Origin of the sequence: Streptomyces sp. NPDC056373, assembly GCF_042262425.1 — a bacterium.
GTDB lineage: Bacteria > Actinomycetota > Actinomycetes > Streptomycetales > Streptomycetaceae > Streptomyces.
Window position 1 is genome coordinate 57,672 of sequence record NZ_JBHJPX010000025.1, and the last position, 45,676, is coordinate 103,347.

Consider the following 45,676-nt stretch of genomic DNA (forward strand, 5'->3'; position numbering starts at 1 on the left):
GCTGGTGCACGGCCGAGGTGGACAGCCCCGTGGCCTTGCCCAGGTCGGTGTAGCTCATCCGCCCGTCCTTGACGAGCAGCTGCACGATCTGTCGGTCCAGCTCCTCCATGGCGCAAGAACCTACAGGGCGGTTGATCTCCTCCGATACCTGAGCACCCCAGGTCATGCCCGGTTCGTGATGTGGCCGGAAGCCGTTGGTCAGCCGTCCGGGGGACAAACGCACCGCAGTGGACACCCGCACGGGGCATGTGACGAACACCACATGCCTCGAACAGGCTCCGTGATGTTCTCGTGATTACCCCCCAGGGGGGACGGGAAGTGCTTGCTGTGGCCGAGGCCGCAGTGCCTGTGACGGCCCAGTCCGAGGGGGAGAACCCAATGCAGAGTCTTAAGCGCCCTGGTCGCACCGCACCCAAGCGGCAGCAGCTCGTTGTCGAGCCCGAGCCGGAGGGCGTCGAACCCGACGCCTTCGACGACGAACTCGACGCCTACGACACGTTCGAGATGTTCCGGGTCGTCTGCCCGGACTGCGCACAGCCCATCGCCCTGCTGGCGGACGAGGAGGTCCTGCCGGAGCACGCGATGTGCGCCTCGCCCTGGAACCCCTTCGGACTGACGGTCTGCGCCGGAACCGGCCGCAGGGCCGCGGACGCCCGCCCCGCGGACGAGTCCGCGGAACCACAGGAGCAGGACACCGCCCTGCTGTTGACGCTCCCTCAGGGCCTCGACTGGCGGACCCAGCCCTTCTCGCACGTCGGCGGCCCGGGCTCGCGCCCGATCAGGGTCCCGGTCATGCGTCGCGCGGCCTGAGCGCGGGCCCCTTCCGCCCGCCGTTCCCGTTGCACAGCTGCCCCGCACCACGGCTCCGGCAGACCGCCGCGGTGCGGGTTCGGTGCGTCCGGGCACGCGGCGTGGGGGCGAGGACAGCACTTCTCGGGCCGGCTCGGGGTGACCGATGCGCGCGGGGATCCGGACGCCTGTGAACGCACGCCCGATTCCACGCGCCGGTGACCTGTCCCGGCTTTGCCGCGTTGCCCTGGTATGACCCCCATCTCCTCAGCGACCGGGCGTCAGCGCCTCCTGTACGTCCCGCCACCCGCAGAATCGGTTCGGCCGGCTCCGCCCCGCTATCAGGACCCGCCGATCTACCGCGACTTGATGCGGACCTGGGCCGAGGGCGGCCGCACCCTGCCGGGTCGGCACGACCCGGAGTGGATGCGGCTCGCGGCCCCGTGGCGGGGCCTCGACCAGTTCAGCGTCCCTCTGGACCCACGAGATGGCGGGCGATGACCATCCGCTGGATCTGATTGGTGCCCTCCACGATCTGCAGCACCTTGGCCTCGCGCATGTAGCGCTCGGCCGGGAAGTCGGCGGTGTAGCCGTAGCCGCCGAGGATCTGCACGGCGTCGGTGGTGACCCGCATCGCCGTGTCGGTGCAGTGCAGCTTGGCCATCGCGGCCTGCCTGGCGAACGGCCGGCCGGCGTCCTTCAGCCGTGCCGCCGCGAGGTAGAGCGCACGGCCCGCCTCGATCTGGGTGGCCATGTCGGCGAGCATGAAGCGCAGCCCCTGGAAGTCGGCGATCGGCTTGCCGAACTGGCGCCTCTCGGCCGCGTAGGCCACCGCCTCGTCCAGCGCGGCCTGCGCCACGCCGATCGCGCACGCCGAGATGCCGAGCCGCCCCGAGTCGAGCGACGACAGGGCGATCGCGAAGCCCTGCCCTTCCTCGCCGATGCGCCGGTCGTCGGGCACCCGGACGCCGTCGAAGTGCACCTGCGCGGTGGGCGAGCCCTTCATGCCCATCTTCTTCTCGGGCACGGCGGCGCTCAGGCCCTCCGCGTCCCCGGGCACCAGGAACGCCGTGATCCCGCGCGGCCCCTCCTCGCCGGTGCGGGCCATGACGGTGTAGAAGTCGGCGATCCCGCCGTGGGTGATCCATGCCTTCGTACCGGTGATCACCCAGCCGTCGCCGTCCGGCACGGCCTTGGTGCGCAGGGCGGCCGCGTCCGATCCGGAGTGCGGCTCGGAGAGGCAGTAGGCACCCAGCAGGCCGCCGCCGAGCATCGCCGGCAGGTGCTCGACCTGCTGCTCCTTGGTGCCGTAGGCGGCGAGGGCGTAGGAGGCCAGGGAGTGCACGCTGACGCCGAGACCGACGGTGAGGCGGGCGGCGGCCAGTTCCTCCAGGACCTGGAGGTACACCTCGTAGGGCTGGTCGCCACCGCCGTACTCGGAGTCGTACGGCAGGCCGAGCAGTCCGGAGCGGGAGAGCAGCGTGAACAGCTCGCGCGGGAAGCGGCCGGCGTCCTCCTCCTCGGCCGCCTTCGGGGTGATCTCCTGCTGCGCGATGTCACGCACGAGCGAGATCAGGTCCCGGGCCTCCTCCGTGGGCAGTTGCCGGTCCACCGGCTGCGGGGCGCGGTCGGGCATGGCGACGCTCTCCTCCCTGTCGGGCACTGGCGGACGGGCCCATGGGTGGGGGCGGCGCCGCCGGGTCGATCTGGTGCCTTGCCGATGCTTGCAGTCCCGGGTCTCGGAAGCTGCTGACCAGCGGCTGTGCGCTGTGAGTATGCCCGATCGGAGGCATCGAGTCACCAGTTAACGACCGCTTACTTCAAGAAATGGCCGAGCGCGCCAGGGGCGGCGAAATTGGTCCGCACCATTGACCCAACTGGTCTAGTCCTCCTACTGTTTCGCTCCACCGATTCACCGCGTTCATGCCAATCGGCGCGCGTTCCCTCTCCCCACGAGGAGACACCGGATGCACACCCCCCACCGTTCCCGCTTCCGGGCCATCGTGTCCGCGACCTGTTGCGCCGTCCTCGGCGCCGGTCTGCTCGCCGCGGGCACCTCCGCCACCGCGGCGGCCTCGGCTCAGGAGGCCGCCGCAGGCGCGGAGCCCGCTCCCGGCGCCAGGGCCGCCGGCTCCAAGGTCGTCGGGTACTTCACCGAATGGGGCACCTACGACCGCAAGTACTACGTCAAGAACATCGAGACGTCCGGATCGGGCGGCAGGCTAACCCACATCAACTACGCCTTCGGCAACGTCACCGGCGGCAAGTGCGCCATGGGCGACGGCTACGCCGCCACCGACCGGGCCTACACCGCCGCCGAGTCCGTCGACGGCAAGGCCGACACCTGGGACCAGCCGCTGCGCGGCAACTTCAACCAGCTGCGCAAGCTGAAGCAGAAGCACCCGAACCTCAAGGTCCTGTGGTCCTTCGGCGGCTGGACCTGGTCGGGCGGCTTCGGCGAGGCCGCGAAGAACCCGGCCGCCTTCGCCCGGTCCTGCTACGACCTCGTCGAGAACTCCAAGTGGGCCGACGTCTTCGACGGCATCGACATCGACTGGGAGTACCCGAACACCTGCGGCGCCACCTGCGACACCAGCGGCAAGGCGGCCTTCCGCAACCTGATGCAGGCGCTGCGCGCAACGTTCGGCTCCAGGAACCTGGTCACCGCGGCGATCACCGCCGACGCCACCCCGGGCGGCAAGATCGACGCGGCCGACTACGCGGGCGCCGCCCAGTACGTCGACTGGTACAACCCCATGACCTACGACTTCTTCGGCGCGTGGGACGCCACCGGCCCGACGGCCCCGCATTCGCCACTGACCTCGTACTCCGGCATCCCGAAGGCCGGCTACCACTCCTCGGCGACCATCGCGAAGCTCAAGGGCCTGGGCATCCCCGCCTCGAAGCTGCTGCTCGGCATCGGCTTCTACGGCCGCGGCTGGACCGGTGTCACCCAGGCCGCCCCCGGCGGCACCGCGACCGGCCCGGCGGCCGGCACCTACGAGCAGGGCATCGAGGACTACAAGGTGCTCAGGACCAGGTGCCCGGCGACGGGGACCGTGGCCGGCACGGCGTACGCCAAGTGCGGCGGCAACTGGTGGAGTTACGACACCCCGGCGACCATCGGCACCAAGATGAACTACAAGAACCAGCAGGGCCTGGGCGGCACGTTCTTCTGGGAGCTGAGCGGCGACACGGCGAACGGGGAGCTGATCAAGACGATCAGGTAGGGCACGGCCACAGGTGCGGGGGGGTCCGCGACGACCCCCCGCCCCTCGTTCACAGGCCCCGGCGCGCGGGCTGCGGGGCAGGGTGGACGGGGTCGAGTTCCTCGATCGCGCGCAGGGCGCCGCCGAGGGTCTTCACCAGCAGCTCGCACATGGTGTCGCGGGGCAGCTCGGGGCGGTCGATCCATTCGAGCGTGGCGCCCTCGACACTGCACACCCAGGACAGCAGACCCATCCGGGCCAGCGGGGTGATGTCGGCGCGGCCGTAGGCACCCTCGGCGATGGTGGTCACGACGGCCTCGCGCACCCCGTCGCGGATGGCGTGCACCTCGGTGTCGAACCCGACGCCCCCGCTCACGATCGTGCGGTACGCGGCCTGGTTGTGCTCGGCGTAGCGCAGGTAACTGTCGATGGTGCGCTGCACCCGGTCGACCGGGGGCAAGTCCGGGCCGCTCGCCGCGAGGGTGAGCAGTTCGGTGACCGAGTCCTGGACGATGGCCAGGTAGTAGCCGCGCTTGGACTGGAAGTAGTAGTAGATCAGCCCCTTGGCGACGTGCGCCTGCCGGGCGATGTCGTCCATCGACAGGGCGTCGTACGACGTGTCGGCGAACAACCTCCGCCCGATGGCGATGAGTTCGGCACGGCGCGCCATCGAGCGCTCGGTGCCGCGGGCCCTGGGGCGCGCGGCAGGCTGGGGGCTGATATTCAATTTCGACCCTGGTCTCAACGGGCGGGGTGGGACCTCCGCAGTATGGCAGGCCTCACCGCCGGGTCGTGGGTCAGGTCACAGCAGCCCGAGCCGGGTCACGAGCATCGCGACGACCACGACGAGGGCCCAGCCCATGAGGTGCTCGACGATCTTCGGCCCGTCGTCCCGGGGGCCGCCGGTGCGGGCGCGGTGGACGGTGGCCGGCTGTGCGGTCATGGCTTCTCGCTGGGTCGGTGGCGCGGACGGAACCCCCGCCGGTTCCGTCCACCTTGCCACCCGAGGCGGCTTTTGTGGCCGTAAGTTCGGTCACACGCGCACGCCCACGGCCGTCAGCGCCGTGCGCTGGGCCGCGTTCGGACGGGCCGGGAAGTACAGGTAGCAGACGCCGCCGGTGCCCGAGACGACCTTGCCGGAGGCGTTGTAGCGCTTGGTGCGGAGCCAGATGTTCTCCCACTCGCGCCGCCGGTAGACGCGCCGCACGGCCTCGTTGTTCGCCGAGAAGGGATCGTTGGCGATCACGTCGCCGTCGGCGGAGAAGCCGACGACGGTCATCAGGTGCCCCGCGGTGCCGTACCCGGCGCCGGTCAGCTCCTCCTTCAGGAACGACTGGGACGTTATGGCCGGGATGCCCGCGGCGACCAGCGTCTCCAGGTCGGTGAGGGAGCCGAGCCGGGTGACCACGCCCTGGAGGTCCTTGAACGTGGCCGCGTAGGCGGCGTTGAAGGGCCAGTTGCCGCAGCCCGCGTACTGGTAGTCGTAGGTGAAGCGGGCCGCGTGGCACACCTGGGGATCGTCGTACGCGGGATCGACCCAGGCCAGTTGCGCGGCGGTGAGCCGGCCGCCCCAGTACTCGACGATCATCTGGGAGGAGGTCGGGCTGCACCAGGCCTCGCCGCCGTTGTCGTACTCGGGGTAGCGGCCCTTGTGGATCTCCTGGGAATAGCGTGGGACGGCCAGTTCCTTCGCGAGGCCGGGCGTGGAGGCCGGGACGGTGAAGCGGTCGGGCACGTCGGAGCCCATGGCGCCGAGCCGCCACACGGTCGGAGTGGCCTTGGTGCCGGGCTTGCGGTGGAGGGTCAGGCGCAGCCGGTAGGACGCCAGGCGCAGGCCGGTCGACGGGTCGTCGATCGCCAGCGTGTCGGTCCAGACCGTGCTCTTGGTGTCCTTCTGGTCGTCGACCGAGGTGCGGCGGACGTCCAGGTCGCCGGCGGCCCAGCGGCCCATCACGTACCAGGGCGTACTGGAGCCGTCGGTGTAGGTGCCTTTGAGCTCGGCCTGGATCCAGGTGCCGGCGGGGGTGTGCGCGTTCCAGGAGACGATCGCCTCGGTCGCGGGGACCGCGAGCCGGTGGACGGGGGACGTCCAGGTGGCGTACTCCCAGGCGGCCGTGGTGCCGGTGTGCGGGTCCTTGTAGTCCACCGTCCCGGCGGGCTTCGCGATGACCACGCCCGGGCGGGCACCCGCGACGGCCCGGGTGCCCTTCGCCGTGCCTGCGGACCAGTCGGCGTACGAGACCCAGAACCTGTTGTCGACGGTACGGGCGGGGACCGCCCGGGCGGGGTCCGCGGTGTCTGTGGTCATGAGGGCCTCGGGGTCGGCGGCCGCCGGGCCCGCGCTCGCGGTGACGGCTGCGGCGACCGCGGCGGCCAGGACGGTTCGGCGGGACGGCTGTTCGGCTCTGCGCATGGCGGGGCCCCCGGATGTCTCAGTCGGGCAGGTGCGGAGCAGGTCCGTGCACGGCTGGTCGTATCCGTGCGTGCGCCACATATGAGCACAGGCGGCCGTGTCCTGCCAGCACTTCGACGCGCGCCACGCCCACCAATATTGGCGTCGACCAGTGGCACCCGCCGCGGACCTCGTGGTTAGAGTGCCGATCGAGATGAATCCGTCCTCCCGCCCCGCACCGGGCCCCGCCGTCCGTGATCTGGCCGCCCGGATCCGCCGCCTCTCCCCTTCCTGCGGCCCGGTCCGGCTCGTCGCCGTCGACGGGCACGCCGGGTCCGGGAAGAGCACGTTCGCCGAGCAGTTGGCCGCCGCGCTGGACGGTGCGCCGGTGCTGCGCCTCGACGACGTCGCCAGCCACGACGCGCTGTTCGGCTGGACCGGCCGCCTGCTGGACCAGGTGATCGAACCGCTCACCCGGGGCAGGACCGCTCACTACGCCCCCTACGACTGGCGAGCCCGGCGCTTCGGCCCCCCGCGCGCGCTGCCGCCCACGCCGGTGATCCTCGTCGAGGGTGTCGGCGCGGGGCGCCGTGCGCTGCGTCCGCACCTGGCCCTGCTGCTGTGGATGGAGCTGCCGTGCGAGGAGGCCTGGGCACGGGGACGGTCCCGGGACGGAGAGGAGCAGCGGGAGTTCTGGGACGGATGGGTCCCCGCCGAGCGCCGGCATTTCGCCGACGACCCTTCGCGGCCGTTCGCCGACCTCCTGGTACGGCAGCGGGAGAAGGGATACGAGGTGCTCGCGGGACCTGCCGATGCCGTTGGACCGGACCAGCCCCTCACGCACGGTGACGGGCCGCCCGCGGTGTGCTGAACTTGTGAAAGGCCTTGCGGGACAACTTGCCGGAGTGCTCCAACTCGGCTTGACCACCGGGCCGTACAGGTCTTACGTTCTCAATGTGCGGCATCGGAGCCGCCCACAGACGCGAAGCCCCCGGTTGTTCCCCCGTGATCGGGGGCTTCGTTCTGCCCTCTTCCGGATTTCCGCCCGCCTCGTGACGCCGAGTACTCACGCTGTGTCACCGCGCACGCGTCCGCCGTGTCCGCTCCCACCTCGCCGAACGGCCCGTGCGGCACCCTACGGGCGCGCCGCCCCCGCAGGTACGATGCCCTCGTCGCGACCTGCGGACGGTTGCTTCGCGCGCGGTGCAACTCCGGTCCGTGGCACAGCGGTTCGAGAGCAGAGCAGTCGGCTGGGGGACGGCTCGTTGGCATACCGACGGGGACACGGTTCGTGGGGGACGTGATGGACTTCGGCACGCAGGGCCCACAGGCCCCGGCCGACCTCGCCTGGCTGCGAGGCGTGGACGCCTACACCATGGGCGCGTATCCGCAGGCGGAGGAGGAGTTCCGGGCCGCTGTGCGGATGGACTCCGGGATGGCCGACGCCTGGCTCGGGCTGCACGCGCTGCGCGTCGACACGACGACCGCGCTGCTGCGGATGTTCCGGCACCGGGACCGTTTCGGCGAGCAGCGCTCCCGCTACCACCGTACGCTCAACTCCTGGTACTGGCTGGGCTGGTGGGTGCAGCCCGTGCTGGAGAGCCCCCGCGACCTGCTGCTGGCGCACGCCTCCCACTGGCTGGACGGCCGCCACGTCCCGGAGCTGGACCGGGCCCTCGCCGGGCTGCCGCCCGTGGACACCGACCACCAGGTCCGCTTTCTGCACTCCTGCCGCGCCTATCTGGTCAAGGACTGGGAGCAGCTGGTCCGCCACACCGATCCCCTGCTCGACGACGCGATGCTCGGCATCGAGGCGGGCCTGTTCGGCGGTATGGCCCGGGTGCGCCTGGAGATGTACGGCCAGGCCGAACCCCTGCTGTCCGCCGCGCTGATGCGCTGCCGCAGCGAGCAGCCCCAGCGCAAGGAACTGCGCTACTGGCTGGCCCGGGCGCACGAGGGCACCGGCCGCAGTGCCGCGGCGCTCCCCCTGTACCGGGCCGTGCACCGCGTCGACCCGGCGTTCATGGACACCTCCGCCCGGCTCGCCGCCATCGCCGAGGGCGACGGCTACGACGACGCCGCGGGTCTCGCGGCGATCACCCTCACCGGGGCGGGCCAGGACGCGGTGGACGGTCCGGACGGGTTCGATCCGCTCTTCGGCCTCGAGGGGCGGGACCTGCGACTGCCCGACCCCGAGCCGCCGCTCGCTCCCCTGCCGCCGGTGACCGCCCCGCCGGTCCGCGAGAGGACCGGCCCCGTGCCCTCGCTTCCCGCCGGGCCCACCGACCCGGCGTTACTGGAGGAGGCGCTCGCCGAGCTCGAACGCATGGTGGGTCTGGAGCCGGTGAAGCGCCAGGTCAAGGCGCTGTCGGCACAGCTGAACATGGCCCGGCTGCGGGCCGGTCAGGGCCTGCCGGTCCAGCCGCCGAAACGCCACTTCGTCTTCTCCGGCCCCTCCGGCACCGGCAAGACCACCGTCGCCCGCATCCTCGGCCGCGTCTTCTACGCCCTCGGACTGCTCGGCGGCGACCATCTCGTGGAGGCTCAGCGGGCCGACCTGGTCGGCGAGTACCTCGGGCAGACGGCCGTGAAGGCGAACGAACTGATCGACTCGGCCCTCGGGGGCGTCCTCTTCGTCGACGAGGCCTACGCGCTGTCCAACTCCGGCTACGGCAAGGGGGACGCGTACGGCGACGAGGCCCTGCAGGTGCTGCTGAAGCGCGCGGAGGACAACCGGGACCACCTGGTGGTGATCCTGGCCGGCTACCCGGAGGGCATGGACCGCCTGCTCGCCGCGAACCCCGGGCTGTCGTCCCGTTTCACCACCCGCGTCGACTTCCCCTCGTACCGGCCGCTCGAACTCACCGAGATCGGCAAGGTGCTGGCGGCCGAGAACGGCGACCTGTGGGACGAGGAGGCCCTGGACGAGCTGCGGTCCATCGCCGGGCACGTGGTGGATCAGGAGTGGATCGACGAGCTGGGCAACGGGCGGTTCCTGCGGACGCTGTACGAGAAGAGCTGCGCGTACCGGGATCTGCGGTTGTCGGTGTATCCCGGGGTGTTGAGCAGGGACGATCTGGCGACGCTGCGGCTGCCGGATCTGATGCAGGCCTATGGGGAGGTCCTGTCGGGGCGGGGGCCGCAGGATCCGTCGGCCATGTGAGTTCCATCGGCCGCGGGCCGGTGGAGGCCGGTCGCGCGGTTCCCCACGCCCCCAAGCAGGGCCCCCACCCAGGGGCGCGGGGAACTGCGCGACCAGCCCCCACGCGCCCGCAGCGACGGTGCCAGGTCGCCAGCCGACGGTGCTAGGTCGCCAGCACCTCTTCGCCCGACCTCGGCTCGGTCAGCTTCACCTCGCGCACCTGCCGGTGCGCCGGATCCCGCACCTCCCCCACCAGCAGCTCCAGCACGTCCTCCAGGGCGACCAGCCCGAGCACCTTGCCGGACGCGTCGGCCACCTGGGCCAGGTGCGTCGCGGCCCGGCGCATCACCGTCAGGGCGTCGTCGAGCGGCAGCTCGGGCCGCAGGGTCGTCATGTGGCGCCACAGGTGCTGCGGAACGGCCCGGTCCGAGTCCTCCAGGTCGAGGACGTCCTTGACGTGCAGGTAGCCCATGAAGGCACCGGTGTCCGCGGCCACGGGGAACCGGGAGTAGCCGGTGCGGGCGGTGAGTTCGACGATCCGCCCGGGGGTGACCGACGGGCTGACCGTCACCAGCGACTCCCGCTTGAGCAGGACGTCCGTCACCGGGCGGGAGCCCAGCTCCAGGGCGTCCTCCAGGCTCTCGGCCTCCTCGGGGTCGAGCAGACCCGCCTGGCCGGCGTCCTCCACCAGCCGGTTGAGCTGCTCACTGGTGAAGACGGCCTCCACCTCGTCCTTGGGTTCGACGTGGAAGAGCCGCAGGATGCCCTGCGAGACCGCGCCGAGGGCGGCGGTGATGGGCTTGCAGAACCGCGCGAACCAGACCAGGCCGGGGCTGAGCCACAGCGCGACCTTCTCGGGGGCCGCCATCGCCAGGTTCTTCGGGACCATCTCGCCGATGACGAGGTGGAAGAAGACCACGGCGGCGAGGGCGATGACGTAGGTCAGCGGATGGATCATGCCGTGCGGCAGGTGGATCCACTCGAAGACCGGCTCCAGCAGGTGCGCGACCGTGGGTTCGGCGACCGCGCCCAGGGTCAGCGAGCAGATCGTGATGCCGAACTGGGCAGCCGCCATCATCTGCGGCAGCCGCTCCAGCCCGTGGAGGACCTGCCGGGAGCGGGCGGTGCCGAGCGGTTCGATCTGGCTGCGGCGTACGGAGACGAGCGCGAACTCGGCGCCGACGAAGAAGCCGTTGGCGAGCACGAGCAGCGCGGCGAAGAGAAGCTGGAGCACGCTCATCGGACGGCCTCCGCCATGGAGACCACCGGGGCGGTCCGCACGAGCCGGACCCGCTCCGCGCGGTAGTGGCCGACCTGGCGTACCGACAGCCGCCAGCCGGGCAGTTCCGCCTTGTCGCCGACGGCCGGGATACGGCCCAGCAGGTCGGCGATCAGGCCCGCGACCGTCTCGTACGGGCCCTCGGGCACGTCGAGGCCTATGCGGAGCAGGATGTCGACCCGGCAGCTGCCGTCGACGTCCCAGGCGGGCCTGCCGTCCTCCGGCGGCGCGGCGGCCAGCTCGGGCAGGTCGTGGCCGTCGTGCTCGTCGCGGACCTCGCCGACGATCTCCTCGACGATGTCCTCCAGCGTGACGACACCGGCGGTGCCGCCGTACTCGTCGACGACGACCGCGATGGGCTGCTCGCTGCGCAGGCGGGTGAGCAGCGGCCGGACGGGCAGCGTCTCGGGGACTAGCAGCGCCGGGCGGGCGATGCGGCCGACGGGGGTGCGCAGCCGGTCCTGGACGGGCACGGCCAGGGCGTCCTTGAGGTGGGCCATGCCGACGACCTCGTCGATCTTCTCCCGGTAGACCGGGAAGCGGGACAGACCGGTGGCGCGGGTCAGGTTGACGACGTCCTCGGCGGTGGCCGAGGACTGCAGGGCGCTGACCTTCACACGCGGCGTCATCACGTGCTGCGCGGTGAGCTCGCCCAGCGACAGGGTCCGTACGAACAGGTCGGCCGTGTCCTGCTCCAAAGCGCCGGCCAGGGCCGAGTGACGGGCCAGGGAGACGAGTTCGCCGGGGGTGCGGGCGGAGGCCAGCTCCTCGGCGGGTTCGATGCCCAGGGCGCGCACGAGACGGTTCGCGACGGCGTTGAGACCGGCGATGACCGGGCGGAACAGCCGGGCGAAGACGTGCTGCGGGCCCGCGACGAAGCGCGCGACCTGCAGCGGCCTGGACACCGCCCAGTTCTTGGGCAGGAGCTCGCCGATCACCATCTGCACGGCGGAGGCCAGCAGCATGCCGACGACGACCGTGACGCCGGAGACGGCTCCCTCGGGGATGCCGATCGAGGCGAACGGGCCGTGCAGCAGCCGGGCGAGCGCCGGTTCGGCGAGCATGCCGACGACGAGGGAGGTGATGGTGATGCCGAGCTGGGTGCCGGAGAGCTGGAAGGACAGTTCCCTGAGCGATTCGACGACCCGGCGGGCGCGCCGGTCGCCCTCGGCGGCGGCCTTCTCGGCCTCGGGCCGCTCGACCGTCACGAGTCCGAATTCGGCCGCCACGAAGAATCCGTTGGCGAGAATCAGCAGGAACGCGGCTGCCAGGAGCAGCAAAGGGGTGGTCATGATGCCGCCGCCTCCACACGGTCACGTACCCCGGGAACGGGGCACGCGCTATGTCGGCAGGGGGCGGCGCAGGTACTGCAGGACGATCCGTCCATCGCCGGAGAGGGTCACTCCTCGATCAGCAGGAGCCCCTGGCGCACCGGGCGGGGCGGCAGGGGCGGAGGCGCATCCGTTCGCGCCTCCGGAAACAGATTAATCAAGACACCGCCCGGTATGGCAGTGGCGGCCGGCGTGAGCTTCCCCCGGGTCAGCTCCGGTGTTGCTCGGGGTCCGCCACGGAACGGGCCTCGACGACCGCCCGCAGGGCCCGGGCGTCGGCGATCGCGCGCTGCTTGGCGAGGCCCGGCTGGATGCCCAGAGCAGGCAGGCTCGTGCCGTCGCTGAGGTTGAGGAACACCCAGGGGTCGCCGGGCCGGAGGGTCACCTGGAGGATCTCCGCCCACTCCAGACGGCGCTTGTTCGTGAGATTGACGACAGTGACGCCGTCCTCGTCCACGACGACCTTGGGGCGCGCCAGCAGGAGCAGCACGGCGTCCAGCAGGAGGGCCGTGAAGACGAAGCTCACGCGCTCGCCGGGGCTGAGCTGCTTCAGCAGCATCGCGACCGCCGTGATCACCACGAAGATGGCGACGGCCGCCGTGAGCAGCACCACGCGGGTGCTGCCCGGCCGGAACGTGACGGGCAGGGTGGGCAGCTCGGACATCACGCGTACGCCCCTCAGAGACGGCAGGCGTGGATGGCCGTGGTCAGGATGGCCCGGGCGCCGATGTCGTACAGGTCGTCCATGATCCGCTGGGCTTCCTTGGCCGGGACCATGGCACGGACGGCGACCCAGCCCTCGTTGTGCAGCGGGGAGACGGTCGGGGACTCCAGGCCGGGCGTGAGGGCGACGGCCTTCTCCAGCTGCTCGACGCGGCAGTCGTAGTCCATCATCACGTACGTACGGGCGACCAGGACGCCCTGGAGGCGGCGCAGGAACTGCTGCACCTTGGGGTCGTCGGCGTCCGCGCCGGTGCGGCGGATCACGACGGCCTCGGACTGCATGATCGGCTCGCCGGCGACCTCCAGACCCGCGTTGCGCAGCGAGGTGCCGGTCTCGACGACGTCGGCGATGACCTGGGCCACACCGAGCTGGATGGCGGTCTCGACGGCGCCGTCGAGGTGGACGACGGAGGCGTCGATGCCGTGCTCGGCGAGGTGGGCGGCGACGATGCCCTCGTAGGAGGTGGCGATCGTCTTGCCGGTCAGGTCCGCCAGGCCGCTGATCGTGCCGGGCTTGGTGGCGTAGCGGAAGGTGGAGCGGGCGAAGCCGAGGGCGAGGATCTCCTCGGCTTCGGCACCGGAGTCGATGAGCAGGTCCCGGCCGGTGAGGCCGATGTCGAGCTGCCCGGAGGCGACGTAGATCGCGATGTCGCGGGGGCGGAGATAGAAGAACTCGACCTCGTTCACCGGGTCGACGATCCGCAGTTCCTTGGACTCGCGGCGCTGCTGGTAGCCGGCCTCATGCAGCATCTCCGCCGCAGGGCCGGACAGGGAACCCTTGTTGGGGACGGCGATGCGCAGCATGAGGTCGGCTTCCTTTGCGTGGGGTGGGACGGGAACGGGTGCGGCTCAGAGGTGGGCGTAGACGTCGTCGAGGGAGATGCCGCGCGCGACCATCATCACCTGGACGTGGTACAGCAGCTGCGAGATCTCCTCGGCGGCGGCTTCCTTGCCCTCGTACTCGGCGGCCATCCAGACCTCGGCGGCCTCTTCGACGACCTTCTTGCCGATGGCGTGGACGCCCTTGCCGACCAGTTCTGCGGTGCGGGAAGTGGCGGGGTCGCCGTGGGCGGCCTTGTGCTGGAGCTCGGTGAAGAGCTCCTCGAACGTCTTCTTGGACATGGTGACGCTCAGCCTATGCCACGTGTGCCTTTCGTCAGTGCCAGGGTTCGGATACTGAGCGGAGGGTGGCCGCGGTCGCCACCGCGGCGGTCACCGCCTCGTGCCCCTTGTCCTCGTTGGAGCCCTCGATCCCGGCACGGTCCAGGGCCTGTTCCTCGGTGTCGCAGGTCAGCACGCCGAAGCCGACGGGGACGCCGGTGTCGACGGAGACCTGGGTGAGGCCCTGGGTCACGCCCTGGCACACGTACTCGAAGTGGGGGGTTCCGCCGCGGATGACGACGCCGAGGGCGACGATCGCGTCGTAGCCGCGACCCGCGAGGACCTTGGCGACGACCGGGAGCTCCCAGCTGCCGGGGACCCTGAGCAGGGTCGGCTCGTCGATGCCCAGGTCGTGCAGGGCGCGCAGGGCGCCGTCGACCAGGCCGTTCATCACCTTCTCGTGCCACTGTGCCGCGATGACGGCGACCCTGAGGTCACCCACATTGCGTACGGACAGTTCCGGTGCACCCTTGCCGCTCACGTCTCTCCTCAGAGCTTTCTCGCTGTGCCGTCTTGCTGACTTGCTGTGCTGCTGACTTGCTGTGCTGCCTTACTGGTTGCCGCAGGCCGGCACGGTGGTCGTGTCCAGCCAGGGCAGGTCGTGGCCCATCCGGTCCCGCTTGGTGCGCAGGTAGCGGAGGTTGTGCTCACCGGCGTTCACGGGCATCGGCACACGTGCCTGGACCGCGATGCCGTGGCGGACCAGCGCGTCGGTCTTGTCGGGGTTGTTGGTCAGCAGCCGGACGCCGCGCACGCCGAGGTCGGCGAGGATCTGGGCGCCGGCCGCGTAGTCGCGGGCGTCGGCCGGCAGGCCGAGTTCGAGGTTGGCGTCGAGGGTGTCGCGGCCGCGCTCCTGGAGTTCGTAGGCGCGCAGCTTGGACATCAGGCCGATGCCACGGCCCTCGTGTCCGCGCAGGTAGACCACGACGCCCCGGCCCTCCTCCTGGATCCGGGCGAGGGAGGCGTCGAGCTGGGGGCCGCAGTCGCAGCGGGCCGAGCCGAAGACGTCACCGGTGAGGCATTCGGAGTGGACGCGCACGAGGACGTCCTGGCCGTCGCCGATCTCGCCGTGCACCAGCGCGACGTGCTCGACGCCGTCGACGGTGGAGCGGTAGCCGTGGGCCGTGAAGGTGCCGTGGGCGGTGGGCAGCCGGGTGGTGGCCTCGCGGCGGACGGTGGGCTCGCTGCCGCGGCGGTAGGCGATCAGGTCCTCGATGGAGATGATCGTCAGGCCGTGCTTGCGGGCGAAGGGGATCAGCTCGGGCAGGCGCAGCATGGTGCCGTCCTCGCCGGCGATCTCGACGATCGCGCCGGCCGGGCGCAGGCCGGCGAGGCGGGCGAGGTCGACGGCGGCCTCGGTGTGGCCGTTGCGGGTGAGGACGCCGCCGGGCCGGGCGCGCAGCGGGAAGATGTGGCCGGGGCGGACGAAGTCGCCGGGCCCCGAGACGCCGTCGGCCAGCAGCCGCAGGGTGGTGGCGCGGTCGGAGGCGGAGATGCCGGTGCTCACGCCGTGCGCGGCGGAGGCGTCGACGGAGACCGTGAACGCGGTCTTCATCGATTCGGTGTTGTCCTCGACCATCTGCGGCAGCTTCAGCCGGTCCAGCTCGTCGCCCTCCATGGGGGCGCAGATCAGGCCGCGGCACTCGCTCATCATGAAGGCGACGATCTCGGGGGTGGCCTTCTCGGCGGCGATGACGAGGTCGCCCTCGTTCTCCCGGTCCTCGTCGTCGACGACCACGACGGGGCGGCCGGCCGCGATGTCGGCGATGGCCTGCTCCACGGGGTCGAGCGTGAAGCTCTCGACGTCGTCGGTGCTGTACAGGGTGGTTGCGGCGCTCATGCCGGCGCTCCTTCCAGGGTGGGCCGCGCGGCCTGACGCGAGCGCAGCCACCAGTCGCGCATGCCCCACAGGACGAGCGCGCCGTAGATGACGTAGACGAAGCCGGAGAAGGCGTAGCCGTTGGCGAAGTTCAGGGGGACGCCGACGACGTCGACGAGGAGCCAGGCGAACCAGAACTCGACCATGCCGCGGGCCTGGGCGTACATCGCGACGACGGTGCCGACGAAGATGTAGGCGTCGGGCCAGGGGTCCCAGGACAGGGTCGGGTACGCCGTGAACAGCAGCGCCACCGCTACCGTGCCGGCGGCCGCCGCCGCGACCATGGCGGCGCGCTCGCGCCAGGTGGCGAACCGTACGGCGATGTGGCCGTCATCTCCCCGGCCCTTGCCGCGCTGCCACTGCCACCAGCCGTACAGGGCGACGACCATGACGACCGCCTGCTTGCCCGCGCTGCCGGTGAGGTGGCCGTAGAAGGCGCCGAAGAGGATGAGGCCGGCCAGGAACTGCACGGGCCAGGTCCAGATGGAGCGCCGCCAGCCGAGGGCGAGGGCGGCCAGGCCGAAGAGGTTGCCGACCATGTCGGACCAGAGGATGTGCTGGCCGAAGAGGACGAACGCCTCGGAGTTCAGCGTGTTCACCGGCCGGCTCCCTGCGCACGGTCGCCCAGCATCCGCTCGACGTACTTGGCGATGACGTCCACCTCGAGGTTGACCGGGTCGCCGGGCTGCTTGTGGCCGAGCGTGGTCAGGTCGAGGGTGGTGGGGATGAGGCTGACCGTGAAGTGGTCCGGGCCGGCGTCCACGACGGTGAGGCTGATGCCGTCGACGGTGATGGAGCCCTTCTCGACCACGTAGCGGGTGAGGTCCGCGGGGAGGGAGATCTTCACGATCTCCCAGTGCTCGGAGGGCTTGCGCTCCAGGATCTCGCCGGTGCCGTCCACGTGGCCCTGCACGATGTGCCCGCCGAGGCGTTCGCCGACGGCCATGGGGCGTTCGAGGTTGACGCGGGATCCGGCCTTCAGGGCACCGAGGCTGGAGCGGTTCAGGGTCTCGGCCATGACGTCGGCCGTGAACTCGTCGCCCTCGTGGTCGACGACCGTGAGGCACACGCCGTTCACGGCGATCGAGTCGCCGTGCTTGGCGCCTTGGGTGACGACTGGGCCGCGCAGGCGGAAGCGACAGGCGTCGTCGAGGGTCTCGACGGCGGTGATCTCGCCCAGCTCTTCGACGATTCCGGTGAACACTTCCCGGGTCCTCCTGCCTCTTCGGGCACGGACTCCGGGGCTGTCGATGACGACAGAAGTACGAGCAGGGACACCGGGGACGACGCCGGACGGAGTCCGCCACGGGGACGGACTTCTCAGGCGGCGCGCACGAATGCCCGCTCGCCGCGCACTGCCTCCCATCCGGACTTTAACCGTCGGTCCAGGAATTTCACCTGGTCAACCGGCCGCTGGAGGCGACCGGGTCGCGGACTGTAACCGCCGGTTCGGACTTTCACCGACCCCGGAGTGCGCTGCTACTGGTACACGGCCAGTGTGCCACGCCTGATCGACATGCAAAGGGGCGAAGTGTGTGGGCTGCCTCACAGAACGTGTCGCAGCCCTTCCCGAGCGCGACCGGCGCCCCGGCTCCCGCCCGGACGCGACGTCTTGGAGCCCTCGGCGTTGGTACACACCTATTGACGATGTGGTCTAGTCCTTTCTAGTGTCATCGTCAGGGTCGGCTCATCCCAGTGACCGGCCCGGCGGCGGTGACGACGGCCCTTGCCCGCCGTCGGGCCTTCCCCCGGGCACGCGCTCCACCGGCGCGAACAGTTCGTCCTGGGCGCGGTTCCGGGCCGTCAGCAACGCGCCGCGCAGCACCGCTCCACCGCCCAGGGTGGTGGCCCGCACCTCCGTGGCCAGCGGCGTCATCCGGGCGATGTGCCTTTGCACCCGCCCGGCGAGCTCGGCACCGCCGGCCTGGCCGACCTCCCCGCCGAGGACCACACAACCGGGGTCCAGGATGGCGACGACCGCGGCGACCCCGACGGCGAGCCGGTCGGCGAGGGCGTCCAGGAAACGGCCGGCGGACGCGGGATCCCCGGGCCAGGGCACTTCGGGGGCCGCGGCCCCCGACGGCCCGGGGCCCTCCGGGAGAGCGGCCCGCCGCACCCGGGCCGTCGCCCCCTGCACGACACCCACTGCCGCCCGCACCACTCCCGCCTCGGACACCGCCGCCTCGATCCCGAACTCCGCCGCGAGGCCGACGACCGCCGCCGAGGAGGCCAGGGAGTGGAAACCGCCCTCGCAGTCCTTCGACGTCGGCAGCCCGGCCGTGCCCGGGACCGGGAGGAAGCCGATCTCCCCGGTGCCGCCGGAGGCGCCGCGGCGGAGGGCGCCGTCGAGGACGACGGCCGCTCCCGGCGCATGGCCGAGCCACAGCAGGACGAAGGTGTCCCGGTCCCGCGCCGCCCCGTCGCGCTGCTCGGCCAGGGCCGCGAGGTTGGTCTCGTTCTCGACGCTGATGCGGGCCTCGGGCAGCCGCTCCTGGAGGGTGGCGACGAGTTCGCGGTGCCACTCCGGCAGTCCGGTGGAGTCACGCAGTTCGCCGCTGGACGGGTCGATCAGGCCCGGCGCGCCGATCCCCACGGTGTGCAGGCGGTCGGCACCGGCCTCCTTCGCCACGTGCTCGACCAGCGTGACCGCCTGCTCCACGGCGGGGCCCGTGCCGGTGTCGCCCCCGATGGGCACCGACGCCTCGGCCAGCACCCGCCCCACCAGGTCCGCGACGACCACGGCGACGCTCTCGGTGCGGACGTCGAGCGCGGCCAGGTGCGCCCGGTCGGCGGCGATGCCGTAGACCTTCGCGTTGGGACCGCGCCGCTGCTCCCCCGCCTCGCCGACGACCGCGATCAGTCCGGCGGCGCCGAGGCGTTCGAGGAGGTCGGCGACGGTCGGCCGGGACAGACCGGTCAGCTGCTTCAACTGCCCTGCCGTCAACGGGCCTTCCTGCTGGAGCAGGCGCAGGGCGAGCCGGTCGTTGATGGCCCGGGCGGTGCTCGGGGATGCGGGCATGCGCGGATCCTTCCAGATCGACGGGGCCGTCGACCGTGGCCTGCGGAAAGCCCTCTTATTATCAGGCAGGGTTCCTGATAGTTTACGCCCGCACTGTCACGGGACACGGCAGAGACCTGGAGGGGGACCGCAGAATGGGCAACGTGGTCGACGAAGAGCGGGAGGTGAAGCGGTCCCGGTACGCCGTGGCCGCCGTCTTCGCCGTGCACGGCGCCGTGACCGGCTCGTTCGCGACCCGCGTGCCGTGGATCCAGGACCACGCGGACGTGAGCGCGGGCCAGTTGGGGATCGCGCTCGCCTTCCCCGCGTTCGGAGCCTCCGTGGCGATGCCGCTCGCCGGGGGCGTCATCCACCGCTTCGGCGCCCGGAACGCGCTGCGCGGGCTGGTCGCCCTGTGGACCCTTTCGCTCGTGCTGCCGTCCCTCTCACCGAACCTTCTGACGCTCTGTCTGGCCCTGTTCACGTACGGCGCGACGGCCGGCATGACCGACGTGGCGATGAACGCGCTGGGTGTCGAGGTCGAGAACCGTCTCGGACGGTCGATCATGTCCGGGCTGCACGGGATGTGGAGTGTGGGCGCCCTGATCGGCTCGGCGGCCGGCACGCTCGCCGCGCACCTCGGCTCGGACGCCCGGCTGCACCACGCCCTCGCCGCCGCCGTCCTCACCGTCATCGGCGTGCTGGCCTGCCGGTGGGTGCTCGACCTGCAGCCCGCCGAGGACGAGGACCCGCCGCCGCGGTTCGCACTGCCGCCCCGGTCGGCGCTGTTCATCGGCGCGATCGGGTTCTGCGCGGTGTTCGCCGAGGGAGCGAGCCTGGACTGGTCGGCCGTCTATCTGCGTGAGCAGCTGGAGACCTCGGCCGGTCTCGCGGCGGCGTGCACCACGGGCTTCACGCTCACCATGGCCGTCGCCCGGCTCGCCGGTGACAAGGTCGTGGACCGCTTCGGTGCCGTGCGGACGGTGCGGGCGAGCGGGGTGTTCGCCGTCCTGGGCGGCCTGCTGATCGTGATCTCCGACCATCCCGCGGTGGCGATGAGCGGGTTCGCTCTGATGGGACTCGGCATCGCCGTCGTCGTACCGCTGTGCTTCGCCGCCGCCGGGCGCAGCGGCTCCAACCCGAGCCTGGCCATCGCGGGCGTCGCGACCATCACGTACACCTCGGGCCTGATCGCGCCGAGCGCGATCGGGATGCTGGCGCAGGCGACGAGCCTGATGGTGTCGTTCTGCCTGGTGACGGCACTGTCGTGCGGCCTGATGGCGTTCGCGGGAGTGCTGCGGCCGGGCGAGCGGACCAAGGTGGGCCGGACGGACGCGGCGGTTCCCGACCCACGGCCCTGAGCGGACCCGCGACGACCTCCAGGTCAGCCCCGGTCATCCTCTCCCGCGACGCACCCCGACAATGGTCCGGACACTCGCACGCACGACGGAAGCGAAACCGCACCATGGATCTCGGCGTCCGCTGGAAACTGCACGGCGACGGACGCACCCCGGCGCCCGGCGCGGTGGTCCGCCCCGACGAGCGGCTCTCCTGGCCCCGCACGGCCGGCCTGGGCGCCCAGCACGTCGTGGCGATGTTCGGTGCCTCCTTCGTGGCGCCGGTCCTGATGGGCCTGGACCCGAACCTGGCGATCATGATGTCGGGCGTCGCGACCGTCGTGTTCCTGCTCGCCACCCGCGGCAGCGTGCCCAGCTACCTGGGCTGCTCCCTCTCCTTCGTCGGCGTGGCGGCGGTCATCCGGGCGCAGGGCGGCAGCAGCGCGACCGTCACGGGAGCGGTGTTCGTCGTCGGGGGCGCGCTGTTCCTGGTGGGGCTCGCCGTGCGGCGGTTCGGGGCGCGGGTCATCCACGCCGCCATGCCGCCGATCGTGACCGGAGCGGTGGTGATGCTGATCGGCTTCAACCTGGCACCGGTGACGGCCTCGACGTACTGGCCGCAGGACCAGTGGACCGCCCTGCTGGTCATGCTGTTCACCGGTCTGGCGGTGGTCTGTCTGCGCGGTTTCTGGTCCCGGATCGCGATCTTCCTGGGCCTGGTCTTCGGGTACGGCATCTCCTGGGTGGCCGACCTGGTCTTCGGCAAGATCCACTCGGTGGACGCGAGCGGCAAGCTCACCGATCACTGGCGGCTGGACCTCTCCGGCGTGGACAAGGCCGACTGGATCGGACTGCCCACCCTGCACGCCCCGTCGTTCGAGTGGTCGGCGATCCTGGTCGCCCTGCCCGTCGTGATCGCGCTGGTCGCGGAGAACGCCGGGCATGTGAAGGCGGTCGGCGAGATGACCGGCGACGACCTGGACGACAAGCTCGGCACGGCCATCTCCGCCGACGGCGTCGGCTCCATGCTGTCCACCGCGGTCGGCGGTCCGCCCAACACCACGTACTCCGAGAACATCGGCGTGATGGCCGCCACCCGCGTCTACTCGACGGCCGCTTACTGGGCCGCCGCCGGCTTCGCGCTGCTGTTCGGCATCTGCCCGAAGTTCGGCGCGGTCGTGGCGGCGATCCCGGGCGGGGTGCTCGGCGGCATCACCGTCATCCTGTACGGCATGATCGGCCTGCTGGGCGCGCAGATCTGGATCAACGCCAAGGTGGATCTGCGCAATCCGCTGAACCTGGTCCCGGCGGCGGCGGGCATCATCATCGGTGTCGGCAACGTCTCCCTGAAGTTCTCGGACACGTTCTCGCTGAGCGGCATCGCACTCGGCACGGTGGTCGTCATCACCGGCTACCACGCCCTGCGGGCCTTCGCCCCGGCCCACTTGAAGACCCAGGCGCCGCTGCTGGACGAGGGCACCTCCTCCTACGACGACGCCGAGCGGGGCGACGCCACGTCGTAGGCGCGGGAGGCCGTGAACGTCCCCGGTCTGCCCTCGCAGCCGTCCGACTCCCCCGGCAGCTTCACCCACAGGAGGGAAGCGCCGGGCCCGCCGGTACTCCCGCCGGCCCGGAGCTGCGACTCTGCCCGCATGCCGCGATGCGAACAACTCCCCCCAGCCGTGGACACTCCGGTCGACGCCGTCATTGCCCGCATGCGCGCCCTCGACGCGGCCCTGCACCCGCGGGACGGGGTGGCGGTCTTCAACCGTGTCTACCTGGCCGTGACGGAGGCGGTGGACCGGTACGTCGACGCCGGCCGGTTCCCGGACGCCCACGCCGCGATCACGCTGGACGTACGGTTCGCGCAGCGGTACCTCGCGGCCGTCGAGTCGGCGGCGGACGAGCGGCGTCCGCCCGCCTGCTGGCGGCCACTGTTCCAGTTCCGCCGCCACCCCGGGGTACGGCCGTTGCAGTTCGCCCTGGCGGGCATCAACGCGCACATCGGGCACGATCTGGCACTGGCCGTCGTGGACACCTGCGGTGACCTCGGCTGCGCACCCGTCGATCTGGAGGACGAGTTCGACCTGGTGGGTGATCTCCTCGCCTCGCTTGAGGAGCGCATCCGCGACGATCTGATGCCGGGGCCCGATCTGTTGCGGATCGCCGACCCGCTCACCCATCTGCTCGGCTCCTGGAGCCTGGAGCGCGCCCGGGACGCCGCGTGGACGGCGGCCCGGGCCCTGTGGGTGCTTCGCGAACTCCCCGATGTCTCCGGGGAGTTCATCGAGCGCCTGGACACGGCGGTGGGCTTCGCGGGGCGCATGCTGCTCACGCCCCTAACCGAGCCGCCACTGCGGAGCTAGTCCTCCGGCAGCTCCCCCCGGCAGCTCGATCCCCCGGCCGTTCGGTCCTCAGGCGGTTCAGTCCTCAGGCAGCTCCACGGGCGCGATCTCGTCGTAGAGGTCGCCGGGGCCCGGGTTGGTCGGGTCGGTCGCGCCACCCAGGTGGTGCATGACGCCCCAGACCGCGTTGAGGGCGGTCTGGATCGCGCCCTCGGCCCAGCCGGCCGTCCAGGAGATGTCGTCGCCGGCGAGGAAGATGCCGCGCTTGTCCTCGGGCAGCCGGTCCTGCATGAAGTGCGTGAACAGGCGCCGCTGATAGCGGTAGTGGCCGGGCAGGTTGGCCTTGAACGCGCCCATGAAGTAGGGCTCGTTCTCCCAGGAGACGGTCACCGGGTTGCCGATGATGTGCCCCCGGATGTCGACCTTGGGGTAGATCTCGCCGAGCGACTTCAGCATGACCTCCATCCGCTCGTTCGCGGACAGCGGCAGCCACTTCAGACTGTCGTCGCACCAGGTGTAGGAGAGGCAGATGACGGCGGGCTTGTCCGGGCCGTCGTCGAGCAGGTAGGTGCCGCGCGTCATGCGGTCGGTGAGCGTCATCGACATGACGTCCCGGCCGGTCTCCTCGTCCTTGTCGAGCCAGAAGGGCCGGTCGACGGGCACGAACAGCTTCGAGGACTCCATGTAGTGGGTGCGCTCGATCGCCGTCCAGTGGTCGATCGGGAAGAGCGAGTCGTCACAGGCGATCTTCGACAGCAGCATCCAGGACTGGGCGGTGAAGATCGCCGCCTGGAAGGTGCGGATGTCACCGTCCGCGTCGGTCACCGTGATGCGGTTGCCGGCGGTGCGGTGCAGCCGCGTCACGGCCGGGCGGGGCTCCCCGCCCTCGTGCAGGCTCGCGAGCGAGGTCCCCAGGGCCCAGTGGACGATCTTCTGCGGCTCACGCTCCCACAGGCGCAGCGGCAGCTGCTGGGAACCGCCGACGATGCCGCGGTGGTGGTCGTCGGCCTCGGTGTAGACGACGCGCAGGATCTCCAGGATGGAGTTCGGGAAGTCGGTGTCCCAGCCGCCCGTGCCGAAGCCGACCTGGCCGAAGATCTCGCGGTGCCGGAAGGACTTGAACGCCTCGGAGTCGCAGAGGAAGCCGTAGAAGGTCTGGTTGTCGAGCTTCTCGACGAGCTCGGACCAGATCTCGCGGATGCGCGGCACGTCCCGCTCGCGCAGGGCGCGGTTCATGTCGGAGAAGTCGGCGCCCTCCTCCAGGCAACGGCCCCAGGCCTCGGCGACGTCACGGTAGACCTGCGGCAGGTCCTCGATCGTCTCGGCGTAGTGCGACTCGCCCTTGAGGTCGACGACGGTCGACGGGGTCGTCTCGGAGAGGGGGTTGGGGAACGGCCGCGTCTCGAGGCCGACGAGGTCGATGTAGTGCTGGAGGGCCGTGGAGGACGGCGGGAAGCGCATCGCGCCCATCTCGGCGGTGAGGGACTCGTCGCAGCCGTCGAAGCCCACCGTCCGCAGCCGGCCGCCGATCTGGTCGGCCTCGTACACGACCGGCTTCAGGCCCATCTTCATCAGCTCGTACGCGGCGACGATGCCGGACAGACCGCCGCCGATGACCGCGACCTCCGTGCCGTGCTCGGTCGCGGGTATCTGCCCGAGGCCCGCCGGGTGGGCGAGGAAGTCGGCGTAGGCGTACGGGAAGTCCGGGCCGAACATGGTGATCGGCGGCTGCTGCGCGTCAGCGTGCTCGACGGCGTTGGGCACGGTGGACGTCATGGGGTACGGACTCCTTGCACAGATACGAAGGGTGGTTCAGGGGATTTCAGACGAGCGAGCCGTACAGACCGGGCCGCCGGTCCCGCAGATACGGGTTGTTCTCGCGCGACACGGCGAGGAAGGCAGGATCGACGTCGGCGAGCACGAGTTCCTCCCCGCGTCCGGCCCGGGTCCGGGCGACCCCGTCGGGCCCGGCGAGCGTGGACAGGCCCACGAACTCGAACTCGCCTTCCCGGCCGACGCGGTTGACGTAGGCGACGTACATCTGGTTCTCGAAGGCTCGCACGGGGATCATCGACTCGGCGACGAACTGGAACGGGTGCATCTGCGCGGTCGGGACGATCAGCACGTCGGTGCCGGCCAGGGCGTGGGCGCGGACGTTCTCGGGGAATTCCACGTCGTAGCAGATCAGGATGCCGACCCGCAGGCCGTCGATCTCGGCCTGGACGACCGGCTGGTCGCCCGGCGTGAAGTGGTCGCGCTCGAAGCAGCCGAAGAGGTGCGTCTTGCGGTGGTTCGCGAGCCGGATGCCCTCGGCGGAGATCAGCTGGGCGGAGTTGAACACGGCGTCGCCGTCGCGCTCGGGGTAGCCGTATGCGATGGCCAGGCCGTGGTTCGTGGCGATCTCGGCGATCGCGTCCGCGCAGTCGCCGTCGGCGGGTTCGGCGAGCCGGCCGATGTCGTCGCCGATCGCGTAGCCGGTCAGGAACATCTCCGCCGTGACGAGCAGCCCGGCGCCCGCGGCGGCGGCCCGGCCCGCGGCCTCGTCGAGGACCTTGAGGTTCTCGGCGGTGGAGCCGGGGCGGCCGGAGCTCTGGAGCAGGGCGGTGCGCATGCGTGATCCTCACCGGGCGGAGGGGTGGTCGGGAGACCTTTTGGGGGCCACGTAGACGGTACGGGCGGCTGACCAGGGCGGACAAGCAGGAGCCGTTGCGCGCCGGTGAACGGTTCGTTGCGTGCGTGCGGGGCCGGGCGGCGATTCGTTGCGTGTCTCGGGTCGGACTCCCGCTCCTCCTCGGGACGCAGCCGCCCGCCGCTACCCCCGCCGTACGGCGGAGGCGGGGTCCCGCCCCGGGCGCGATGTTCCCGCCGCGCCGGGCCGGAAGAGTAAGGGCTGTCCACACGACCTGCGGAAGGACCCGAAATGAAGCGCCGTACGAAGATCGTCGTGCTCGGCTCCGCGCTGCTGCTCACGGCCGGGGTGGCCTCGGCAGCCACCGCGTCGGACTCGCCCCGGGAGCGGACGACCGCCTCGGACGCGCCCCGGCAGCGGGAGGCCGCGGCCCTCACCGGCACCGCCAAGCTGTACCGCTCGGCCGGGGACGACATCACGTTCTCGTTCGACGCGCACCTGGCCGCGAAGGACAAGGCCGACCCGTCGAAGGCCACCGGCACCTTCGAGTTCAGCCACTATCTGAACGGCGAGGGCGCCCGGGCCGAGGTGAAGGTCAACTGTCTGCTCACCGGGGGCAAGGTCGCCGTGGTCTCCGGCGTCATCAGCAGATCGGACCTGCCGGGCGCCGAGGGCAGGCGGGTCGGCGTCACCGTCCACGACCTCGGCCGCCATGACCGGCTGGGCTACAGCTGGGCCTCGACGGGCAGCCCCGTCGACATGAAGGGCCTGCCCAAGTGCGTGAGTTCCGCCCCCTTCGAGAAGGTCGCGAAGGGGACGGGCGACTTCAGGGTCGTGCCGTGGCAGCCCCAGCTCTAGCCAGCGCCAGCGCCGTCACCAGGTAGGGAACCGCCAGCACCGCGAAGACGGTGCTGTGCGCCAGGTCCGTGCCGAGGAGTGCGTACACGCCGAACGTGGCGACCGTCGCCAGTTCGGTGCCCAGGCTCGCTACCGAGGTGAGCGTGGCCCGGCGGGACTCGTCGATGCGGTGCTGGAGACGGACGTCGGCGAGTACCTCGGCCAGCTGGAACCCGGCGAAAGCGAGGCCCAAAAGGACGACTCCGGTCAGCGAACGGGCCAGTGCTCCCGCCGCGAGGGCGAGGGCGGCGCCCGCGAGCAGCACCGCGAGTCCGGTCGTGCCGAGGCGCTCGGCCGGTCCTGCCAGGAGGCTGCCGAGGGTGACGCCCGCCCAGATCAGCATGACGAGGTAGGGCACGGTGGCCTCGGCGAAGCCGATCTCCCGGATCAGCAGAGGGGTGTACTCGTCGAGTGCGCCCCACACGGCGGCCACGGCCGGGATCAGCAGCACGGCGTCGCGTACCGCGCGGTCGCCGCGGACCTCGGCGAACCCGGCCCGCACGGTCGCCGTCCAGCTGCCGTCGGCCCTTTCGGGCCGTACCCGGTGCTCCGGGAACCGGGTGGCGGTGACGGCGGCCAGCACACAGGCCAGAACGCTCGCGGCACCGACGGCCGCGTAGCCGCCCCGGGCGAGGACGGGCCCCGCGAGACCGATGGAGGCCACGGTGCCCAGCAGCCGCGCGGCCCGGGCCCGGCCCATGACCCGCGCGTACCGGTCGGCGGCGCCGAGCCGGTCCAGCTCGTCGTAGACCAGCGCTTCCAGCGCGCCGGAGCCGAGGGCTCCGCCCGCGCCCCACAGGACGAAGCCGGCCGCGAAGGCCCCGTACGACGGGACGGCCACCCACAGCGCGAAGCCGGCGGCGGTGAGCAGCGGGCCGATCCACAGCAGCCTGCGGCGCGACATGGCGTCGGCCCAGGCGCCGGAGGGCACTTCCAGCACCACCGAGGTGATCGACCACAGGGCGAACAGGGAGGAGATCTGCCAGAGCGACATGCCGGTGTCGGCGAAGAGCAGCGCGTACACCGGGTAGAGCAGGACGAAGTCGTCGAGGAACGCGTAGCCGTACAGCGTGCGCGTCAGTCGGCGGACACCGGTCGCGGACACGCGTGCGGGTGAGAGTGTCATGGGGCCTTCCCGGAAGGACGGATCGGACGCCGGAGGTACGGCGTCCGAGGCGGTCCTCGGGAGGCACGGCTGGTGGATCAATGTCGCCAGGTCATGGCACCCAGGCTAGAGGTGTCACAGGGGGCGGGCCACAGAGTTACGTGGGAGATCCCGACGAGAAACGCCGCAGCAGCGGCGAGAGCACGAGCACGGACTTGGTCCGCTCGACGAACGGCTCCCCGGCGATCCGTTCCAGGACCCGTTCGAAGTGCCGCATGTCGGAGGCGAAGACCTGGGCGACCGCGTCCGCGTCCCCCGTGACGGTGGACGCGGCCACGACCTCCTGGTAGCGCTCCAGGCCCCGCTGGATGGTCTCCGGGGAGGTGTTCCCGCGGCAGTAGATCTCGACGAACCCCTCGGTCTCCCAGCCGAGGGCGCCCGGGTCCACGCGTACGGTGAAGCCGGTGATGGCTCCGGTGGCCCGCAGCCGGTCCACGCGCCGCTTCACGGCGGGCGCGGACAGGCCGACGAGGGAGCCGATGTCGGCGTAGGAGCGGCGGGCGTCCTCGGCGAGGGCGTGCACGATGCGTTCGTCGAGATCGTTCAGCACAGTGGGTCGTTCACTTTTCGGATGGTGCGAGTCGGGAACGGCGGTAGCCGTACCCGAAGTAGAACACGAGCCCGGCGGCCATCCAGACACCGAAGACCACCCAGGTCACGGTCGACAGGCTGCCCATCATCCATACGCAGAAGGCGAAGCCCAGCGCGGGCAGGACCGGCGAGAGCGGCACCCGGAAGGTGCGGGGCATGTCCGGCTTGGTGCGGCGCAGCACCACGACGGCCACGTTGACGAGGGCGAAGGCGAACAGGGTGCCGATGCTGGTGGCGTCGGCGAGCTGCCCGAGCGGGATCGCGGCGGCCAGGACACCGCAGAACAGCGACACGATCAGGGTGTTGGCCCGGGGGGCGCCGGTCTTCGGGTGGACCCGGGCGAACACCTTGGGCACCAGACCGTCGCGGGACATGGCGAACAGGATGCGGGTCTGGCCGTACAGCACGGTCAGCACCACGCTGGCGATGGCGATGACGGCGCAGAACGCCAGCAGGGTGCCCCAGAAGGTCTGCCCGGTGACTTCGCGCATGATCTGGGCGAGGGCGGCCTCGGAGTCGGTGAAGCCCTTCCAGGGCTTGGCACCCACGGCGACGGCGGCGACCAGGACGTACAGCGCGGTGACGATGACCAGCGACAGCATGATCGCGCGGGGCAGGTCGCGCTGGGCGTTCTTGGCCTCCTCACCGGCGGTGGAGGCGGCGTCGAAGCCGATGTAGGAGAAGAACAGCGTGGCACCGGCGGCGCTGACGCCCGCCATGCCGAGCGGCATGAAGTTCTCGTAGTTGCCGGAGCGGAAGCCCTGGACGCCGATGGCGCAGAACATCACCAGCGCGGCGATCTTCACGATGACCATGACGGTGTTGGCGCGGGCGGACTCGCGGGCGCCGCCCAGCAGGAACGCCATCGCGAGCAGGACGACGATCAGCGCCGGCAGGTTGAACACGCCGCCGTCGCCGGGCGGGGCCGACAGGGCCGCCGGGATGGTGACGCCGATGGTGCCGTCGAGCAGTTCGTTGAGGTACTCGCCCCAGCCGACGGCGACGGCGGCCACCGACACGCCGTACTCCAGGACCAGGCACCAGCCGCATATCCAGGCGATCAGCTCGCCCATCGTTGCGTACGCATACGAGTACGAGGAACCGGAGACCGGGATGGTGCCGGCCAGCTCCGCGTAGGACAGGGCCGAGAACAGGGCCGTGAGACCGGCGATCACGAAGGAGAGGGTGACGGCCGGGCCCGCCTTGGGGACGGCCTCGCCGAGGACGACGAAGATGCCGGTGCCGAGCGTGGCACCGATGCTGATCATGGTCAGCTGCCACAGCCCGAGGGTGCGGCGCAGTGACCCACCCTCACCCTGACCACCCTCCGCGACCAGGCGTTCCACCGGCTTGCGGCGCATGAGGCGCGCGCCGAGGCCGGGGGGTGCGGAGGCCGCCGTAGGGCCTGGGTTCTGCGGGGGTGCGCCTTGGTCGAGCACGCGCTGGCTCCTTATCGCTGCCGGTCAGGGCGGCGGGGACCGCGGGCACCCAGGAGACAGGGACCCACCGAGCGGAGTCCCGCCACGCCACGTACGAGGCGACAGCCTACGAGCAATGGCGTTGCTGGTGAAATGCAGCAACCTTGCGCGTACCTGCAAGATCGTTGCGTTGACGGCGTCGGGCCGGAGCTTCGTTGCACGGCACCGTGCGTCCATTGCACGGGCTTCCTCGGACCAGCTCTGCCGTGAGGGGCGGCGGTGCTCGGGTTGCCGTCGGAGGGCGGCGGTGCTCGTGTTGCCGCCGGAAGACGGGGCACCCACGCGCGTACGGCCCCCGGTTCTCCACCGGGGGCCGTACGAGGAGGTGTCGGGCCGTCAGCTCCAGCTGGCGTGCAGGGGCTTGCCCTCCGCGTAGCCGGCGGCGCTCTGGATGCCGACGACGGCCTTCCCGGCGAACTCCTCCAGGGATCCGGCACCGGCGTAGGTGCAGGAGGAGCGGACGCCCGCGATGATCGAGTCGATCAGGTCCTCGACGCCGGGGCGGGCCGGGTCGAGGAACATCCGGGAGGTGGAGATGCCCTCCTCGAACAGCGCCTTGCGGGCGCGGTCGTACGCCGACTCCTCCGAGGTGCGGTTGCGCACGGCCCGGGCGGAGGCCATACCGAAGGACTCCTTGTAGGCGCGGCCCTGGGCGTCGTGCTGCAGGTCGCCCGGGGACTCGTAGGTGCCGGCGAACCAGGAGCCGACCATCACGTTGGACGCGCCGGCCGCGAGGGCCATGGCCACGTCGCGGGGGTGGCGGACACCGCCGTCGGCCCACACGTGCTTGCCGTACTTCTTCGCCTCGGCGGCGCACTCCAGGACGGCGGAGAACTGCGGCCTGCCGACGCCGGTCATCATGCGCGTGGTGCACATGGCACCGGGGCCGACACCGACCTTGACGATGTCCGCGCCGGCCTCGATCAGGTCGCGCACGCCCGCGGCGGCGACCACGTTGCCCGCGACGATCGGGACCTGCGGGTCGAGGTCACGCACCAGCTTCAGGGCGCTGATCATCGACTCCTGGTGGCCGTGCGCGGTGTCGATGACGAGCGCGTCGACGCCGGCGTCCAGCAGCTGCTTGGCCTTGCCGGCGACGTCGCCGTTGATGCCGACGGCGGCGGCGATGCGCAGCCGGCCCTGCGCGTCGGTGGCCGGCTGGTAGAGCGTGGCGCGCAGGGCGCCCTTGCGGGTCAGGATGCCGGCGAGCGTGCCGTCCCCGTTGACCGCGGGGGCGTAGCGGCGGTTGGCGTGGTCGAGGGTGTTGAAGGCCTCGCCCGGGTCCATGTCCGCGTCGATGAGCAGCAGGTCCCGGGACATGACCTCGGCGAGCTGGGTGAAGCGGTCCACGCCGGACAGGTCGGCGTCGGTGACCACGCCGACGGGCTTGTGGTCGCCGTCGACGACCACACCGGCGTCGTGCGCCCGCTTGGGCAGCAGGGCCAGCGCGTCGGCGACCGTCTGGTGCGGGGACAGGATGATCGGGGTGTCCAGCACCAGGTGCCGGCTCTTCACCCAGGAGACGACGTCGGCGACCACGTCGTCGGGGATGTCCTGGGGTATCACCACGAGGCCGCCGCGGCGGGCCACGGTCTCGGCCATGCGGCGGCCGGCGATGGCGGTCATGTTGGCGACGACGAGCGGGATGGTGGTGCCCGTGCCGTCCGGGGAGCTGAGGTCGACGGCCTGCCGCGAGCCCACCGAGGAACGGCTGGGCACCATGAACACGTCGTCGTATGTCAGGTCGTACGACACCGGGGATGACTCTACGTAGCGACCGGTACCGGCCTCGATGAAGCGCATAGCCTCACATTTCCACACGAAATCACGCAGGTCACTCCCACGAAGGCACAACGAAACGCCCCCGTGATCATGTAATCCTCCAAGGAGGTACGGGGGGCTCCCGAGCCGGGCAGGTACCTGCCTTACGTCGAAACGTTACCCGTGCAGCTAGGTGCACAACAACTTGCTGCACGCGGCACAGCTGGCGGTCCGACTTCCGAATGCGGCACGGTAATTCCCGTGCCTGCCGGGTGGTTGTACCTCGAAATCACCTTCGTCACACCAGTCCGATCGACTTCTCGGAATGGGCACTTGGCGGATCACCGACCGCCGTTTGATTCGTTGCCGACGCACGACTTCTGCGCTGAGCAGAGCGAATTGAGGAACGATGCAGAGTGTTCACACGCGGACCGAAGCGGAATCCGATTCCCTGGTCGCCGACATTCCGCCGGAGGACGTCGGCGGTCAGTACCGCACCCACCTGACCAGCACCCCCGAAGAGCTGCTGAGCGCATTGCCGCTGACCGCTGCCGCGGCTCGGTCGGTGAGCGCCGGCCGCCGGATGACACGCGGGGTGCTGAGCGGTGACGACGACCGGCTGCTCGTGGTGGTCGGCCCGTGCTCGATCCACGACGTCGACGCCGGTCTGGCGTACGCGAGGTCGCTGGGTGAACTCGCGGCCGAGCTCGACGACGACCTCGCGGTGGTCATGCGGGTGTACGTGGAGAAGCCCCGCACCACCGTCGGCTGGACCGGGCTCCTCGCCGATCCGGCGCTGGACGGCAGCCTCGATCTCAACCAGGGGCTGCGCACGGTCCGCACGCTGATGCTGGAGATCGCGGAGGCGGGCCTGCCCATCGCGACGGAGTGGCTGAGCCCGGGCGCTCCGGCGTACCTGTCCGATCTGATCTCGTGGGGCGCGATCGGCGCCCGGACGGTCGAGAGCCAGGTGCACCGGCAGCTGGCGAGCGGCCTGCCGATGCCCGTGGGCATGAAGAACGGCAGCACCGGCTCGGTGGGGGTCGCCGTCGACGCCATCCGTTCCGCCGCGGCCCGCCACGCCTACCTGGGCCACGGCCCGGACGGCCGGCCCGTCACCCTGCGCACGAGTGGCAACCCCGACTGCCATGTGGTGCTGCGGGGCGCCTCGGGCCGGCCCAACTACGGCGCCGAGAACGTGCGCGAGACGGCGGACCTGCTGCGGGCGGCCGGGCTGCCGTCCGGCCTGGTGATCGACGCGAGCCACGGCAACAGCGGCAAGGACCACGAGCGCCAGGCCCTGGTGGCCCGGGAGATAGGCGCCCAGGTCGCGGCCGGTGACCGGAACATCCGCGGCGTGATGCTGGAGGGCTTCCTGATCCCCGGCCGCCAGGACCTCGGGCTCGGCGAGCCCGTGTTCGGGCAGAGCGTCACCGACGCCTGCATGGGGTGGGACGCCACCGTCGGCGTCCTGCGGGACCTGGCGGCGGCGACCCGGGGGCGCCGCACCGTGGCGGCCGCCGTCCGCTGACCCGCCCCGACACCTCACGTACGCCCCCGTGACTCGCCGGAAGGAACAGGAGAGCGAGCATGCTGGACATCCCCGCGCTGGGGCCGACCGGGCCCTACAGGACGCGGAACCGCACCACGGTGACGGACTCCTCGGGCGTCCCGGCGCTTGAACTGGCGTCCGTCCCGGGCCTGGTCGTCTCCCACTGGATCGACCAGCTGCGCACGAGTGCGCCGCTGCCCGTCGCGCAGGCCTCGGACGTCCTCGCGAAAGCGGCCGACGTCTTCGAGGACCAGGCGGTCCTGGGGGACGATCTGGACGCCCACGAGCGGCGAGTGGCACAGCTGACGGGCACGCCCCTCGCGGTCGTGCGCGAGTGCGACCGGCTCATCACGGCGACCCTGCGCGACGTGGCGCGCACGGCGTCCGCCGCACGGCCCGCCGGCTGCGCCCCGGTCGGCACCGAGGTGTCCGAGGCGGCGCCCGCGGGGGCCGCCTGGCGCCGCGCCGGGGACGTCCTCGCCGTGCACGCGGCGGGCAACAGCCCGGGCGTCCACGCCATGTGGCCGGAGGCGCTGGCCCTCGGTTACCGCGTGGTCGTCCGTCCCTCCAACCGGGACCCGCTCACCCCGCTCCGCCTCGTCACCGCGCTGCGGGAGGCGGGCGTACCGGCGGCGCAGCTGGTCGTGGTGCCCTGCGACCACGCGACGGCCGATCTGATCATCGAGCGCTCGGACCGCGCCGTGGTGTACGGCGGACAGGAGGTCGTCGACACGTACCGCAACCGGGCCGACGTCCGGACGCAGGGTCCGGGCCGCTCCAAGCTGGTGGTGGCGGCCGACGCCGACCGGGAAGCCGGGCTCGAACTGGCCCGCGCCGGTGTGCTCTACCACGCGGGAACCGCCTGCACGGCGACCACGGGCGTCCTGGTCGAGGACGATCCGGCGGGGTTCGCCGCCGAACTGGCCGCCGGGCTCGCCGAGGTGGCACCGGCCGGGCCGGTGACCGGCACGGCGCTGCTGCCCTGCATGCCGGAGGCCGACGCGCAGCGGCTCGTCACCGCGGTCCTGGACCGGGCGGCGGACGCGGTCGTGCACCTCGCGCCGCGAGCCGAGCGGCTGGGCGGCACGGGGTCCCTGGCGGCCCTGACACCGGCGGTCGTGGAGCTGACGTCCCCGAAGGACCCGTTGCTGTCCTGCGAGATGCCCTTCCCGTGCGTGTGGGTCGCCCCGTTCGAACGCGGTGGGACGGACGTCCTCGACGGCTCCCTGGTGCTGTCGCTGCACACCGGGGACCTGGGACTGGTCGCCGCGGCCTCGGAGCTCGCCTCGGTCTCCAACGTGTACCGGAGCAGGCCGACCTCGTGGATCCACCCGGACGTGCCGCACGACGGACATCTCGGCGCGTTCCTGATGCGCGCCACCGGACTGGCGCTCGCCGACGAGAACGAGACAAGGAGTGACAAGTGAAGATCAACTCCAGGAGCGACCTCGACTTCATGGAGCGGATACAGCAGGAGGTGACCGCCCACCGCACCGCTTCTCCCTCCGACGGGACCTACTACGCGTCGAAGCTGGGCGAGGCCTGGGACCGGGCCCGGCAGACCTCCGCCTACGCGTCGCTGGACGCGTTCTCGGCCGACGCGTTCCGCGACCTCGCAGCGACCTCCAAGGACGCCCTGAAGTCGCAGCCGCTCGACTATCTGCGCGTCCCCGTCGACGCGGGCCTGAAGTACTACCAGACCACGGGGACGACCGGGACCCCGACGCCCACACCGCGCACCGCCCGGGACATGATCGCCAACACCGTGTCCGTGTCCGAAGCCTGGCGCGGCATGCTGGCCGGCAGCGGCCACCGCGCTCTGATCCTGCTGCCCTCGGACATCGTGCCGGTGGCCGACCTCATGGTCGGTGTCTGCGAGTTCCTGGACATCCCCCACGTCAAGGCCTATCCGTACACCACCGGCATCTCCGACTGGGACCGCATCGTCGGGCTGTGGGAGGTCTTCCGGCCGACCGTGCTCTTCGTGGCGCCCGGGGTGCTCCTGGAGTTCTCCCAGGTGCTCAAGCGGCGCGGGCTGCTGGACCGGCTGCGCGAATCGGTCGAACTCCTCATGCTGCTCGGGGAGGTGAGCACCCCGGAGCTGCGCGCCATGGCCGGGTCCTGGTGGAACGCGCGCGCCTACGACGCGAGTTACGGCAGCACGGAGAGCGGCACGCTGGCCGCGTGCTGCGCGCACGACCGGCTGCACCTGCTGCGCGGGGCCAACTACTTCGAGATCGCGGACGGGGACGGCGTCGCACCCGCCGAGGCCGGACGCGAGGGCCGGCTCGTCGTCACGCCGCTCAACAACGACGCCCGCCCCCTGCTCCGCCTCGACATGGGCGACGAGGTGTCCCTCACGGGCGGCTGCCCCTGCGGCCAGGACACCCCGACGGTCACGGTCCACGGCCGGGGCAGCGACGGAACCGCGATCAAGGGCAGTCGGGTGCGCACACGCGACCTCGAAGGCATCGTCTACGCGAACAACGACGTCATGGGCTACCTGATCGAGATCGACGGAGAAGGCACCCGGGCCCGGCTGCTGCTGGAGCGGGATCCGGGCACCGACCGGGACGCGGAGCCCGCCAGGAACGCCGTCATCCAGCGTCGGACGGAGGAGCACCTCGGCTTCCGCTGGGACGAGGTCCGGTTCGTCAACCGGCTGCCGGCGTCGACGAAGAGCGGCGGTTCGCAGAAGAGCTGGAAGCGCTCCAACTTCCGGGTCGTGGACGAGGTGGTGCCGGCATGACGTACGACGCCTTGCTGACATCGTCCGGGGTCGTCTCCGGGGAGTCGGACCTGTGGTGCACGTACGCGGCCGTACGCACCCTGCGCTGGCTGGACCGGATCGGCGACCTGCCGTCGCCCGAGTCCGCCGCCGGCTTCCTCGCCTCCCGGCAGAACTCCGACGGCGGGTTCGCGTGGTCGGCCGGTATGAGCTCCGACGCCTGGGCCACCTACTACTGCACGCAGGCCCTGGCCGATCTGCCGGACGGCAGCCGGGGCACGGTGCGCGGGTCGAGTTCCGCCTGGGTGTGGAGCACCGAGCATGCGGACGGCGGGTTCGCGATGACACCCGGCCAGGCGTCGGACGTGTGGGCCACGTACTACGCCGTGCGCACCCTGGTGGAGATCTACGGCGAGCGCCCGTCCGAGGCGCTGTTCGACTGGCTGGCCGCGCTCCAGTCCGAGGACGGCGGCCTGGCCTGGAGCCCGGCCCATGCGAAGGACGGCGCCTGTGACGTGCGGGCCTGCTATTACGCCGTCACCGCCTGGCACACGGCCACCGGCGGACAGGGGCCGCTGCCGTGGGACCGCGAGCGGCTCACGGACTGGCTCCGGGGCCGGCAGAGCGCGGCCGGTGGCTTCACCTTCCAGGCGGGCGACGACACGGACTGCCTGTGGGCGACGTTCCGGGCGACCGGGGCGCTGAGCCGCCTGGGAGAGGCTCCCCGGGACCCCGGGGGCTGCGTCGCCTGGATCATGACCCGGCTGCGGCCGGACGAGTCCTTCACGCGGTGGCCCGGCTACCCGGTCCAGGACGTGTGGGCCGCGTTCTGCGCGGTGGGCGCGCTGCGGGAACTCGGCGCGCGGCTCGACGGCATCGCCGACGGCGTGGTCGCGAGGGTGCTGTCCTTCCGGACCGGGCAGGGCGGCTTCACCTACCGCACTCCGGAGCTCGCCTCGGACGTCCTCACCACCTCGGCCCACCTGATGGCCCGCAGCCTCCCGGCCGGTGGGGAGAGCGAGGCACTGCGGTGGACGGAGAGCTGCGTGCTGCCGAACGAGAACGGCATCATGTACATGCCCGGGCGCGGCAGTGAGGTGCGCTGCACCCTCTGGGCCCTGTCCGCGGGCGCGTTCGAGGACGACGCCCCGGCCCGTGAGCGCATCGCGGAGTGGCTGGCCGGTTCCATCCAGAATCCCGACGGCGGGTTCGGCTACTGGGAGGGCCGCGCGTCGGACATGGTCTCGACGAGCTCCGCCGCCGAGATCCTGCACCGGACCGGCGGGGAGTCGGCGGCCGGCTTCCTGCGGGACGTCGCCGAGTACGTGGCCACCTGCGAGACGGAACCCGGCCAGTACGCCAACGTGCCGGGCGGGACGGCCACGCTGCGCTCCACCCTGCAGGCGCTCAGGGCGCTGCACCGCGGCACCGGGGCGGACGGTGCCCGCGTCACCGAGGCCCTCACCAGGCACCGGGTGCGCGGCGGCGGGTTCGCCAACGAGGGCCGTCGGGTCCCGGACCTGCTGAGCACCTACGAAGCCGTGCTGGCGTCGGACGTGTTCGGTCTCGGCTGGGACGCCGCCCACCTGACGAAGTTCCTGGACAGCGTGCGCACGGCGGACGGGGGATTCGCCTGGACGCCCCTGATGGCGATGAGCGGTGGTCCGCTCGCCGACTGCCTGGGCCGGCGCCTGGAGCTGAGGCTGTCGCCCGAACGCCTCGCCCTGCCGCCGCTGGCCCTGTCGTGAAAGGAGCACCCCCTTGCCCACCGTCGAGGTGACCAGCACCCCCCTCACCCCCTCCGCGCGCCTGCGGGCTGCCCTGCGGCTCACGCGGTGGATGGCCGCGCACGGTTCGAACGCCGCGCACGTCGTGGTCTCCTTCCGGACCGCCGAGCCCATGGAGCACTTCGCCGGCGGGATGCCGCTGACCACCTACGAGCACGACACGGAACCGGCCAAGCACGCCCGGTGGGCGTCGGTCGTGTGCCATGTCCACCCCGACCGTGACCACGCGTACCGGGCCGGACTGGCCGAGGAGATCGGGCAGTCGCTCGGTCTCGGCACGGACACCGCCCACCTGACCGTCCGGTTCCAGCCCACGCAGCCCGACCAGGTGTTCTACCTGGAATCGGGGTCGATGACGAGCGGCGGCCCGCTACCGGTCGGCCGCGGCTGAGAGAGAAAGGTTCCCGACCATGCAGACCCTCGACCACACCGAGATCGGCAACCGCGTCCGGGCCGTCCTGGAGAAGCGCTTCGGCGACGCCGCCCGCGCACTGGCCACGGACGCCGACCTGACCGACGCGCTCCCGGGCTTCGACAGCCTGGCCGCCCTCGAGTACGTCACCGCCGTGGAGGGCGAGTTCGGTATCGAGATCGACTTCGTCGGCGACGACGTGCGCTACTGGTTCAGCACGCTCGGCCGGACCACGGAGTACGTGCGAGAGCGCATCGAGGACCTCGGGGCATGACGGAGACGGCGGCCCGTACCGAGGAGCCGGGGGCCGGGGACGGCGAGATCCGCTTCGACACCTCCGGCAGCACGGGAGCCGCGCGCCGCTGGTTCCGGCTCCCCCACCAGATGGAGCGTGAGGTGGAGCTGATCGGAGCGGCGCTCGTCGGCCCGGTCGACCGGGTCGTCAACTACGCCCCGCCGCAGCACCTGTTCGGCGCGCTCTTCGGCGAGTGGCTGCCCCGCATGGCGCGGGTCCCGGTCCACCAGGCGTGGGCCGACCCCTACGCGCCACTGCCGGTCTCGCCCGGAGAGCGGGTGCTGGCCGTCTGCATCCCGATGGCCTGGGACCTGCTGCGGCGCGGCCTGCCGGTGCTGGAACGCGCGAGCTCGGTCGTCGCCCTGCACAGTTCGGCGGCCGCGCCGCCCACGGCCCACGCGCTGGTCGGCCGAGCCGGTCCGCTGCTGCGTGCGCACGAGATCCTCGGGTCGACCGAGACCGGAGGGATCGCCCACCGGAGGCTGGTTCCCGAGGGCCGGGGCGCCGGGCCGTGGCAGGCCTTCCCCGACGTGTCCTTCGTGCGGGAGGCCGGCACACCGGCAGGAGCCGCCGAGGAGCTGGTCGTCCGCGGCCCGCGCCTGGCCCGCCCGGAGAGCGGGACGCTGCCGCCCGACCGGTGGGCCACGGGCGACCTGGTGGAATTCACCGGCCCCCGTTCGTTCCGGCTCGCCGGCCGCGCCAGTTCCCTGATCAAGGTGAATGGGATCAAAGTCCATCTCGCCCGGGTCGAGGAGCAGCTGAAAGCACTGCTCCCGGGGGCGGAATGGGTTGCGCTCCCCCTGTCCGGTGATTCCCTCACCGGCGAGGGATACGCCGTCTTCTGGGCCGGGCGGGGCGGTGAGGCGGTGGGCGTGGCCGACGTCAGATCGGCCCTCGGCGACTTCCCGAGCCCGTCGCGGCTCGTGGAACTGGCGGAGATCCCGCGGACCCCCACCGGAAAGCCCGACCGCACGGCCCTTCTCGCACAGGCGGATGGGTCCTCCGCCCGCCCGTGAAAGCGGAACGGCACATACCCAGCAACAAGAACAGCAACACAGCCAGCGACAAAACAGCGACAAAACCAGCGACGAAGACATTGGAGTGTTCGACTCTGTCCAGGTTGATCGTGGTGACCGGCGCGAGCGCCGGCATCGGCAAGGCGACGGCGAAGCGCTTCGCGGAGAACAACGACAAGGTGCTCCTGATCGCACGTCAGGAGGAGCGGCTGGCGCAGGCGGTGCGGGAGATCGAGGCGAGCGTGCCGGGCGCGGACGTGTCGTCCCTCGCCCTCGACATGTCCGACGCCGCGTCCGTCAAGCGCCTGCGGGACCACGTCCGGTCGACGGGTCTGCCCGTCAGCGGGCTGCTGTGCTGCGCCGGGGCCGTCCCGCAGTCCGGGGACACGGACGCGGACGACGTGGCCTCGGTCCTGACGGAATGGCAGGAGGCCTACCAGGCCAACGTGACGACCTCGGTCGTCGCCGTGGAGGGCCTGCTCCCGGACCTGGCCGACGGCGGCAGCATCGTGCTCTACAGCTCCATCGCCGCCTACCGGGGATCCGGCGGGACGGGTGGCTACGGCGCCGCGAAGGCCGCCCTCCACTCCTACGTCCACACCCTCGCGACGCGCCTCGGATCGCGCGGCATCAGCGCCAACGCGATCGCGCCGGGCTACGTCGCCGACACCGACCTCTTCGGCGGCGCCCTGCCCGCGGCGCGGGAGACCATGCTCGTCCGGCAGACCGCGCTGGGACGCGCGGGGGACCCGGTGGACATCGCCGAACTCGGCTTCTACCTGTGCTCGGAGCCCGGCGGCTACGTCACCTCACAGATCCTCCAGATCAACGGCGGCTCCTCGCACGGCGTCTGACGCCTCCGTGCCGACGGCGGCTCGCCCCAGGGCGTCCGCCGTTCCCGTTCCGCACTCCCCTTCCCTCCCCCTTCCCTCCCCCTTTCCTCCCCCTCCCCTTCGACCGAGAAAGCACGGTGACCTGCCCATGAACGCCCGCGAACAGGCCGACGCGCACGTCCGCGCCATGATGCGCTGGCACTTCGACCCGGCCACGGGTTCCCGGTACTGGCTGGAGCGCCGCGACCGGCTGGGTTTCGACCCGGTCGAGGACGTGCGGTGCGTCGACGACCTGCTGCGGTTCCCCAACCTGGTGGACGAGCTCCGGGACGTCCCGGTCGAGGACCTGATCCCCCGGGGTCTCGACTCCTCGGAGAAGGTCCTCGCGGTGTACGAGAGCGGTGGCACCACCGGAGCGCCGAAGCGCTTCGTGATGTTCGAGAACTGGCTCGACCAGTACATGGCCTGGGAGAACTCCCACTACACCGACGACGGCCGGGGACACGCACTGGCCGTGGCGCCCAGCGGACCCCACATGCTCGGCGAGTACTCCCGCAGGATCGCCGAGGCCCGGGGAGGGATCCGGTTCTCCGTCGACCTGGATCCGCGCTGGGTGAAGCGGCTCGTCGCCGCCGGTGACACCGCCGGCGCCGCGGCCTATGTCGACCACCTCGTCGACCAGGCCGAACTGGTCCTGCAATCCCAGGACATCGCGTTCCTGATCACGACCCCGCCGCTGCTCGCCCGCATGTCCGAGCGGGCCTCCGTCCGTGAGCTCATCGAGGAGAAGGTGCGCCTGGTGATCTGGACCGGCGCCCACATGGACCCCGACACCCTGGACTTCCTGTCCACGGAGCTGTTCCCCAAGACGCGGTTCCGCGGGTCGTACGGCAGTACCTCCGTGCTCAGCGGCACGGTGCAGCGCCCCGACCCGGAGGGCACGGGCGACACGGTCTTCGACTCGTACGCCCCCTACGTGTTCTACCGCGTGGTCGACCCCTCCTCCGGCAGGCCGGTCGAGTTCGGGTCGGAGGGGACCGTGGTGATGAACTACCTCACCAAGTACGGCCTCGTGCCCAACAGCATCGAACGGGACCTGGCGACCCGGGTCCCGAGCCCCACGGGAGTCGGGGACTCCCTGCGGAACATCCACCCGGTCGCCGAGGTGGACGGCCGAAAGCTGATCGAGGGCGTCTACTAGGGACGCCTCCCAGGTGTCGGGAGGAGCAGTACGCATGTCGCACGTGCCCACGGCCGGGTACCTCGAACTCGACGGAGCCGGCCTCTCACCCCACGCGGTCGCGGCGTCCGCGCGCCGGGGCGGCGACGGCGCCCGGGTGCGGCTCGGCGCCGGGGCCGTCGAGCGGATGCGGGCCTCCGTCGCGCTCAAGGACTCGCTGCTGGCGCGCGAGGTCCCCATCTACGCGGTGACCACGGGTTTCGGGGACAGCTGCGTCCGGCAGATCTCACCGGACAAGGCGCACGAGCTTCAGCGCAACCTCGTGCTCTACCACCTCAACGGCGTGGGACCGGCGGCCGTGCCCGCGGTCGCCCGGGCTGCCATGATCATCAGGGCCAACGCGCTGGCCAAGGGAGCCTCGGCGATCCGGCCGGGGACCGTGTCGGCGCTGCTGGAGTGCCTGGAACGGGACATCCTCCCGCTGATCCCCGAACGCGGTTCGGTGGGGGCCAGCGGTGATCTGGTGCCGCTGTGCTATCTGGCGGCGGCACTGATCGGCGAGGGACAGGTCCTGCACCGCGGCACCGTGCGCCCGGCGAGGGACGGCCTGCGGGAGGAGGGCCTCGAACCGGTGCGGCTCGCGCCCAAGGAGGGCATCGCGCTGATCAACGGCACGTCCTTCGCCGCCGCGTACGCGGTCATCGCCGCCTGGGACGCCCGGGAGCTGGCCTTCGTCGCCGAGCTCGCCACCGCCATGACGCTCGAGGCCCTGCACGGCAACGCGTCCGCACTGCACCCCTTCGTCCACGCCGCGAAACCGCACCCCGGCCAGGTCCGCTCGGCCGGGGTCGTCCGGACCCTGCTCGCGGGGTCGAAGCTCGCCACGTCCTTCGACGACATCCTGGTGCGCCGCGAGAAACTCGCCGGGCGCAGTTACCTCCAGCTGAACGAGAAGATCCAGGACACGTACTCGGTGCGCTGCGCCCCGCAGGTCATCGGCATCGCGCGGGACACGCTCGACTGGGCGGAGGACTGGCTCACCACCGAGATCAACTCCGCGACGGACAACCCCCTGTTCGACGTCGACGAGTCCGGGCTCCACCTCGGGGGGAACTTCTACGCCGGCCATGTCGGGCAGGCCATGGACAGCCTGAAGACGTCGGTGGCCGGCCTGGCCAATCTCCTCGACCGGCAGCTCGCTCTCGTCGTGGACGAGAAGTCCAACCGGGGGCTGCCGCCCAACCTGGTCGTCCCGCGTGGTCCGGACGATCCCGGGGCGGGGCTGCACCACGGGTTCAAGGGGATGCAGATCGCGGCCTCGGCCGTCACCGCCGAAGCCCTCAAACAGACGGGGCCCGTGTCGGTGTTCTCGCGGTCCACGGAGGCCCACAACCAGGACATCGTCAGCATGGGCACCATCTCGGCCCGGGACGCGCGCACCGTCAACGGACTGGTGCGGGAGGTCGCGGCCATCCATCTGCTGGCCCTCGCCCAGGCGATCGACCTTCGAGGTGCCGAGAAGGCGTCACCGGCCGTCCGCGCGGTGCACGGACTCATACGGGAGCACAGCGCCTTCGTCACCCACGATCGCCGGCTCGACGAGGACATCGAGGCGGTGTCCGGCCTGATCGAGAGCGGAGCGCTGCGGCGCGCCGCCGGTTTCGCCGGCATCGTCTGACACAAGCGCGACATCGCCTGAAGAGCAAGCAAGGCACCGCGCCACGCGTGGTGCGCGACCGAGGAGTTGCATCTCATGCCGAAGAAGAAGTTCGCCCTGGTCAGCGCGGCCGGGACCGCCGTCCTGGCGCTGGGCGCGACCGCCCTGCTCACCGCTCCGGCGCATGCCGAGCCCGGGAAGGTCATCGACCTGGACGTCGGCAACGACGGGGTCGTGAAGACCGATGTCGGCGAGCACGGGCTGAGCGTCGGCGACGAGTTCCTCTACGCCGACAAGCTGTACCAGGGCGGGAAGCAGGTCGGGAAGGACGGCAGTTCCTGCCAGGTGACCCGGCTGGTCGGCGAGAAGATCACCACCAACTGCGTGCTGTCGGTCCAGCTGCCGGACGGCCAGATCACCGCCCAGTCGCTGTGGACCAAGGGCGAGGACACCGTGCGGATGGCCGTCACCGGGGGAACCGGAGCCTACCGGGGAGCCAGTGGTGAACTGTCGTGCTACGACATCCAGACCCCGCACGAGACGTACCGCATCACGCTGGACAAGCCCTAGACCTCATGCGGGAGTTCGGCATCGCGAGGGCTGGCCATGTCCAGCAGGAGCATCGCGTCGTGGTCCGGGGTCCCCGGCGTGGCCTGGTACGTGACGAGGCGTTGCCCGTCCGTGCGGGAGATCACCAGCACCTCGTAGTCGAGGAGCATCGAGCCGACCTCCGGGTGCTGGAAGTGCTTCTGCCCGCCACCCCGGGCCTGTACGTCGTACCGCTCCCAGAGCCGGGCGAACTCCGGGCTCTTCACCACGAGTTCGCCCACCAGCTGGGCCAGCTCGGGGACGTCCGGGTCGGCGCCCGCCGTCGCCCGCAGGTGCGCCGCGCTGTGCGCCGCCATCTTCTCCCAGTCCCGGTACAGCCGGCGCGCCATGGGGTGCAGGAACAGATAGCGGGTGACGTTGCGGCGCTCGGGCGGCCAGTCCGTGATGCCGGGGAAGAGACGCAGCCCGGGCCGGTTGGCGGCCAGCAGGTCGTTGGCGCGGCTGACGGCGTACGCCGGCGAGGGGCGCAGGTTCTCCAGCAGGTGGTGGATCGAGTCCCGCACCGTGCGCGCGGGGCCGGGGGACGGCGCCGGCACCTGGCCCGAGGCGAGCGCGACCAGTTCGTGCAGCCGGTTCATCGCCTCGGGCGAGAGCTGGAGCGCCTCGCCGAGCGCGGTGACCACGGCGGGCGAGGGCCGTGTCTCGATGCCTCGCTCCAGTCGCGTGAGGTAGCCGACGCTGACCCCGGCCACGGCCGCGAGTTCCTCTCTGCGCAGCCCGGGAGTGCGACGGATGCCGGTGCCGACGGGCAGGCCCACGTCCTGCGGCCGGATCCGGCCGCGGCGAGCACGGAGAAAACGTCCCAGTTCCGTACCTTCACTCATCCCTCCATTGTCGCAAGTGGTCACGCGCGCAGGGGGGCCGTATCAGGGTCAGGCACCGCGCAGCCCCGCACGACTCGGTCTGCCGGGGGCCTCGTGGGGCGGGCACGCTGGAGAGGTCCGGGTTCAAGGTTCGATGCCATGTTCGATTCTCAGTCCCGACAGGGACGGCACACAGACAAGTCCCGGCAGGGACGACACAACGAGAGGAGCAGTGCACGATGAGCGCGACGCAGTCCGGGACCGGCGAGGAAACCGACGGGAGTACGGATGTCCGGGGTGAGCCGGAACCGGCGGGTTCGGCCACCGCTGCCCTGGCCGCCGCCGTCCTCGGCTTCTTCGTGATCACACTCGACGTCTCCGGCGTCAACGTGGCCCTGCCCGCCGTGGGCAACGATCTCGGCGGGTCGCTGTCCGGGCTCCAGTGGGTCGCGGACAGTTACACCCTGATGTTCGCGGCACTGATGCTGTCGGCCGGTTCGCTGTCGGACCGGGTCGGCGCGCGGCGCGCGTACGGCTGGGGGGTCGGCCTCTTCACCCTGGCGTCCCTGGCCTGCGCGGTTGCGCCGACGCTCGGCACGCTGACGGCCGCCCGGGTGCTGCAGGGCGGCGCCGCGGCGGTGATGGTTCCCTCCTCGCTGGCGCTGATCCGGCAGGCCTTCCCCGACCCGGACAAGCGTGCGCGCGGTATCGCCCTGTGGACGGTCGGCGGTGCGGTTGCCATCGCCGCCGGGCCCGTGCTGGGAGGGCTGCTGACCACCGAGTGGAGCTGGCGTGCCGTGTTCTGGCTCAACGTGCCCGCGGGTCTCGCCGGATTCCTGACACTGATGCGGGCGGCGCGCTCCCCTCGTCATCCTGCCGTGTTCGACCTGCCGGGGCAGCTGACCGCGGTGCTGGCACTGGCGGCGCTGACGTTCGCCGTGATCGAGGGCGGGCACCACGGCTTCACCGGCACCGTCGGGGCGGCGACCGCGATCGCCGTGCTGGCCGGGGCCGCGTTCGTGGCCGTCGAGACCCGGCGGAAGGCTCCGATGCTGCCGCTGTCGCTGTTCCGGCAGCGCGGGGTGAGCGTGCCGGTCGTCGCGGGCTTCGCCTGCAACGCGGCCTTCTACGGCGGGGTGTTCGTGCTGAGCCTCTTCTTCCAGGAGCAGCGCGGGCAGTCGGCGTTCTCCGCCGGGCTGATGTTCGTGCCGATGGCGGTCATCACGGCCTTCTTCAACTACGCCTCTCCGAAGGCGGTCTCCCGCTACGGCCCGCGGAAGGTGGTCGTCGCCGGACTGCTGACCGGCATGGTGGGCTGCGCGGGACTCGCCGCCGTCACGATCGGGACTTCGCCGTGGGTGACCGCCGCCCTGATGATCCCGCTGGGCATCGGGGGCGCGCTCGCCATGCCGGCGCTGACCACTCTGATGCTCGACAGTGTCGCCGCGGCACGAGCGGGCACGGCGGCCGCACTGCTCAACACCAGCCGTCAGACGGGCGGGGCACTCAGCATCGCCGTCTTCGGCGCGCTTCTGGCCGGGGACTTCGCACCGGGTATGCGGGAGAGCCTGCTGCTCGCCGCCGCCCTGCTGGTGGCCAACGCCCTGGGCGCCGCGGCGCTGCTGCCGCGCCGCTGAGCACAACGCGGCGGGGGGTGGGGGGGGGGGGGGTGCGGGGTTCGAGGGGGAGGGACTGGGT

At 71.5% G+C, this 45,676-nt stretch carries 43 protein-coding genes and 1 riboswitch (1 of these 44 running past the window's edge); of the genes, 21 read left to right on the plus strand and 22 right to left on the minus strand.

Features of this window, described 5'->3' with window-relative positions; translation table 11 throughout:
• Positions 1-109, minus strand: partial view of an Lrp/AsnC family transcriptional regulator gene (locus ACFCXS_RS36870; protein WP_006136660.1) — the 5' end (the start) only. Its footprint begins 332 nt before the window's first position; only the first 109 of its 441 coding nucleotides appear in the window; its start codon is at positions 107-109; its stop codon lies beyond the left edge, outside the window.
• 269 nt (positions 110-378) lie between these two features.
• Here ACFCXS_RS36870 and ACFCXS_RS36875 point away from each other — a divergent pair, with 269 nt between their 5' ends.
• Together ACFCXS_RS36875 and ACFCXS_RS36880 are read left to right on the plus strand one after the other, a co-directional pair.
• On the plus strand, positions 379-810 hold the full coding sequence (locus ACFCXS_RS36875; RefSeq protein WP_376647715.1) for a hypothetical protein: 432 nt from the start codon (positions 379-381) through the stop codon (positions 808-810).
• A gap of 231 nt (positions 811-1,041) precedes the next feature.
• Complete coding sequence (locus tag ACFCXS_RS36880; protein ID WP_078615159.1) at positions 1,042-1,290, plus strand: hypothetical protein; 249 nt, start codon at positions 1,042-1,044, stop codon at positions 1,288-1,290.
• Here the strand turns inward: ACFCXS_RS36880 and ACFCXS_RS36885 are convergent.
• Positions 1,253-2,425, minus strand: coding sequence for an acyl-CoA dehydrogenase family protein (locus ACFCXS_RS36885; protein WP_376647716.1), 1,173 nt, complete (start codon positions 2,423-2,425; stop codon positions 1,253-1,255). The genes ACFCXS_RS36880 and ACFCXS_RS36885 overlap by 38 nt on opposite strands.
• A 331-nt stretch (positions 2,426-2,756) precedes the next feature.
• On the opposite strand from ACFCXS_RS36885, the gene ACFCXS_RS36890 reads away from it, so the two are divergent.
• The gene (locus ACFCXS_RS36890; RefSeq protein WP_376647717.1) at positions 2,757-4,019 is read left to right on the plus strand and encodes a glycoside hydrolase family 18 protein; all 1,263 of its coding nucleotides are present in this window, start codon (positions 2,757-2,759) and stop codon (positions 4,017-4,019) included.
• Positions 4,020-4,068: 49 nt separating this feature from the next.
• Here the strand turns inward: ACFCXS_RS36890 and ACFCXS_RS36895 are convergent, their stop codons facing one another.
• The 3 genes from ACFCXS_RS36895 to ACFCXS_RS36905 all read right to left on the minus strand — a co-directional run bounded on the left by ACFCXS_RS36895 (position 4,069) and on the right by ACFCXS_RS36905 (position 6,411).
• Entirely contained in the window at positions 4,069-4,725 is a 657-nt protein-coding gene (locus tag ACFCXS_RS36895) for a TetR/AcrR family transcriptional regulator (protein WP_376647718.1), read from the minus strand.
• A 75-nt stretch (positions 4,726-4,800) separates the two neighbouring features.
• Complete coding sequence (locus ACFCXS_RS36900; protein WP_376647719.1) at positions 4,801-4,941, minus strand: SCO1431 family membrane protein; 141 nt, start codon at positions 4,939-4,941, stop codon at positions 4,801-4,803.
• Between the two features lie 90 nt (positions 4,942-5,031).
• Positions 5,032-6,411, minus strand: coding sequence for a peptidase C39 family protein (locus tag ACFCXS_RS36905; protein WP_376647720.1), 1,380 nt, complete (start codon positions 6,409-6,411; stop codon positions 5,032-5,034).
• Between the two features lie 193 nt (positions 6,412-6,604).
• On the opposite strand from ACFCXS_RS36905, the gene ACFCXS_RS36910 reads away from it, so the two are divergent.
• Together ACFCXS_RS36910 and ACFCXS_RS36915 are read left to right on the plus strand one after the other, a co-directional pair.
• Positions 6,605-7,261, plus strand: coding sequence for a uridine kinase (locus ACFCXS_RS36910; RefSeq protein ID WP_376647721.1), 657 nt, complete (start codon positions 6,605-6,607; stop codon positions 7,259-7,261).
• Between the two features lie 432 nt (positions 7,262-7,693).
• Complete coding sequence (locus ACFCXS_RS36915; protein WP_376647750.1) at positions 7,694-9,553, plus strand: AAA family ATPase; 1,860 nt, start codon at positions 7,694-7,696, stop codon at positions 9,551-9,553.
• A gap of 142 nt (positions 9,554-9,695) precedes the next feature.
• Here the strand turns inward: ACFCXS_RS36915 and ACFCXS_RS36920 are convergent, their stop codons facing one another.
• From ACFCXS_RS36920 to ACFCXS_RS36965, 10 genes are all read right to left on the minus strand, one after another.
• On the minus strand, positions 9,696-10,772 hold the full coding sequence (locus tag ACFCXS_RS36920; protein ID WP_376647722.1) for a hemolysin family protein: 1,077 nt from the start codon (positions 10,770-10,772) through the stop codon (positions 9,696-9,698).
• Positions 10,769-12,103: a hemolysin family protein gene (locus tag ACFCXS_RS36925; RefSeq protein ID WP_376647723.1), complete on the minus strand. Its 1,335-nt coding sequence runs from the start codon at positions 12,101-12,103 to the stop codon at positions 10,769-10,771. The genes ACFCXS_RS36920 and ACFCXS_RS36925 overlap by 4 nt, the downstream gene beginning before the upstream one ends.
• Before the next feature lie 247 nt (positions 12,104-12,350).
• Positions 12,351-12,806 (minus strand): PH domain-containing protein, encoded by a 456-nt coding sequence (locus ACFCXS_RS36930; protein WP_376647724.1) that lies wholly within the window; start codon positions 12,804-12,806, stop codon positions 12,351-12,353.
• A gap of 14 nt (positions 12,807-12,820) precedes the next feature.
• Positions 12,821-13,669 carry an ATP phosphoribosyltransferase gene (gene hisG, locus ACFCXS_RS36935; protein WP_031108172.1) on the minus strand — a complete coding sequence of 283 codons (849 nt, stop codon included), beginning with the start codon at positions 13,667-13,669 and terminating at the stop codon, positions 12,821-12,823.
• A gap of 45 nt (positions 13,670-13,714) precedes the next feature.
• A complete protein-coding gene (locus ACFCXS_RS36940) occupies positions 13,715-13,987 on the minus strand; it encodes a phosphoribosyl-ATP diphosphatase (protein ID WP_007491392.1) in 273 nt (90 codons plus the stop codon).
• A gap of 34 nt (positions 13,988-14,021) precedes the next feature.
• Positions 14,022-14,507: a 6,7-dimethyl-8-ribityllumazine synthase gene (gene ribH, locus ACFCXS_RS36945; protein WP_030843258.1), complete on the minus strand. Its 486-nt coding sequence runs from the start codon at positions 14,505-14,507 to the stop codon at positions 14,022-14,024.
• A gap of 69 nt (positions 14,508-14,576) precedes the next feature.
• Entirely contained in the window at positions 14,577-15,866 is a 1,290-nt protein-coding gene (locus tag ACFCXS_RS36950) for a bifunctional 3,4-dihydroxy-2-butanone-4-phosphate synthase/GTP cyclohydrolase II (RefSeq protein ID WP_376647725.1), read from the minus strand.
• Positions 15,863-16,504 carry a nicotinamide riboside transporter PnuC gene (locus tag ACFCXS_RS36955; RefSeq protein WP_376647726.1) on the minus strand — a complete coding sequence of 214 codons (642 nt, stop codon included), beginning with the start codon at positions 16,502-16,504 and terminating at the stop codon, positions 15,863-15,865. Before ACFCXS_RS36955 ends, ACFCXS_RS36950 begins: the two co-directional genes overlap by 4 nt.
• On the minus strand, positions 16,501-17,109 hold the full coding sequence (locus tag ACFCXS_RS36960; protein ID WP_142165081.1) for a riboflavin synthase: 609 nt from the start codon (positions 17,107-17,109) through the stop codon (positions 16,501-16,503). Before ACFCXS_RS36960 ends, ACFCXS_RS36955 begins: the two co-directional genes overlap by 4 nt.
• Before the next feature lie 144 nt (positions 17,110-17,253).
• Positions 17,254-17,384, minus strand: a riboswitch (FMN riboswitch).
• Positions 17,385-17,592: 208 nt separating this feature from the next.
• A complete protein-coding gene (locus ACFCXS_RS36965; RefSeq protein WP_376647727.1) occupies positions 17,593-18,924 on the minus strand; it encodes an ROK family transcriptional regulator in 1,332 nt (443 codons plus the stop codon).
• Positions 18,925-19,058: 134 nt separating this feature from the next.
• Between ACFCXS_RS36965 and ACFCXS_RS36970 the strand changes: the two genes are divergently transcribed.
• The 3 genes from ACFCXS_RS36970 to ACFCXS_RS36980 all read left to right on the plus strand — a co-directional run bounded on the left by ACFCXS_RS36970 (position 19,059) and on the right by ACFCXS_RS36980 (position 22,606).
• Positions 19,059-20,264 (plus strand): MFS transporter, encoded by a 1,206-nt coding sequence (locus ACFCXS_RS36970; protein ID WP_376647728.1) that lies wholly within the window; start codon positions 19,059-19,061, stop codon positions 20,262-20,264.
• A gap of 104 nt (positions 20,265-20,368) precedes the next feature.
• Entirely contained in the window at positions 20,369-21,763 is a 1,395-nt protein-coding gene (locus ACFCXS_RS36975) for a uracil-xanthine permease family protein (protein WP_376647729.1), read from the plus strand.
• Positions 21,764-21,892: 129 nt separating this feature from the next.
• A complete protein-coding gene (locus ACFCXS_RS36980) occupies positions 21,893-22,606 on the plus strand; it encodes a DUF5995 family protein (RefSeq protein WP_376647730.1) in 714 nt (237 codons plus the stop codon).
• 57 nt (positions 22,607-22,663) lie between these two features.
• On the opposite strand, the gene ACFCXS_RS36985 is transcribed toward ACFCXS_RS36980, so the two are convergent.
• Positions 22,664-24,361 (minus strand): flavin monoamine oxidase family protein, encoded by a 1,698-nt coding sequence (locus tag ACFCXS_RS36985; protein WP_376647731.1) that lies wholly within the window; start codon positions 24,359-24,361, stop codon positions 22,664-22,666.
• Between the two features lie 46 nt (positions 24,362-24,407).
• Positions 24,408-25,196 carry a carbon-nitrogen hydrolase family protein gene (locus ACFCXS_RS36990; protein ID WP_376647732.1) on the minus strand — a complete coding sequence of 263 codons (789 nt, stop codon included), beginning with the start codon at positions 25,194-25,196 and terminating at the stop codon, positions 24,408-24,410.
• Positions 25,197-25,505: 309 nt separating this feature from the next.
• On the opposite strand from ACFCXS_RS36990, the gene ACFCXS_RS36995 reads away from it, so the two are divergent.
• Entirely contained in the window at positions 25,506-26,072 is a 567-nt protein-coding gene (locus ACFCXS_RS36995) for a Repetin (RefSeq protein ID WP_376647733.1), read from the plus strand.
• Here the strand turns inward: ACFCXS_RS36995 and ACFCXS_RS37000 are convergent.
• From ACFCXS_RS37000 to ACFCXS_RS37015, 4 genes are all read right to left on the minus strand, one after another.
• Positions 26,041-27,237 carry an MFS transporter gene (locus ACFCXS_RS37000; protein ID WP_376647734.1) on the minus strand — a complete coding sequence of 399 codons (1,197 nt, stop codon included), beginning with the start codon at positions 27,235-27,237 and terminating at the stop codon, positions 26,041-26,043. The genes ACFCXS_RS36995 and ACFCXS_RS37000 overlap by 32 nt on opposite strands.
• 136 nt (positions 27,238-27,373) lie before the next feature.
• Positions 27,374-27,826 (minus strand): Lrp/AsnC family transcriptional regulator, encoded by a 453-nt coding sequence (locus tag ACFCXS_RS37005; RefSeq protein ID WP_352101059.1) that lies wholly within the window; start codon positions 27,824-27,826, stop codon positions 27,374-27,376.
• A 10-nt stretch (positions 27,827-27,836) separates the two neighbouring features.
• Entirely contained in the window at positions 27,837-29,306 is a 1,470-nt protein-coding gene (locus tag ACFCXS_RS37010; RefSeq protein ID WP_376647735.1) for an amino acid permease, read from the minus strand.
• A gap of 375 nt (positions 29,307-29,681) precedes the next feature.
• Positions 29,682-31,148 carry a GuaB1 family IMP dehydrogenase-related protein gene (locus ACFCXS_RS37015; RefSeq protein ID WP_376647736.1) on the minus strand — a complete coding sequence of 489 codons (1,467 nt, stop codon included), beginning with the start codon at positions 31,146-31,148 and terminating at the stop codon, positions 29,682-29,684.
• Between the two features lie 367 nt (positions 31,149-31,515).
• On the opposite strand from ACFCXS_RS37015, the gene ACFCXS_RS37020 reads away from it, so the two are divergent.
• From ACFCXS_RS37020 to ACFCXS_RS37070, 11 genes are all read left to right on the plus strand, one after another.
• A complete protein-coding gene (locus tag ACFCXS_RS37020; protein WP_376647737.1) occupies positions 31,516-32,637 on the plus strand; it encodes a 3-deoxy-7-phosphoheptulonate synthase in 1,122 nt (373 codons plus the stop codon).
• Between the two features lie 59 nt (positions 32,638-32,696).
• On the plus strand, positions 32,697-34,085 hold the full coding sequence (locus tag ACFCXS_RS37025) for an aldehyde dehydrogenase family protein (RefSeq protein WP_376647738.1): 1,389 nt from the start codon (positions 32,697-32,699) through the stop codon (positions 34,083-34,085).
• Entirely contained in the window at positions 34,082-35,407 is a 1,326-nt protein-coding gene (locus ACFCXS_RS37030; RefSeq protein WP_376647739.1) for a phenylacetate--CoA ligase family protein, read from the plus strand. The genes ACFCXS_RS37025 and ACFCXS_RS37030 overlap by 4 nt, the downstream gene beginning before the upstream one ends.
• Entirely contained in the window at positions 35,404-37,134 is a 1,731-nt protein-coding gene (locus ACFCXS_RS37035; protein WP_376647740.1) for a prenyltransferase/squalene oxidase repeat-containing protein, read from the plus strand. The genes ACFCXS_RS37030 and ACFCXS_RS37035 overlap by 4 nt, the downstream gene beginning before the upstream one ends.
• 13 nt (positions 37,135-37,147) lie before the next feature.
• A complete protein-coding gene (locus ACFCXS_RS37040; protein WP_376647741.1) occupies positions 37,148-37,564 on the plus strand; it encodes a hypothetical protein in 417 nt (138 codons plus the stop codon).
• 19 nt (positions 37,565-37,583) lie between these two features.
• Positions 37,584-37,859 (plus strand): acyl carrier protein, encoded by a 276-nt coding sequence (locus ACFCXS_RS37045; RefSeq protein ID WP_376647742.1) that lies wholly within the window; start codon positions 37,584-37,586, stop codon positions 37,857-37,859.
• On the plus strand, positions 37,856-38,896 hold the full coding sequence (locus ACFCXS_RS37050; protein ID WP_376647743.1) for an acyl-CoA synthetase: 1,041 nt from the start codon (positions 37,856-37,858) through the stop codon (positions 38,894-38,896). Before ACFCXS_RS37045 ends, ACFCXS_RS37050 begins: the two co-directional genes overlap by 4 nt.
• 110 nt (positions 38,897-39,006) lie before the next feature.
• Complete coding sequence (locus ACFCXS_RS37055) at positions 39,007-39,750, plus strand: SDR family NAD(P)-dependent oxidoreductase (RefSeq protein WP_376647751.1); 744 nt, start codon at positions 39,007-39,009, stop codon at positions 39,748-39,750.
• Positions 39,751-39,877: 127 nt separating this feature from the next.
• Positions 39,878-40,930 (plus strand): phenazine antibiotic biosynthesis protein, encoded by a 1,053-nt coding sequence (locus tag ACFCXS_RS37060; protein WP_376647744.1) that lies wholly within the window; start codon positions 39,878-39,880, stop codon positions 40,928-40,930.
• A gap of 34 nt (positions 40,931-40,964) precedes the next feature.
• Complete coding sequence (hutH, locus tag ACFCXS_RS37065) at positions 40,965-42,587, plus strand: histidine ammonia-lyase (RefSeq protein ID WP_376647745.1); 1,623 nt, start codon at positions 40,965-40,967, stop codon at positions 42,585-42,587.
• Positions 42,588-42,662: 75 nt separating this feature from the next.
• On the plus strand, positions 42,663-43,136 hold the full coding sequence (locus ACFCXS_RS37070) for a hypothetical protein (protein ID WP_376647746.1): 474 nt from the start codon (positions 42,663-42,665) through the stop codon (positions 43,134-43,136).
• Here ACFCXS_RS37070 and ACFCXS_RS37075 read toward each other — a convergent pair.
• Positions 43,133-43,999 carry a helix-turn-helix transcriptional regulator gene (locus ACFCXS_RS37075; RefSeq protein WP_376647747.1) on the minus strand — a complete coding sequence of 289 codons (867 nt, stop codon included), beginning with the start codon at positions 43,997-43,999 and terminating at the stop codon, positions 43,133-43,135. The two genes, ACFCXS_RS37070 and ACFCXS_RS37075, sit on opposite strands and share 4 nt — an antisense overlap.
• A 218-nt stretch (positions 44,000-44,217) precedes the next feature.
• Here ACFCXS_RS37075 and ACFCXS_RS37080 point away from each other — a divergent pair, with 218 nt between their 5' ends.
• Complete coding sequence (locus ACFCXS_RS37080; protein ID WP_376647748.1) at positions 44,218-45,615, plus strand: MFS transporter; 1,398 nt, start codon at positions 44,218-44,220, stop codon at positions 45,613-45,615.
• Positions 45,616-45,676 lie beyond the last annotated feature (61 nt).

Bases quoted from the DNA above. Each gene is read 5' to 3' on its own strand.
- ACFCXS_RS36965 (WP_376647727.1), bottom strand. From the start codon at position 18,924: ATGCCCGCATCCCCGAGCACCGCCCGGGCCATCAACGACCGGCTCGCC.
- ACFCXS_RS36925 (WP_376647723.1), bottom strand. From the start codon at position 12,103: ATGACCACCCCTTTGCTGCTCCTGGCAGCCGCGTTCCTGCTGATTCTC.
- ACFCXS_RS36900 (WP_376647719.1), bottom strand. From the start codon at position 4,941: ATGACCGCACAGCCGGCCACCGTCCACCGCGCCCGCACCGGCGGCCCC.
- ACFCXS_RS36915 (WP_376647750.1), top strand. From the start codon at position 7,694: ATGGACTTCGGCACGCAGGGCCCACAGGCCCCGGCCGACCTCGCCTGG.
- ACFCXS_RS36980 (WP_376647730.1), top strand. From the start codon at position 21,893: ATGCCGCGATGCGAACAACTCCCCCCAGCCGTGGACACTCCGGTCGAC.
- hisG (WP_031108172.1), bottom strand. From the start codon at position 13,669: ATGCTGCGCATCGCCGTCCCCAACAAGGGTTCCCTGTCCGGCCCTGCG.
- ACFCXS_RS36905 (WP_376647720.1), bottom strand. From the start codon at position 6,411: ATGCGCAGAGCCGAACAGCCGTCCCGCCGAACCGTCCTGGCCGCCGCG.
- ACFCXS_RS37070 (WP_376647746.1), top strand. From the start codon at position 42,663: ATGCCGAAGAAGAAGTTCGCCCTGGTCAGCGCGGCCGGGACCGCCGTC.
- ACFCXS_RS36990 (WP_376647732.1), bottom strand. From the start codon at position 25,196: ATGCGCACCGCCCTGCTCCAGAGCTCCGGCCGCCCCGGCTCCACCGCC.
- ACFCXS_RS37045 (WP_376647742.1), top strand. From the start codon at position 37,584: ATGCAGACCCTCGACCACACCGAGATCGGCAACCGCGTCCGGGCCGTC.
- ACFCXS_RS36910 (WP_376647721.1), top strand. From the start codon at position 6,605: ATGAATCCGTCCTCCCGCCCCGCACCGGGCCCCGCCGTCCGTGATCTG.
- ACFCXS_RS37015 (WP_376647736.1), bottom strand. From the start codon at position 31,148: ATGCGCTTCATCGAGGCCGGTACCGGTCGCTACGTAGAGTCATCCCCG.
- ACFCXS_RS37075 (WP_376647747.1), bottom strand. From the start codon at position 43,999: ATGAGTGAAGGTACGGAACTGGGACGTTTTCTCCGTGCTCGCCGCGGC.
- ACFCXS_RS36920 (WP_376647722.1), bottom strand. From the start codon at position 10,772: ATGAGCGTGCTCCAGCTTCTCTTCGCCGCGCTGCTCGTGCTCGCCAAC.
- ACFCXS_RS37035 (WP_376647740.1), top strand. From the start codon at position 35,404: ATGACGTACGACGCCTTGCTGACATCGTCCGGGGTCGTCTCCGGGGAG.
- ACFCXS_RS36890 (WP_376647717.1), top strand. From the start codon at position 2,757: ATGCACACCCCCCACCGTTCCCGCTTCCGGGCCATCGTGTCCGCGACC.
- ACFCXS_RS37060 (WP_376647744.1), top strand. From the start codon at position 39,878: ATGAACGCCCGCGAACAGGCCGACGCGCACGTCCGCGCCATGATGCGC.
- hutH (WP_376647745.1), top strand. From the start codon at position 40,965: ATGTCGCACGTGCCCACGGCCGGGTACCTCGAACTCGACGGAGCCGGC.
- ACFCXS_RS37050 (WP_376647743.1), top strand. From the start codon at position 37,856: ATGACGGAGACGGCGGCCCGTACCGAGGAGCCGGGGGCCGGGGACGGC.
- ACFCXS_RS36985 (WP_376647731.1), bottom strand. From the start codon at position 24,361: ATGACGTCCACCGTGCCCAACGCCGTCGAGCACGCTGACGCGCAGCAG.
- ACFCXS_RS37020 (WP_376647737.1), top strand. From the start codon at position 31,516: ATGCAGAGTGTTCACACGCGGACCGAAGCGGAATCCGATTCCCTGGTC.
- ACFCXS_RS36940 (WP_007491392.1), bottom strand. From the start codon at position 13,987: ATGTCCAAGAAGACGTTCGAGGAGCTCTTCACCGAGCTCCAGCACAAG.
- ACFCXS_RS36950 (WP_376647725.1), bottom strand. From the start codon at position 15,866: ATGAGCGCCGCAACCACCCTGTACAGCACCGACGACGTCGAGAGCTTC.
- ACFCXS_RS36930 (WP_376647724.1), bottom strand. From the start codon at position 12,806: ATGTCCGAGCTGCCCACCCTGCCCGTCACGTTCCGGCCGGGCAGCACC.
- ACFCXS_RS36880 (WP_078615159.1), top strand. From the start codon at position 1,042: ATGACCCCCATCTCCTCAGCGACCGGGCGTCAGCGCCTCCTGTACGTC.
- ACFCXS_RS37025 (WP_376647738.1), top strand. From the start codon at position 32,697: ATGCTGGACATCCCCGCGCTGGGGCCGACCGGGCCCTACAGGACGCGG.
- ACFCXS_RS36995 (WP_376647733.1), top strand. From the start codon at position 25,506: ATGAAGCGCCGTACGAAGATCGTCGTGCTCGGCTCCGCGCTGCTGCTC.
- ACFCXS_RS37080 (WP_376647748.1), top strand. From the start codon at position 44,218: ATGAGCGCGACGCAGTCCGGGACCGGCGAGGAAACCGACGGGAGTACG.
- ACFCXS_RS36970 (WP_376647728.1), top strand. From the start codon at position 19,059: ATGGGCAACGTGGTCGACGAAGAGCGGGAGGTGAAGCGGTCCCGGTAC.
- ACFCXS_RS36975 (WP_376647729.1), top strand. From the start codon at position 20,369: ATGGATCTCGGCGTCCGCTGGAAACTGCACGGCGACGGACGCACCCCG.
- ACFCXS_RS37000 (WP_376647734.1), bottom strand. From the start codon at position 27,237: ATGACACTCTCACCCGCACGCGTGTCCGCGACCGGTGTCCGCCGACTG.
- ACFCXS_RS36875 (WP_376647715.1), top strand. From the start codon at position 379: ATGCAGAGTCTTAAGCGCCCTGGTCGCACCGCACCCAAGCGGCAGCAG.
- ACFCXS_RS36885 (WP_376647716.1), bottom strand. From the start codon at position 2,425: ATGCCCGACCGCGCCCCGCAGCCGGTGGACCGGCAACTGCCCACGGAG.